58 protein-coding genes (2 of these 58 running past the window's edge) are annotated in these 55,845 nt (G+C 63.7%); 33 read left to right on the forward strand and 25 right to left on the reverse strand.

Annotated elements, in window-relative coordinates:
• Nucleotides 1-299, reverse strand: partial view of a MerR family transcriptional regulator gene (locus JQK15_RS10230; protein ID WP_214865352.1) — the 5' portion only. The gene continues 109 nt to the left of window position 1, outside the view; only the first 299 of its 408 coding nucleotides appear in the window; it begins with the start codon at nt 297-299; its stop codon lies beyond the left edge, outside the window.
• 78 nt (nt 300-377) lie between these two features.
• Here JQK15_RS10230 and JQK15_RS10235 point away from each other — a divergent pair, with 78 nt between their 5' ends.
• Nucleotides 378-1,127, forward strand: coding sequence for a MauE/DoxX family redox-associated membrane protein (locus tag JQK15_RS10235; protein ID WP_214865355.1), 750 nt, complete (start codon nt 378-380; stop codon nt 1,125-1,127).
• 18 nt (nt 1,128-1,145) lie between these two features.
• Here JQK15_RS10235 and JQK15_RS10240 read toward each other — a convergent pair whose 3' ends face one another.
• From JQK15_RS10240 to serB, 3 genes are all read right to left on the reverse strand, one after another.
• Nucleotides 1,146-2,639, reverse strand: a complete 1,494-nt coding sequence (locus JQK15_RS10240; RefSeq protein ID WP_214865357.1) for a L,D-transpeptidase family protein — start codon at nt 2,637-2,639, stop codon at nt 1,146-1,148.
• Between the two features lie 68 nt (nt 2,640-2,707).
• On the reverse strand, nt 2,708-2,965 hold the full coding sequence (locus JQK15_RS10245; RefSeq protein ID WP_010337163.1) for a hypothetical protein: 258 nt from the start codon (nt 2,963-2,965) through the stop codon (nt 2,708-2,710).
• Nucleotides 2,966-3,125: 160 nt separating this feature from the next.
• Nucleotides 3,126-4,004 carry a phosphoserine phosphatase SerB gene (serB, locus tag JQK15_RS10250; protein ID WP_214865360.1) on the reverse strand — a complete coding sequence of 293 codons (879 nt, stop codon included), beginning with the start codon at nt 4,002-4,004 and terminating at the stop codon, nt 3,126-3,128.
• Between serB and miaA the strand changes: the two genes are divergently transcribed.
• The 8 genes from miaA (at nt 4,003) to leuA (ending at nt 12,021) form a co-directional block, all read left to right on the forward strand.
• The gene (gene miaA / locus JQK15_RS10255) at nt 4,003-4,947 is read left to right on the forward strand and encodes a tRNA (adenosine(37)-N6)-dimethylallyltransferase MiaA (RefSeq protein WP_214865362.1); all 945 of its coding nucleotides are present in this window, start codon (nt 4,003-4,005) and stop codon (nt 4,945-4,947) included. The two genes, serB and miaA, sit on opposite strands and share 2 nt — an antisense overlap.
• Before the next feature lie 104 nt (nt 4,948-5,051).
• Complete coding sequence (locus JQK15_RS10260; RefSeq protein WP_214865364.1) at nt 5,052-6,803, forward strand: acetolactate synthase 3 large subunit; 1,752 nt, start codon at nt 5,052-5,054, stop codon at nt 6,801-6,803.
• Nucleotides 6,800-7,147: a hypothetical protein gene (locus JQK15_RS10265; protein WP_010337168.1), complete on the forward strand. Its 348-nt coding sequence runs from the start codon at nt 6,800-6,802 to the stop codon at nt 7,145-7,147. The genes JQK15_RS10260 and JQK15_RS10265 overlap by 4 nt, the downstream gene beginning before the upstream one ends.
• A complete protein-coding gene (gene ilvN, locus JQK15_RS10270) occupies nt 7,147-7,662 on the forward strand; it encodes an acetolactate synthase small subunit (protein WP_004211828.1) in 516 nt (171 codons plus the stop codon). The genes JQK15_RS10265 and ilvN overlap by 1 nt, the downstream gene beginning before the upstream one ends.
• A gap of 89 nt (nt 7,663-7,751) precedes the next feature.
• Nucleotides 7,752-8,771 (forward strand): ketol-acid reductoisomerase, encoded by a 1,020-nt coding sequence (gene ilvC, locus JQK15_RS10275; RefSeq protein WP_004211826.1) that lies wholly within the window; start codon nt 7,752-7,754, stop codon nt 8,769-8,771.
• Nucleotides 8,772-8,886: 115 nt separating this feature from the next.
• Nucleotides 8,887-9,507 (forward strand): YceI family protein, encoded by a 621-nt coding sequence (locus JQK15_RS10280; RefSeq protein WP_214865366.1) that lies wholly within the window; start codon nt 8,887-8,889, stop codon nt 9,505-9,507.
• Nucleotides 9,508-9,511: 4 nt separating this feature from the next.
• Nucleotides 9,512-10,117 (forward strand): YceI family protein, encoded by a 606-nt coding sequence (locus JQK15_RS10285; protein ID WP_214865368.1) that lies wholly within the window; start codon nt 9,512-9,514, stop codon nt 10,115-10,117.
• 230 nt (nt 10,118-10,347) lie between these two features.
• Complete coding sequence (gene leuA / locus JQK15_RS10290; RefSeq protein WP_214865370.1) at nt 10,348-12,021, forward strand: 2-isopropylmalate synthase; 1,674 nt, start codon at nt 10,348-10,350, stop codon at nt 12,019-12,021.
• Between the two features lie 118 nt (nt 12,022-12,139).
• Here the strand turns inward: leuA and JQK15_RS10295 are convergent, their stop codons facing one another.
• Nucleotides 12,140-13,507, reverse strand: coding sequence for a M20/M25/M40 family metallo-hydrolase (locus JQK15_RS10295; RefSeq protein WP_251007689.1), 1,368 nt, complete (start codon nt 13,505-13,507; stop codon nt 12,140-12,142).
• 194 nt (nt 13,508-13,701) lie between these two features.
• On the opposite strand from JQK15_RS10295, the gene JQK15_RS10300 reads away from it, so the two are divergent.
• Nucleotides 13,702-15,003: a dicarboxylate/amino acid:cation symporter gene (locus JQK15_RS10300; RefSeq protein ID WP_214865372.1), complete on the forward strand. Its 1,302-nt coding sequence runs from the start codon at nt 13,702-13,704 to the stop codon at nt 15,001-15,003.
• A gap of 36 nt (nt 15,004-15,039) precedes the next feature.
• Here the strand turns inward: JQK15_RS10300 and JQK15_RS10305 are convergent, their stop codons facing one another.
• The 3 genes from JQK15_RS10305 to JQK15_RS10315 form a co-directional block, all read right to left on the reverse strand.
• Complete coding sequence (locus JQK15_RS10305; RefSeq protein ID WP_214865373.1) at nt 15,040-15,807, reverse strand: ThuA domain-containing protein; 768 nt, start codon at nt 15,805-15,807, stop codon at nt 15,040-15,042.
• Nucleotides 15,808-15,878: 71 nt separating this feature from the next.
• Nucleotides 15,879-16,265 carry a RidA family protein gene (locus tag JQK15_RS10310; RefSeq protein WP_214865374.1) on the reverse strand — a complete coding sequence of 129 codons (387 nt, stop codon included), beginning with the start codon at nt 16,263-16,265 and terminating at the stop codon, nt 15,879-15,881.
• Nucleotides 16,265-17,422 carry a DSD1 family PLP-dependent enzyme gene (locus JQK15_RS10315; protein ID WP_214865375.1) on the reverse strand — a complete coding sequence of 386 codons (1,158 nt, stop codon included), beginning with the start codon at nt 17,420-17,422 and terminating at the stop codon, nt 16,265-16,267. Before JQK15_RS10315 ends, JQK15_RS10310 begins: the two co-directional genes overlap by 1 nt.
• 150 nt (nt 17,423-17,572) lie before the next feature.
• Here JQK15_RS10315 and JQK15_RS10320 point away from each other — a divergent pair, with 150 nt between their 5' ends.
• The 5 genes from JQK15_RS10320 (at nt 17,573) to trmFO (ending at nt 21,524) form a co-directional block, all read left to right on the forward strand.
• The gene (locus JQK15_RS10320; RefSeq protein ID WP_214865376.1) at nt 17,573-18,118 is read left to right on the forward strand and encodes a GbsR/MarR family transcriptional regulator; all 546 of its coding nucleotides are present in this window, start codon (nt 17,573-17,575) and stop codon (nt 18,116-18,118) included.
• Nucleotides 18,119-18,179: 61 nt separating this feature from the next.
• Complete coding sequence (locus JQK15_RS10325) at nt 18,180-19,202, forward strand: SRPBCC family protein (protein ID WP_214865377.1); 1,023 nt, start codon at nt 18,180-18,182, stop codon at nt 19,200-19,202.
• Between the two features lie 20 nt (nt 19,203-19,222).
• Nucleotides 19,223-19,594 (forward strand): hypothetical protein, encoded by a 372-nt coding sequence (locus JQK15_RS10330; protein WP_004211807.1) that lies wholly within the window; start codon nt 19,223-19,225, stop codon nt 19,592-19,594.
• A gap of 52 nt (nt 19,595-19,646) precedes the next feature.
• A complete protein-coding gene (locus tag JQK15_RS10335; protein WP_004211806.1) occupies nt 19,647-20,054 on the forward strand; it encodes a hypothetical protein in 408 nt (135 codons plus the stop codon).
• 123 nt (nt 20,055-20,177) lie between these two features.
• On the forward strand, nt 20,178-21,524 hold the full coding sequence (gene trmFO / locus JQK15_RS10340) for a methylenetetrahydrofolate--tRNA-(uracil(54)-C(5))-methyltransferase (FADH(2)-oxidizing) TrmFO (protein WP_214865378.1): 1,347 nt from the start codon (nt 20,178-20,180) through the stop codon (nt 21,522-21,524).
• 16 nt (nt 21,525-21,540) lie between these two features.
• On the opposite strand, the gene JQK15_RS10345 is transcribed toward trmFO, so the two are convergent.
• Together JQK15_RS10345 and JQK15_RS10350 are read right to left on the reverse strand one after the other, a co-directional pair.
• Nucleotides 21,541-22,005 carry an EF-hand domain-containing protein gene (locus JQK15_RS10345; protein WP_214865379.1) on the reverse strand — a complete coding sequence of 155 codons (465 nt, stop codon included), beginning with the start codon at nt 22,003-22,005 and terminating at the stop codon, nt 21,541-21,543.
• 45 nt (nt 22,006-22,050) lie between these two features.
• Nucleotides 22,051-22,710, reverse strand: coding sequence for a hypothetical protein (locus JQK15_RS10350; protein WP_097382640.1), 660 nt, complete (start codon nt 22,708-22,710; stop codon nt 22,051-22,053).
• Nucleotides 22,711-22,849: 139 nt separating this feature from the next.
• On the opposite strand from JQK15_RS10350, the gene JQK15_RS10355 reads away from it, so the two are divergent.
• From JQK15_RS10355 to JQK15_RS10365, 3 genes are read left to right on the forward strand one after another with little or no spacing between them, the layout of a single operon-like run.
• Entirely contained in the window at nt 22,850-24,769 is a 1,920-nt protein-coding gene (locus JQK15_RS10355; protein WP_037521012.1) for a TadE/TadG family type IV pilus assembly protein, read from the forward strand.
• 59 nt (nt 24,770-24,828) lie between these two features.
• Nucleotides 24,829-25,362 (forward strand): TadE/TadG family type IV pilus assembly protein, encoded by a 534-nt coding sequence (locus tag JQK15_RS10360; RefSeq protein ID WP_247594301.1) that lies wholly within the window; start codon nt 24,829-24,831, stop codon nt 25,360-25,362.
• Nucleotides 25,359-26,030, forward strand: coding sequence for a TadE/TadG family type IV pilus assembly protein (locus JQK15_RS10365; RefSeq protein ID WP_037521017.1), 672 nt, complete (start codon nt 25,359-25,361; stop codon nt 26,028-26,030). The genes JQK15_RS10360 and JQK15_RS10365 overlap by 4 nt, the downstream gene beginning before the upstream one ends.
• A 64-nt stretch (nt 26,031-26,094) precedes the next feature.
• Here the strand turns inward: JQK15_RS10365 and JQK15_RS10370 are convergent, their stop codons facing one another.
• The 4 genes from JQK15_RS10370 to eno all read right to left on the reverse strand — a co-directional run bounded on the left by JQK15_RS10370 (nt 26,095) and on the right by eno (nt 30,443).
• Nucleotides 26,095-27,462 carry a pyruvate dehydrogenase complex E1 component subunit beta gene (locus JQK15_RS10370; protein ID WP_004211797.1) on the reverse strand — a complete coding sequence of 456 codons (1,368 nt, stop codon included), beginning with the start codon at nt 27,460-27,462 and terminating at the stop codon, nt 26,095-26,097.
• Nucleotides 27,462-28,535, reverse strand: a complete 1,074-nt coding sequence (gene pdhA, locus JQK15_RS10375) for a pyruvate dehydrogenase (acetyl-transferring) E1 component subunit alpha (protein WP_004211796.1) — start codon at nt 28,533-28,535, stop codon at nt 27,462-27,464. The genes JQK15_RS10370 and pdhA overlap by 1 nt, the downstream gene beginning before the upstream one ends.
• A 231-nt stretch (nt 28,536-28,766) precedes the next feature.
• Nucleotides 28,767-29,078, reverse strand: a complete 312-nt coding sequence (locus JQK15_RS10380) for an FtsB family cell division protein (protein WP_004211795.1) — start codon at nt 29,076-29,078, stop codon at nt 28,767-28,769.
• A gap of 90 nt (nt 29,079-29,168) precedes the next feature.
• Nucleotides 29,169-30,443 (reverse strand): phosphopyruvate hydratase, encoded by a 1,275-nt coding sequence (gene eno / locus JQK15_RS10385; RefSeq protein WP_037521021.1) that lies wholly within the window; start codon nt 30,441-30,443, stop codon nt 29,169-29,171.
• A 226-nt stretch (nt 30,444-30,669) separates the two neighbouring features.
• Between eno and JQK15_RS10390 the strand changes: the two genes are divergently transcribed.
• The 5 genes from JQK15_RS10390 to JQK15_RS10410 all read left to right on the forward strand — a co-directional run bounded on the left by JQK15_RS10390 (nt 30,670) and on the right by JQK15_RS10410 (nt 33,007).
• Nucleotides 30,670-31,275 carry a hypothetical protein gene (locus JQK15_RS10390; protein WP_004211793.1) on the forward strand — a complete coding sequence of 202 codons (606 nt, stop codon included), beginning with the start codon at nt 30,670-30,672 and terminating at the stop codon, nt 31,273-31,275.
• Nucleotides 31,276-31,340: 65 nt separating this feature from the next.
• Nucleotides 31,341-31,715: a phage holin family protein gene (locus JQK15_RS10395; RefSeq protein WP_097382636.1), complete on the forward strand. Its 375-nt coding sequence runs from the start codon at nt 31,341-31,343 to the stop codon at nt 31,713-31,715.
• The gene (locus JQK15_RS10400; protein WP_017501338.1) at nt 31,712-32,035 is read left to right on the forward strand and encodes a hypothetical protein; all 324 of its coding nucleotides are present in this window, start codon (nt 31,712-31,714) and stop codon (nt 32,033-32,035) included. The genes JQK15_RS10395 and JQK15_RS10400 overlap by 4 nt, the downstream gene beginning before the upstream one ends.
• Nucleotides 32,028-32,681, forward strand: coding sequence for a hypothetical protein (locus JQK15_RS10405; RefSeq protein WP_004211790.1), 654 nt, complete (start codon nt 32,028-32,030; stop codon nt 32,679-32,681). The genes JQK15_RS10400 and JQK15_RS10405 overlap by 8 nt, the downstream gene beginning before the upstream one ends.
• Nucleotides 32,682-32,785: 104 nt before the next feature.
• Nucleotides 32,786-33,007: a DUF4170 domain-containing protein gene (locus JQK15_RS10410; protein ID WP_004211788.1), complete on the forward strand. Its 222-nt coding sequence runs from the start codon at nt 32,786-32,788 to the stop codon at nt 33,005-33,007.
• A gap of 63 nt (nt 33,008-33,070) precedes the next feature.
• Here JQK15_RS10410 and JQK15_RS10415 read toward each other — a convergent pair whose 3' ends face one another.
• The 6 genes from JQK15_RS10415 to carA form a co-directional block, all read right to left on the reverse strand.
• Nucleotides 33,071-33,730, reverse strand: coding sequence for a rhomboid family intramembrane serine protease (locus JQK15_RS10415; protein ID WP_069335868.1), 660 nt, complete (start codon nt 33,728-33,730; stop codon nt 33,071-33,073).
• Between the two features lie 4 nt (nt 33,731-33,734).
• Complete coding sequence (gene greA, locus JQK15_RS10420) at nt 33,735-34,211, reverse strand: transcription elongation factor GreA (RefSeq protein ID WP_004211784.1); 477 nt, start codon at nt 34,209-34,211, stop codon at nt 33,735-33,737.
• Between the two features lie 81 nt (nt 34,212-34,292).
• Nucleotides 34,293-37,628 (reverse strand): carbamoyl-phosphate synthase large subunit, encoded by a 3,336-nt coding sequence (gene carB, locus JQK15_RS10425; protein ID WP_214865380.1) that lies wholly within the window; start codon nt 37,626-37,628, stop codon nt 34,293-34,295.
• Nucleotides 37,628-37,852, reverse strand: coding sequence for a methionyl-tRNA formyltransferase (locus tag JQK15_RS10430; RefSeq protein WP_161730337.1), 225 nt, complete (start codon nt 37,850-37,852; stop codon nt 37,628-37,630). The genes carB and JQK15_RS10430 overlap by 1 nt, the downstream gene beginning before the upstream one ends.
• A 26-nt stretch (nt 37,853-37,878) precedes the next feature.
• Complete coding sequence (locus JQK15_RS10435; protein ID WP_017501335.1) at nt 37,879-38,247, reverse strand: ribonuclease E inhibitor RraB; 369 nt, start codon at nt 38,245-38,247, stop codon at nt 37,879-37,881.
• Nucleotides 38,244-39,422, reverse strand: coding sequence for a glutamine-hydrolyzing carbamoyl-phosphate synthase small subunit (carA, locus tag JQK15_RS10440; protein ID WP_214865381.1), 1,179 nt, complete (start codon nt 39,420-39,422; stop codon nt 38,244-38,246). Before carA ends, JQK15_RS10435 begins: the two co-directional genes overlap by 4 nt.
• Before the next feature lie 153 nt (nt 39,423-39,575).
• Here carA and JQK15_RS10445 point away from each other — a divergent pair, with 153 nt between their 5' ends.
• From JQK15_RS10445 to JQK15_RS10475, 7 genes are all read left to right on the forward strand, one after another.
• On the forward strand, nt 39,576-40,028 hold the full coding sequence (locus tag JQK15_RS10445) for a GatB/YqeY domain-containing protein (RefSeq protein WP_214865382.1): 453 nt from the start codon (nt 39,576-39,578) through the stop codon (nt 40,026-40,028).
• 77 nt (nt 40,029-40,105) lie between these two features.
• A complete protein-coding gene (locus tag JQK15_RS10450) occupies nt 40,106-40,507 on the forward strand; it encodes an endonuclease domain-containing protein (RefSeq protein WP_214865383.1) in 402 nt (133 codons plus the stop codon).
• A 1-nt stretch (nt 40,508) separates the two neighbouring features.
• Complete coding sequence (gene dnaG, locus JQK15_RS10455; RefSeq protein WP_214865384.1) at nt 40,509-42,398, forward strand: DNA primase; 1,890 nt, start codon at nt 40,509-40,511, stop codon at nt 42,396-42,398.
• A 43-nt stretch (nt 42,399-42,441) separates the two neighbouring features.
• On the forward strand, nt 42,442-44,481 hold the full coding sequence (rpoD, locus tag JQK15_RS10460; protein ID WP_004211766.1) for an RNA polymerase sigma factor RpoD: 2,040 nt from the start codon (nt 42,442-42,444) through the stop codon (nt 44,479-44,481).
• Between the two features lie 220 nt (nt 44,482-44,701).
• Complete coding sequence (locus JQK15_RS10465; RefSeq protein ID WP_214865385.1) at nt 44,702-45,385, forward strand: DUF6975 family protein; 684 nt, start codon at nt 44,702-44,704, stop codon at nt 45,383-45,385.
• 99 nt (nt 45,386-45,484) lie between these two features.
• A complete protein-coding gene (locus JQK15_RS10470; protein ID WP_214865386.1) occupies nt 45,485-46,330 on the forward strand; it encodes an AAA family ATPase in 846 nt (281 codons plus the stop codon).
• A gap of 250 nt (nt 46,331-46,580) precedes the next feature.
• Nucleotides 46,581-47,627: a hypothetical protein gene (locus tag JQK15_RS10475; protein WP_214865389.1), complete on the forward strand. Its 1,047-nt coding sequence runs from the start codon at nt 46,581-46,583 to the stop codon at nt 47,625-47,627.
• A gap of 60 nt (nt 47,628-47,687) precedes the next feature.
• Here JQK15_RS10475 and JQK15_RS10480 read toward each other — a convergent pair whose 3' ends face one another.
• Nucleotides 47,688-48,557, reverse strand: a complete 870-nt coding sequence (locus tag JQK15_RS10480) for a DUF3617 domain-containing protein (protein WP_214865391.1) — start codon at nt 48,555-48,557, stop codon at nt 47,688-47,690.
• A 121-nt stretch (nt 48,558-48,678) separates the two neighbouring features.
• Here JQK15_RS10480 and JQK15_RS10485 point away from each other — a divergent pair, with 121 nt between their 5' ends.
• Nucleotides 48,679-49,533 carry a DUF817 domain-containing protein gene (locus JQK15_RS10485; RefSeq protein ID WP_214865393.1) on the forward strand — a complete coding sequence of 285 codons (855 nt, stop codon included), beginning with the start codon at nt 48,679-48,681 and terminating at the stop codon, nt 49,531-49,533.
• Here JQK15_RS10485 and JQK15_RS10490 read toward each other — a convergent pair.
• On the reverse strand, nt 49,521-50,885 hold the full coding sequence (locus tag JQK15_RS10490) for a methyl-accepting chemotaxis protein (protein ID WP_029547663.1): 1,365 nt from the start codon (nt 50,883-50,885) through the stop codon (nt 49,521-49,523). The two genes, JQK15_RS10485 and JQK15_RS10490, sit on opposite strands and share 13 nt — an antisense overlap.
• 146 nt (nt 50,886-51,031) lie before the next feature.
• Between JQK15_RS10490 and JQK15_RS10495 the strand changes: the two genes are divergently transcribed.
• A complete protein-coding gene (locus JQK15_RS10495) occupies nt 51,032-52,207 on the forward strand; it encodes a vWA domain-containing protein (protein ID WP_161730329.1) in 1,176 nt (391 codons plus the stop codon).
• A gap of 696 nt (nt 52,208-52,903) precedes the next feature.
• On the forward strand, nt 52,904-53,458 hold the full coding sequence (locus JQK15_RS10500; protein ID WP_214865395.1) for a hypothetical protein: 555 nt from the start codon (nt 52,904-52,906) through the stop codon (nt 53,456-53,458).
• 254 nt (nt 53,459-53,712) lie between these two features.
• Here the strand turns inward: JQK15_RS10500 and JQK15_RS10505 are convergent, their stop codons facing one another.
• From JQK15_RS10505 to JQK15_RS10515, 3 genes are all read right to left on the reverse strand, one after another.
• Nucleotides 53,713-53,982, reverse strand: a complete 270-nt coding sequence (locus JQK15_RS10505; protein WP_007714730.1) for a DUF1467 family protein — start codon at nt 53,980-53,982, stop codon at nt 53,713-53,715.
• A 171-nt stretch (nt 53,983-54,153) separates the two neighbouring features.
• A complete protein-coding gene (locus JQK15_RS10510) occupies nt 54,154-55,791 on the reverse strand; it encodes a ribonuclease J (RefSeq protein WP_214865397.1) in 1,638 nt (545 codons plus the stop codon).
• Nucleotides 55,788-55,845, reverse strand: the end of a protein-coding gene (locus JQK15_RS10515; RefSeq protein WP_017501777.1) for a type III pantothenate kinase. It continues 725 nt past the right edge of the window; the window shows 58 of its 783 coding nt (coding positions 726-783); its start codon lies off the right edge, out of view — the gene reads right to left on this strand; it ends in the stop codon at nt 55,788-55,790. The genes JQK15_RS10510 and JQK15_RS10515 overlap by 4 nt, the downstream gene beginning before the upstream one ends.

The raw sequence follows: 55,845 nt of genomic DNA on the forward strand, positions 1-55,845 counted from the left end.
GCCTCCAGTTCAGCGATCTTCACATCCAGCGCCGCGATCCGATCGGCCGCCAGTTCGCGCGCCCGCTTGCGATCCTGCCCGGCATCAAGCTGCAGCAGTTCGCCAATCTGTTCCAGCGTGAAGCCCGCCGCCTGCGCCGACCGGATGAAGCGCAGCCGCCGCACGTCGCCCTCGCCATAGCGCCGCACGCTGCCGTCCGGCCGATCTGGCGCATCCAGCAGGCCGCGCCGCTGGTAGAAGCGCACCGTCTCCACCCCGACATCGCCCGCGCGGGCCAGTGCGGAAATTGTCATGCTCATGCCTTGACTCCGTACCATGGTACAGACCCTATATGAGGGGCATCGCACTCGATACAAGCCTGACACAAGGACGATGCAATGCCCCAAGGACCGGAAAAGGTCGCTCAAATCTACCGTATGGTGATGCCCGGCCATGTCTGTCCCTATGGCCTCAAGGCGCGCTGGCTGCTGCGCCGCCATGGCTATCGGGTCGAGGATCATGCCCTCGCCAGCCGGGCCGAGACCGACGCCTTCAAGGCCCAACATGACGTGAAGACGACGCCCCAGATCTTCATCGACGGCCGGCGGATCGGCGGCCATGACGATCTGCGCCGCTTCCTGGGCCTCAAGGTGCCGGTGCCCGGCGCGACCAGCTATGTGCCGGTGCTGGCCGTCTTTGTCGTCGCCGCGCTGCTGGCGCTGGCGATCAACTGGCTGACCTTGGCGCCGCTGGTCGGCCTGCTGACGCTCGAGCGGTTCATCGCCATCGCCATGATGCTGCTTGCCATGCTGAAGCTGCAGGATGTGGAGCGGTTTGCGACCATGTTCCTCAACTATGACCTGCTCGCCCGCCGCGTCATTCCCTATGGCCGCATCTATCCCTTCCTGGAACTGGGCGCGGGCGCGCTGATGCTGACCGGCCTCGCCCCCTGGCTGTCGATCCCGGTCGCCCTGTTCATCGGCGGCATCGGCGCGACATCGGTGTTCAAGGCAGTCTATATCGAGAAGCGCGAACTCAAATGCGCCTGCGTCGGCGGCAGCAGCAACGTGCCGCTCGGCTTCGTCTCGCTGACTGAGAATGTCATGATGGTCGCCATGGCGCTTTGGATGGTTGCCGGCATCCATTGAGCCGGCAGGACGGGGAGATTACTCCCCGTCCCGTCCATAATCGTCGGGCAGGAACTGCACCCCGTCCGCCGTCGGCACCACCGTCAGATAGGTAAGATAGACCGGCACCGGCCGGGGCAGCGGCACATATTGTTCGGGTGCGTCGCTCTCTGCGGTCGGCGTCTTGCCGAAGAACCAGCGCCCCAGACGCTGTGCATCCTCCAGCCGGACGCAGCCATTGCTGAAATGGCGCACCGGCTTGGCGAACAAAGCCCGGTCAGGTGTGTCGTGCAGATAGATGCCCAGGTCATTGGGGAACATGAACTTGATCTTCCCCATGGCATTATTGCCGCCCGGCAACTGGCGCACGCGCAATTCGCGCTGCCCCGCTGCCACCGCCTGCCAGTCGATCTCGCTCTGGTTCAGCGTCTGCGCGTCGGCGGTCCAGTCGCTCAGCGCCTCATAGCGCATCTTCCTGAGCGTCGCCCCGTCCAGTATCTTGGGGGCGATCTTGCGCTCGACCAGGTCGGGCGGGACATTCCAATAGGGATTGAGCGTCGCATAGCGGATCATGCCCGCCATCATCGGCGTCTGGCTTTCCTTGGCGCCGGCCACGACCTTCATCGATCCGTCCAATTCGCCGCCGCTATAATAATAGAGCCGCGCCGATGCCGCATCGACCTCGACATGCCGCACCCATGGGCCGGGCAGCAGCCGCGCCCGCTCCAGATTGAGCGTCAATATCCGGGCATAATGGCCCGGTCCACGATTGAGCGCCTCGATCGTCTGCGCGCCGGCAATGCCGTCGGCATCCAGCCCGTGATCGGCCTGGAACAGCTTGACCTTGGCCGCCAGCGCCTTGTCGTAATCGACCCCGTCGGGCAGCCCCAGCCGATGGCGCAGGATCGCGATCTCGCCACTCGATCCGCCCGGCCGCAGCTTGACGTCGGTCGGCACGTTCACCGCCGGCAGGCCGCCCCAGCGCGTTGCATAAGCACCGCTCGCCGCGCGCAGCTTCATGTAGAGCGGGCTCATCCAGCCCGCCTTCTCGACATAGGTGGCCAGCGACGGCGCGACCGCCGCCGCGCGCAGCACCTCCGCCGCATCGGGAGCCTGCGGCTCCACCTCGGGGTCGAGATAGCGCATCTTCACCGCCTTGGACGGGCGGCGGACATCGGCAACATAGGCAGCCAGCGCCTTCGACAGGGCGACATCGACCCGCGCCAGCGCCTTGGGGTCGCCCGAGGCATCGGCCTCCTTGATCGCCCGCAACAATCCCCTGGCATCATAGTCGCGCGATCGCAGCCCGTCCTGATCGGCACTGTCGAGCAGCGTCAGCAGCGCTTGCGCCGGTTCGGCGCGGACCTTGCCCTTGTCGATCCACAGCGGCCAATAGCCGCGCGTGCCATAGAAATCGCGCAGCTTGCCGCTCGCCGCCGACCGGATTTCCGCGGCCACGCTCGACCGCGCCGCCGTGTCGCTGGCGGCCGGCTGCGCAGCCGCCATCCCCGGCACGGAACCGGCGATCAGCATGGCGAGGATCAGGGAAACAGGATGTCGGGGGGCGCGGCGGAAATGCCGCGCCCGGAAAGGAAGATTGCTCAGCCGCGTTCTCCGGAACGGGGCGGCGCCGGCGGCGGCGGGGGCGGCGGACAGGGCGGTCCCTGGACCGGATGATAGATGCCATCCGACGTGTAATAGCCGTCGACATAGCCATCGCCATTGCGGTCTGCGGCCACCGTGCCGGCGATCGCGCCCGGCCCGAGCGGCGGCGCGCTGGTCACCGGCGCATCATTTTTCGAGCAGGCGCTCAGCGCCAGCAGGCTACCGGCGACCAGCGCCATTGTCTGGATTTTCATACCATCTCCCTGTGCGCCACGATCCTGTCGCAACGCCAATTGGACCCACTGCCGGGATGCAGTGCGACGACAACGGTTCAGGGGCGAAATGGAATCCATTACCCTTGTGCAATGACGGCAGGACGTGCCTCAAGCACGCCCAGCCGTTGAGCATATCGGATCAGTCGCGGACCCAGTCGGCCGAAGCGATGCCCTGCGCATAGAGCAGCACCGACAGGTCGCCATGGACGATTTCGGCCGCCGCCGCTGCGCGGGTCTTGGGCTTGGCATGATAGGCGACGCCCAGCCCAGCCCCCTCGATCATCGGAATGTCATTGGCGCCATCGCCCACCGCCAGCGTCAGCGCACGGTCAATCCCGCCGTCGATTGCGGCCTCCAGTTCGGTGCGCTTGCGCGCGGCATCGACGATCGGCACGGTAACGGTGCCAAGCAGCGCGCCATCGGCGATTTCCAGTACATTAGCGACATGGACGTCGAAGCCGATTTCCGCCGCCACCGGCCCGGTGAAGCGGGTGAAGCCACCCGACACCAGCAGGGTGCGCGCGCCGCGCGCCTTCATCGTGCGCACCAGTTCGCGGGCACCGCCCATGATCACCACCCGCTCCTCGCGGCACTGGTCGATCGCGCTGTCGGGCAGCCCTTTCAACAGGGCGACGCGGCCATGCAGCGCGCCTTCGAAATCCAGTTCGCCGCGCATCGCCCGTTCGGTGATCTCGGCAATCTGCGGCTTGATCCCGGCATAGTCGGCCAGTTCGTCGATGCACTCGACCGTGATCATGGTCGAATCCATGTCGGCGATCAGCAGCTTCTTCTCGCGGCCCGCCACCATCTGCACGATCACGTCGACCCGGTCGCCAATATCGGTCAGCGCCGCACGGGCAGTGACAGGATCGCTGCCGAAGAAAATATCGGCCGCCTTGCCCTCGTCCAGCCAGACGCTATCGACCGGGGCGCAGCCGGCAGAGGCCAGCCGTCCGGCCGCTTCGGCAATATCCGCCTGTTTCAGGGTCTCAACTGCCACTAAGGTCGCGACGAACATGAACACTCCCGCACATATGCCGGGCGAATCCCGCCCACCGGTCGCGCTTATTGCCGGGCCGACCGCCAGCGGCAAGAGCGCGCTCGCCGTCCGCCTGGCCCAGATCGCCGACGGCGTCGTCATCAATGCCGATGCCAGCCAAGTCTATGCCGACCTGGCGATCCTGTCCGCCCGCCCGTCGCAAGAGGAAATGGGCGGCGTGCCCCATCGCCTGTTCGGCCATATCGACGGGGCCGAAGCCTGCTCCGCCGCGCGCTGGGCCGCCGAGGCCAGGGCGGAGATCGACGCCGCCCATGAAGCCGGCAAGCTGCCGGTGCTGGTCGGCGGCACCGGCCTTTATATACGGACCTTGCTCGACGGCATCGCGCCGGTGCCGGAGATAGACACCGATATCCGCGCGGCCGTGCGCGCCATGCCGGTGGCGCAGGCGCATGAAGCGCTGCGTATCGAAGACCCGGAGGCCGCTGCCCGCCTCGCCCCGGCCGACACCACCCGCGTTGCCCGCGCGCTGGAGGTGGTGCGATCGACCGGCAAACCGCTGAAGATATGGCAGCAGCACAAGCAGGGCGGCATCGCCGACCGCATCAGTATTTCACCCATGATCCTGCTGCCGCCGCGCGACTGGCTGATCGAACGGTGCGACCGGCGGTTCGAACTGATGGTCGATCAGGGCGCCGTTGCCGAGGTGGAGGCGCTGCTGACCCGCAACCTCAATCCCGACCTACCGGTGATGCGCGCGATCGGCGTGCCGGAAATCGCCGCCTGGCTCAAAGCTGACATCGATCGTGACACGATGATGGCCCGTGGCCAGCTCGCCACGCGCCAATATGCCAAACGCCAATATACCTGGTTCTCCAACCAGCCACCGCAGGACTGGCATCGCGAAAAGAGATCGATTGATGCTGAAATTGCCAATGAATTAGCAATTAAATTACAACAATAGGGGTTGACCACGCATTTTATGTCCTCTAGACGCTGGCGCCTTGCCAATGCGGGCGCGACGGCGCAGACCCGCGAGCCAGCATCTTAAAAAAGAGGAGTTTCATCGTGGCCGAAAAGAGCGGCGCGGACATTTTGGTCGAGTGCCTGGTTGATCTGGGCGTCGAAGTTGTGTTCGGCTATCCGGGCGGCGCCGTGCTGCCTATCTATGACGCGCTCTATAATCACCCCACGATCAAGCATGTCCTAGTGCGCCACGAGCAAGGCGCGACCCACATGGCGGAGGGCTACGCCCGCTCGACCGGCAAGCCCGGCGTCGTCCTGGTCACCTCTGGCCCCGGCGCGACCAATGCCGTCACCGGCATCACCGACGCGCTGCTGGATTCGATCCCGATGATCGTCATCACGGGTCAGGTGCCCACGCAACTGATCGGCACCGACGCCTTCCAGGAGGCGGACACGGTCGGCATCACGCGCCACTGCACCAAGCATAATTATCTGGTGAAGGATCCGGCCAAGCTGGCCGGCGTCGTCCATGAGGCGTTCCATATCGCCACCACCGGCCGCCCCGGCCCGGTCGTCGTCGACATTCCCAAGAATGTCCAGATCGCGACCGCGCCCTATGCCCGGCCGGAGCTGAAGGTCCATGCCAGCTATCATCCGCAGACCAAGGCGGATGCCGCCGCGATCGATACGGCGGTCGAGATGCTGGCCGCGGCCGAGCGGCCGATCTTCTACACTGGCGGCGGCGTCATCAATTCGGGTCCGCAGGCCAGCGCCCTGCTGCGCGAACTGGCGGCGATGACCGGCGCACCCGTCACCTCTACCCTGATGGGTCTGGGCGCCTTCCCCGCCTCGTCCGACCAGTGGGTCGGCATGCTGGGCATGCACGGCACCTATGAAGCCAATTGGGCGATGAACCAGGCGGACCTCATCCTCTGCATCGGCGCGCGTTTCGACGACCGCGTCACCGGCCGGCTGGACGCCTTCGCCCCCAACAGCCGCAAGGTGCATATCGATATCGACCGCAGCTCGATCAACAAGATCGTCGACGTCGATGTCGCGGTCGTCGCCGATGTCGGCAGCGCGCTGGAGGACATGATCGCCCTGTGGAAGCAGCGCGGCCATGAAAAGGCGGACCTGTCGGGCTGGTGGGCGCGGATTGCCGAATGGCGTGCCAAGAAGAGCCTGTCCTACCCCGAAAGCGGCAGCGAGATCATGCCGCAAAAGGCGATCGCGGACCTCTACAAGGCGACCCGCGCGACCGGCAAGGATATCATCATCACCACTGAAGTCGGCCAGCATCAGATGTGGGCGGCCCAGCATTTCGGTTTTGAAGACCCCAATAAATGGCTGACCTCGGGCGGTCTGGGCACGATGGGCTATGGCTTCCCGGCCGCCATCGGCGCGCAGATGGGCAATCCCGACAGCATCAGCATCTGCATCGCCGGCGACGCCTCGATCCAGATGAACATCCAGGAAATGGGGACGGCCAGCCAGTATCGCCTGCCGGTCAAGATCTTCATCCTGAACAATGAATATATGGGCATGGTCCGCCAGTGGCAGGAACTGACCTATGAAAGCCGCTATTCCAACAGCTATTCGGACAGCCTGCCCGACTTCGTGAAACTGGGCGAAGCCTATGGCTGGACCGGCATCCGCATCGAAGGGCCGCAGGAACTGGAGGCCGGCATCCGCCAGATGCTGGAAACCGACGGCCCCGTGATCGTCGACTGCCGCGTGGCAAAGCTGTCCAACTGCTTCCCGATGATCCCGTCGGGTGCGGCCCATACCGAAATGCTGCTCGATCCCAACCAGATCGAAGGCGTCATGTCGGATGAGGCAAAGGCACTGGTGTGACCACCCCCGCCAAGGTCCGCATTTTCGTGACCGAACCCTGGGATTTCGAACGGATCACAGGCACGACCGAACTCACCGGCTGGACCAGCGACCATGCTGACCCCGACAATGAGGAATGGGAAGTGCATCTGGATAGCGGGTTCGAATATCATGGCCTGCAGGTCGATCGGCTGCTGGCCGGCCCACGCTATGTGGGCGAACATCTTCTGCGGATGTTCGACGCGGTGACGGCCTTTCCCGTCCGCCTCGCCCACCCGCAGGACGATGATTGGCACTATGCCTTTATCGGCATGATCTCGCCGCGCCCCGAGCGCGAAGAAATGGAAGACGGGAACAGCATCTGATGCATATCCACGAAGAACAGAGCGAGCGGCACGTCCTGTCGCTGACGGTGTCGAACGAGGCGGGCATATTGGCCCGCATCGCCGGCCTGTTCACCGCGCGCGGCTATAATATCGACAGCCTGACCGTGGCCGACATTACCGACGACCATGCGATCAGCCGCATCACCATCGTCACCAACGGCCCGCCCAAGGTGATCGACCAGATCATCGCCCAGCTCGACCGGCTGGTGCCGGTCCACAAGGTCACCGACCTGACCGACGCCGGTCCGTTCGTCGAGCGCGAACTGGCGCTGGTCAAGGTCGCCGGCACCGGCGAGGACCGGATCGAGGCGCTGCGCCTGGCCGACGTGTTCCGTGCCAAGGTGGTCGACACCACGATCGAGAGCTTCATCTTCGAGATCACCGGCACGACCGAGAAGATCGACAATTTCGTCGGCCTGATGCGCCAGATCGGCCTGGTCGAGGTCGGTCGCACCGGCGTCGCCGGCCTGATCCGCGGCAAGGAGCCGGCCTGATATTCCATTCCGCGCCGTCACAGGCGGCGTTTCTTTCCACCACTATTGTCTAACGCCCCCTGCATGGGGGGACGAGAAGGGGTTTTCCAATGAAGGTTTATTACGATCGCGACGCAGACATCGGCCTGATCAAGGGCAAGAAGGTCGCCATATTGGGCTACGGCTCGCAGGGCCACGCCCATGCACAGAATCTGCGCGACTCCGGCGTTGCCGAAGTCGCCATTGCGCTGCGCCCCGGTTCGCCCAGCGCCAAGAAGGCCGAAGGCGCCGGTTTCAAGGTGCTGCCGAACAAGGAAGCCGCCCAGTGGGCCGACGTGCTGATGATCCTGGCGCCCGACGAGCATCAGGCCGCCATCTATGAAGCCGACATCAAGGGCAATCTGCGCCCCGGCGCCGCGCTCGCCTTCGCCCATGGCCTGAACATCCATTTCGGCCTGATCGAAGTCCCCGCCGACATCGACGTCATCATGATCGCGCCCAAGGGCCCCGGCCACACCGTGCGCGGCGAATATCAGCGCGGCGGCGGCGTCCCCTGCCTGATCGCCGTCCATCAGGACGCGACCGGCAACGCCCATGACATCGCCCTGTCCTACGCTAGCGGAGTCGGCGGCGGCCGCAGCGGCATCATCGAGACCAACTTCCGCGAGGAATGCGAAACCGACCTGTTCGGCGAGCAGGCCGTTCTGTGCGGCGGCGCCACCGCGCTGGTCCAGGCCGGTTTCGAAACCCTGGTCGAAGCCGGCTATGCCCCGGAAATGGCCTATTTCGAGTGCCTGCACGAGCTGAAGCTGATCGTCGACCTGATGTATGAAGGCGGCATCGCCGACATGCGCTACTCGATCTCGAACACCGCCGAATATGGCGACATCAAGACCGGCCCGCGCATCATCACCGAGGAAACCAAGAAGGAAATGAAGCGCGTTCTGGCCGACATCCAGTCGGGCCGCTTCGTCAAGGACTTCATCCTCGACAACCGCGCCGGTCAGCCCGAACTCAAGGCCAGCCGCAAGCAGGCTGCCGCCCACCAGATCGAAAAGACCGGCTCGCAGCTGCGCGCCATGATGCCCTGGATCGGCGCCAACAAGCTGGTCAACAAGGACAAGAACTAAGTCCTTTCGCGCACCGGAAACGGAACGATCCGTTTCCGGTTACGCCTCTGGAACAATCGAGGGACGTGGCATATTCTGTGCCGCGTCCCTTGAATGCTTTTGGAGAGCGTTTCCCATGCGCAAATATCTGATCTCTGCCGCTGCCCTGATCGCGGTCGCCGGTGGTACTGTCGTCATCGCCCAGGCCCCGATGGCCGTCCCCGGCAGCAAGGATGTCGCCAAGGTCAGCGGCGGCACCTACAGCGTCGAACCCAGCCACACCCAGATCGTCTTCGCCTATGACCATATGGGCTTCACCAACAATATGGGCGTCATCACCCAGCCGACCGGCACGCTGACGCTGGACAAGGCCAATCTCTCGGCCTCGAAGGTGTCGATCACCCTGCCGATCGCCAACCTCACCACCGGCATTCCGGCGCTGAACGAGCATCTCGCCAAGCCCGAATTTTTCGACGCCGCCAAGTTCCCGACCGCGACCTTCGTGTCGACCGGCGTGAAGACCGATGGCGCGACCGGCGCGGACATCACCGGCAACCTGACCATCAAGGGCATCACCAAGCCGGTGACGCTGGACGCCGAATTCTATGGCGCCGGTGCAAACCCGATGAACAAGAAGGAAAATGTCGGCTTCGTCGCGACCAGCACGATCAAGCGCAGCGATTTCGGCATGGGCGGCTTCGTCCCCGTCGTCGGCGACAATGTCGAACTGAAGATTATTGTCGCCTTCCAGAAGTGATGCGATGATCCCCCGCCCGGCCCGCGCGATCCTGCTTTTGAGCGTGTTCGCGTGCGGGCCGGCGACGGCCAGTCCGGACGGCGGCCCCGCGCTCTATGCGCCGGGCCGCTATCTGGTGGATGGCGCAGCGACCAGGGTCCACTTCCATGTAAAGGCCCTGATCGGCGGCTATGAGGGGGATTTCACCCAGCCCGAAGGCATGGTGCTGATCGACCCCACCCGCCCCGAACGGGCCGACGTCGACATCCGCTTCCCGGTCGAGAAGATGACCACGGGCGATGCTTCGACCGACGCCATGCTGAAAGGCGACAGCTTTTTCGACATGGCCCATTTCCCGACCGCGCGCTTTACCGCCAGGGACGCGCCGCTGGCCGGCAGCGATGGCGCGACGATCATTCCCGGCGAACTCACCATGCATGGCCAGACCCGCGCGGTCGCCCTGTCCGTGCAGCTGACCGGCGTCACGCCCGACGAAGCGCCCGGCATCGCCACCCTTCACTTCACCGGCAGCATGACCGTCGAGCGCAGCGATTATGGCATGGGCTTTGGCCGCCCCTTCGTGTCGGACAAGGTCGACCTGACCATCGACGCAATTTTCCGTCGCACCTGACGCCCCTTTCGCAAGAAACGGCTTTACGCTCCTCCCGTCCGCGTTTATGGGGACAGCATCATGCAGAGCGTCGCGCTTCTTACCCTGCTACGACTTACACGCCCTTAGGCGTGGCTTTTGTGCTGCCTTCCGGCTAAGGGCAGCGTCGATCCGCCTAAGGGCATTCATCACAGTCAAGTCGTACCCCGGAGCGCGCCATAGCGTCCCGAGCCAGGAAGTAGTTTGATCCCATGATGCTGACAGATCCTTCGCAGAAATACCGCCCCTTCCCCCAGGTGGACCTGCCCAATCGCCAATGGCCGTCCAAGGTCATCACCAAGGCGCCCCGCTGGCTGTCGACCGACATGCGCGACGGCAACCAGTCGCTGATCGACCCGATGAATGCGGAAAAGAAGCGCCGCTTCTTCGACCTGCTGGTCAAGGTCGGCGTCAAGGAGATCGAGGTCGGCTTCCCCGCCGCCGGCGCGACCGAGTTCGACTTCATCTCGGGCCTGGTCAAGGAAGGCGCCATCCCCGACGATGTCATGCCCCAGGTGCTGACCCAGGCGCGCGAGGATCTGATCGCCACCACCTTCGAAAGCCTGCGTGGCGCGAAGCAGGCGATCGTCCATGTCTATAACGCGATCTCGCCGGCCTGGCGCAACATCGTGTTCCAGAAGGAACGCCCGGAAATCAAGCAGATCGCGATCAACGCCGCCAAGCTGCTGCGCGACAATGCGGCGCGGATGCCCGACACCGACTGGCATTTCGAATATAGCCCCGAAACCTTCTCGACCGCCGAGCTGGATTTCAGCCTGGAATGCTGCGAGGCGGTGATGGACATCCTGCAGCCGACGCCGGAACGGCCGCTGATCCTGAACCTGCCCGCCACCGTCGAGTGCGCGACCCCCAACATCTATGCCGACCAGATCGAATGGATCTGCCGCAACATCTCGCGCCGTGACAGCGTGGTGATCTCGCTGCACACCCATAATGACCGGGGCACCGGCGTCGCCGCCGCGGAACTGGGCATCATGGCCGGCGCCGACCGCATCGAAGGCTGCCTGTTCGGCAATGGCGAACGCACCGGCAATTGCGACCTGGTGACCGTCGCGCTCAACATGTACACGCAAGGCATCGACCCGGAACTGGACTTCAGCGACATCGATGAAGTCATCCAGACCGTCGAATATTGCAACCAGCTGCCCGTCCACCCGCGCCACCCCTATGCCGGCGAGCTGGTGTTCACCGCCTTCTCGGGCAGCCATCAGGATGCGATCAAGAAGGGCTTTGCCGCGCAGGAAGCGCGCAACGACCTGTTCTGGAACGTCCCCTATCTGCCGATCGATCCCAAGGATCTGGGCCGCGACTATGAGGCGGTGATCCGCGTCAATTCGCAGTCGGGCAAGGGCGGCGTCGCCTGGGTGCTGCAGCAGGACAAGGGCTACAAGCTGCCCAAGCGGATGCAGGCCGACTTCTCGAAGGTGGTGCAGGCGCTGGCCGACCAGTCGAGCCGCGAACTCAATGCCGCCGACATTTCGGCCGCATTCGACGACTATTATCACCAGACCGGCGACCAGGCCTATAGCCTGATCGACTATCATGAGAGCGGCAGCGCAGGCGACCGCATCTTCACCGGCAAGATCGTCCATGAAGGCGGCGAGCGCTCGATCTCGGGCCGTGGCAACGGCCTCATCTCGTCGGTGCTGGCTGCGCTGCGCGACGAACTGGGCGTGGTGCTGGAGGTCGCCGACTATAATGAGCACGCCATCGGCGCCGGCACCGACGTGAACGCCGCCGCCTATGTCGAATGCCGCACCGCCGACGGCCGCACCGTCTTCGGCATCGGCACCGACAGCGACGTCGCGACCGCATCGGTCAAGGCCGTCCTCTCGGCCGCCAATGCGGTGGCCGTGCGAGGCTGATATCCATCCGTTCGCCCTGAGCGAAGTCGAAGGGCACGGCCGACCATCGGGAGGCCACTTCGCTTCGCTCAGTGTCGGGCTTCGACTTCGCTCAGCCCGAACGGATTAAGGATAGCCGTTACTTGGCCAGCGCCCGCACCACGCTGTCCCACTGGGCCAGTGATGCGGCGATACCCGCCACCGGCACCCGTTCATTCAGGCCATGGGCAAAGCCGTCCTCGGCCTTCATGAACAGGCTGGAGACGCCATAGCTGGGCACGCCCAGCGCGCGGAAATAGAGGCTGTCGGTCGCGCCGGCCGACATGCCCGGCATCACCGTGATCGCGGGCGAGCGCGCCTTGATCGCGGCGGCCACGGCCTTCACCACATCGTCGCGCAACGGCGAGGCATCGCTGCCGGTCGGATCGTTGAGCGTGGTGAAGGTCGCGCTTTGATCATCCACCACCTTGACCAGTTGCGCCTTCACGTCGTCGATCTTCACGCCGGGAAAAATCCGGCAATTGACGCTGACCTTGGCACTTTGCGGCAGGGCGTTGAGCGCATGGCCGCCCGACAGCATGGTCGCGACGCAGGTGGTGCGCACCTGCCCGACAAATTCGGGCCGGCTCGACAATAGTTCCGCAGATGCCGGATCCTGGGTCGCGGCATAGAGGCGCATCGCATCCCCCACGTCGCCGCCGATCCGCTGCGCAGACAGGCTGAGCGACGCCTTGGTCAGTTCGTTGATCATCGGCGGAAACTGATAGGCCGCGATCCGGTCGATCGCCTTCGCCAGCCGATAGATCGGGTTGCCGGGCGTCGGCGCGCTCGAATGGCCGCCCGGATCGGTGAAGCCGATCTCGAAATCGGCATAGGTCTTCTCGCCCGCCTGCAATTGGTAGAGGACGGGCTTGCCGGTCTCGTCGAGCAGGCCGCCGCCGCCATCACCGTTCAGCAGCAGCTCGGCATCCTTATATTTCGCCGCCAGCGCCTTGGTGGTGACCATGTTGGTCTCCTCGTCGCCCGACAAGAGCAGGATGACGGTGCGGCGCGGGGTCCAGCCCTCCTTCTTGAGCTGCGCCAGCGTCGCGACCATCATCGCGACATCATATTTATTATCTTCCGAGCCGCGCCCGAAAATATAGCCATCCTCTTCGACCGGGACGAAGGGATCGCGTGTCCAGTCGGCGCGGTTGGCGGCCACCACGTCCATATGACCGATCATCAGCATCGGCTTCAGGCTAGGGTCGCGCCCCTTGATCGTCGCCGCCAGGGTCGCGGTCTCGCCCATCGGGGTGATGACGATATCGCCATCGGCAAAGCCCGCCTGCTTCAGCACCGACGCATAATAGGCCGCGAGCGCCGGCACCTGCCCCGCGCCCTCGACCGTCTTGAACGCGACCGATCGCTGCAATATCTCCTTGGCCGCGCCGGCATCCGCCGCCGCCTGCGCCCCGACTGGCATTGCCAGCATCACCCCCGCCAGCAATATCCCCCGCAATTGCATATATTTATACTCCCTGATGGACCCGAGCGGCGATTGTGGCATAGCGGATCGCGCCGTTCCATGCGTTTGATCGAACGGCGCGCGGAAAGAGGGCCACCTTATCCGCACTGAACCCCTTGAAAGAATTGCTTGCGCGCAATCGGATAGATGCCATCCGATATAGCGCGCCGGTCGTCCAAAGGAAAAATGCCATCATGGCCCTCAATTATCGCAGCTTCGGCTTCCAGGTTCTGCTCGGCATGGTCGTGGGCCTTGCCCTCGGTCTCGTCGCGCGCCAGATCGGCGCAGGCCCCGATGGCGACCTCAACTGGCTCGCGACCACGCTCAAGACGGTCGGGTCGATCTTCGTCTCGCTCTTGAAGGCGATCGTTCCACCTCTGGTCTTCGCCGCGATCGTCGCGTCGATCGCCAATCTGCGCGCGCTCGACAATGCCGCCCGTCTCGCCGGCCAGACTCTGCTCTGGTTCGCGATCACCGCGCTGATCGCGGTCAGCATCGGCCTTGCCATCGGCCTGATCGTCCAGCCGGGCGCGGGCCTGCACGGCACCGCGCTCGCCATGGGCAAAGCGGATAGCGTGGGCGGCTGGCTCGATTTCCTGAAAGGTCTGGTCCCCGGCAACAGCCTGGCCCTTTCGGCCGGCACCAAGATCACCGACGGCAGCGCCAGCACCAGCATCTCGTTCAACATCCTGCAGTTGCTGGTCATCTCGATCGCGGTCGGCCTCGCCACGCTGAAGGTCGGCGACAAGGCGGAGCCCTTTCTCTCCTTCGTCCGCTCGCTGCTCGCCGTCGTCCGTGCGATCCTGGGCTGGGTCATCCGCCTGACGCCGATCGGCTCGGCCGCGCTGATCGGCACCGCGATCGCCACCTATGGCTGGAGCGCGCTGGCGCAGCTCGGCACCTTCACCGCCGCCATCTATCTGGGCCTCGGCCTCGTGCTGCTGGTCGTCTATCCGCTGCTGCTGATCGCCAATGGTCTGAAACCCGGCCCCTTCTTCGCCAAGGCCTGGCCGGCGATCCAGCTCGCCTTCGTCTCGCGCTCGTCGGTCGGCACCCTGCCGGTGACCGAGACCGTGACCGAGCGGCTGGGTGTCGACAAGGGCTATGCCGCCTTCGCGATCCCGCTCGCCTCGACCACCAAGATGGACGGCTGCGCCTCCATCTATCCGGCGCTGGCAGCGATCTTCGTCGCGGGCTTCTATGGCATCCCGCTGCACTTCATCGACTATGTGCTGATCGTCTTCGTCTCGGTCATCGGCTCGGCCGCGACCGCCGGCCTGACCGGCGCGATCGTGATGCTGACCCTCACCCTCTCGACGCTCGGCCTGCCGCTCGAAGGCGCCGGCCTGCTGCTGGCGATCGACCCGATCCTCGACATGGGCCGCACCGCCGTCAATGTCGCGGGCCAGGTGCTGGTCGGCGTGATCGTCGCCAAGCGCGAGGGCATTCTCTACGAGAGCGCCTATTATGGCGAAGGCGAACTGGTCGCCGCCTGATCGAAAACCGGGCGGCGCGGGCGTTCCGCGCCGCCGTCAGGGCAGTTGGCCGCGCCCGGTCGCCGTCCAGTAGATGCCGCCCATCAGATGGTCGAGATAGCGCGGATCGCGATACATCTCGCCATTATGGCCCAGCGTGGTGACGAACACCCGCCCCTTCTCATAAGCATGATACCAGGCGACGGGATGCTCCCGCCCCATCGGTTTCGTCACCTGCCCCGGCCAGATTTTGGTCGGGTCGTAACTGCTTTCCTCGACATTCAGCACCGGATGGATCGTCACCTTATAGGGGTTGGCGGTGACATAATATTCGTCGGTCCAGATCCAGCGATCGGGCAGACCATAGGTGGCGGGAAAACCCTTGTCGGTCGGCGTCACCACCGCCGTCTGCACCATCGGATGGATGACGAAGCTGCGCCCGACCATCTTCTCATACCAGGCCCATTCGCCCGGCGGCGTGATGACCGCGCGATGCACGACGATGGCATTGCCGCCCGCCCGCATATAGGCCTCGAACCTGGCGCGCTGGGCCGGGTTCAGTTCCTCGCCCGGCGTGTTGAGGAACATCACCGCCGCATATTGGCTGAGATCGCCGTCGAAGGCCGAGGTGTTGTTGGCCCAGGTGAAGCTGAAATCATGCAGCTTGCCCAGATGCTCCAGGCTGTCGCGCGCGATCGGTATATATTCATAATGATATTTGTTCGGGATGGCGAGGACGAGCAGCTTATACTGGTCCTCCGCCTGCACCGCTGCGGGCACCGACAGCGCCAGCAGGGCGATCAGCGCCCCGGCCTTGTTTCTCATCCGCCTGCCTCCTTCGCTCGCCTATCGCTAGGACAGGCGGCGGTGGAAAGATAGCGCTCCCATGGTCGTAGTCAGCCCGGCAGCAGGCCGATCGCGTCCACCTCGACCAGGCAGCCATGATGAAGTTCGGGCGCGGGCACCACCGTGCGCGCCGGACGGGCATCCCCCATCATCTCGGCATAGATGCCGTTGAAACGCGGCCAATTCTCGACGCCGACGATATAGGTGGTGACGCGCGCGATCCGCTCCGGCCCGCATCCCGCCTCTGCCAGGATTGCCAGCATGTTGCCGATCGCCAGCCGCGCCTGATCCTCGAACGACAGGTCGCTGCGCGGCCCCTGCCCCGCCACCACCGGCAATTGCCCCGACACGAAGACGAAGCCATTCGCAATCGTCGCCTGCGCATAATGGCCGGCGGGTGCCGGCGCCTTGTCGGTCTCGACCCGCGTCACGTCCATCACCATCCTCCAAATCGCGGCCAGACCGCTTCCACCGCATCGCTGCCGTCCCGCACCACATGATAGCGATCATGCTGCGCCCCGGTGGCACAGGCATGATTGGGCGATATCCGCACCCGATCGCCCACCGCCAGGTCCGGCAATGTCCCGGACGCCCCCGGCCGCAGCGCGATGATGCCATGTTCCTGATTGGCATCGATCAGGATCAGGTCGCCATAGGGCCGCCCGTCCCGGTCGCAGACCAGGCCATAGCCCTGATCGACATCCTGTTTCGCCGTGCCGCGATCGCGCGACATCGCCATCCAGCCGGCATCGACCAAGATCCAGCCCTTGTCCCGCTGATGCCCGATCACCGTCGCCAGCACCGACAGGGCAATGTCGTCCACCGAACAGATGCCGATCCCGGCCATCACCAGATCGAAGAAGACGAAGACGCCGGCGCGCACCTCGGTCACGCCGCTCAGGTCCGTGGCATGATGCGCGGTCGGGGTCGATCCGACGCTGATCACCGGGCAGTCATGTCCCGCCTCTTTCAAGGTCCGCGCCGCCGCCAGCACGGCATCCCGCTCGGCATCGGCGCAGGCGCGCAGTTCCGCCGCGCCGCGCGCGCCATAGCTGCCGCCGGCATGGGTCATCACGCCGCGCAATGCGCCGCCCTGCGCCAGCGCCGAGCCGATCGCGCGCAACCGCGCCGCATCGCCGGGCTGCACGCCCGACCGATGGCCGTCGCAATCAATCTCGATCAGCGCCGGAATGGCGGTACCGGCCGCGCGCGATGCGGCCGCGACCGCCTCAGCCTGCTCGACCGAATCCAGCACGATCGCCAGGTCCACGCCCTGCGCCCGCAGCGCCAGTATCTCGGGCAATTTGGCCGGGCTGATGCCGACCGCATAGAGAATGTCGCGCACCCCGGCCGCCGCAAAGCGGCGCGCCTCCTGCAGGGTCGATACCGTCGCCGGCCCCTGCGGCGTCGGCATCAGCCGCTGCGCGACCTCGACCGACTTGGCGGTCTTGAGATGCGGCCGCATCCCCACGCCCAGCCCGTCCAGATGCGCGCGCAGCCGCGTAATGTTGCGATCCATCCGGTCGGCATCCAGCACCAGGCACGGCGTCGGCAAGCCATCGAGGGAAGAGGGGTCGTCGGAAAGGGCTGGCATAAGAAGGCTCCGTTGCTGATCCGCAGATTGCCGAGATACCGCGGCTTTTCAACGGGCTCGACGGATTTCAGCGATTTTTCCTCCGCCGTCACCGCCCCCTTGCCCGACTCTCTTCATTCCGTTATTTCTGTTTTTACAGAAAGGAATGTCATGCCACTTCTCGACCATCCCGATGCCAAGGCGTTCCTGCTCCACTGGGGTGAGATGGGCACGCAATGGTGCGTCAACCGGTCGGTCAGCCAGGTCCATGCGCTGCTCTATCTGTCGGACCATCCCCTGCCCGCTGACGAGATTGTCGACCAACTCGGCCTTGCCCGCTCCAATGTCTCGACCGCGCTCAAGGAACTGCAATCCTATGCGATCGTCCGCCGCGTCCATGTCGAGGGCGACCGGCGCGACCATTTCGTTGCGGAAACCGATCTGTGGGAAATGCTCACCCGCATCGCCGCTGAGCGCAAGCGGCGCGAGATCGACCCGACCATTGCCCTGCTGAACGACCTAGCCCAGCGCCTCGCCAGGGATGAAAGCTGTCCGCCCCATGTGCGCGAGCGCATCACCCGCATGCATGAATTCATGTCGACGCTCGGCAACTGGTATGAGCAGGTGAACAAGCTGCCCAAGTCGACCCTGATCGCCCTCATGAAGCTCGGCAACAAGGTCGCCCGCTTCATCCCCACCGGCAAGAGCAAGGACTAGTCGCTGCTGATCGAGGCGCCCCGACGCCCGATTGCGCCCGCCAGTTTCGGAGTTTACAGAAATGTCTGACGCAAACGACGAAAGCCCTGACCCCATCGCCCCGCCCGTCCGCACCGGATCGGCCCCGCTGCGCATCGCCTCGGCCGTCGCGCTGGCCATGGCCTTTGCGATCACCGTCTATCTGCTGCTCGACGCTACCCGCGTGAGCGGCCTTGTCAGCTTCACCTTCCTGCTGCTCCTGCCGGCCGCGCTCACCGCTTTCGTTGCCTATGTCGGCGATCCATGGGCAGAGCGGTCGCGCCGCTATTATATGACGATGCCGCTCTGGCTGCTGGGCGCGACCATCCTCCTGTCCGTCCCGGTGCTGAAGGAAGGGGTGATCTGCATCGTCATGCTCGCCCCGCTGTGGATCGTCAGCGGTCTGGCAGGCGCCTATGCCACCTACCGGCTGCGCGGTCGCGCCGGCGATCGCGGCACCAGCTATTGCATGGCGGTGCTCGCCATGCCGCTGATCGCGATGCAGGTCGAACCGATGATCCCCCTGCCCGACGCCACCGCCACGGTCAGCCGCTCGATCATCGTCGAGGCCAGCCCGAACCGGATCTGGCCGCTGCTGCGCGGCATTCCCGATGTCCGGCCGGGCGATGGCACATGGACCTTCACCCAGGATGTGCTGGGCGTACCCCGGCCGCTCGGCGCCCATATGCTGGGCGAAGGGATCGGCGCAGTCCGCATGGCCGACTGGGGCCGGCAGGTGCGGTTTCGCGAACATATCATCGATTGGCAACCGGGCCGCAGCATCGGCTGGCGCTTCGATTTTCGCGGGCTCGACGCCTGGCAGTTCACCGACCGGCACCTGATGCCCGACAGCGCCTATTTCAAGGTGACGACCGGCGGCTATCGCATGGAACCGGCCGGCCCCGGCCGCACCCGCGTCATCATCGACACCCATTATTGGATGCAGACCCCGGTCAATGGCTATTCCCGGCTGTGGGGCGAAATCTTCCTGGGCGACATCGAAAAGAACCTGCTCGCCCTCGTCAAGCAGCGCGCCGAACGGCCGGTCGCGCCCGCCATCCTCTGACTGCCAAAAGGAGATGAACCATGGTTGAAACCGCCTATGCCCTCTATCTGGTCATTACGCTCGCCATCACCATCTGGGTCGCGCGCACCCTGTCTAAAAATGGCGAGGTCTTCCTGACCCAATGTTTCGGCCATGATGCGCAACTGGCCCGGTCGACCAACCATCTGCTCGTCGTCGGCTTCTACCTCGTCAACATCGGCTTCATCACCCTGACGCTCAGCCTGGGGAAGGAACCGACCAGCTATGCCGAAACGATCCGCTTCCTCAGCGCCAAGATCGGCCTCGCCGTGCTCGTGCTGGGCGGAATGCATTTCTTCAACATGGGCGCGATCGCCCATTTCGGTCGCAAGGTGAATGGCTGGCTGCACGACGGCCATACCCAGGCTGCCTGATCGCCAGCCGGGGGGGGTGTGCCCCGTCCTTCCCCCTTTCCGGGAGGTTCCGATGTCCCATGCCGATCCTGCCCATCTTCGCGGCGCCGGCCGCGCGATCCTGACCGCCGGCCCGCTGTTCATGACGCTCTATCTGGCCGCCGATCTCTATCGCCGCATACCCGATGCCATTACGGTGGATCTGGGCATCCTCATCATCCTGCCCCTCATATTGCTCTTCGCGTTGATCTTCGGCCCCTTGGTTGCCGCCATCCCGATCATCATCGGGACGACGTCGATGCGCGTCCTGGCATATCATTGCCCCCTTTTTGCCCCCCGCGCCTTCTGGTTGCTCGCCGGTGCCGCCATCGGCTTCGGCGTGGCTTATGGCTGCGACCTACTGGGGGAAGTCCCCGATTTGAGCTTTGCCCTGATCGCCACCAGCGGCCTCAGCGGCTGGCTGGCCTACACGCCGGAATAGTATTTCCGCGCCCCTGTCCTATTGGATCATGGCCCGCTATACTGATTGCATCTCATAACAATATGTCCCACTGGCGTTCGGAAATTGCCGAATGTGCGGGAAAAGTGCGAAGTTAAGCGAAATATGTCCAATCATCAGATCCATGTCATCGGCGGCGGCCTCGCCGGTTCGGAAGCCGCCTGGCAGCTTGCCCAGGCCGGTATCAAGGTCCGCCTGTCGGAAATGCGCGGGACCGGGGAGATGACCCCGGCGCACCAGACCGACGGCCTTGCCGAACTGGTCTGCTCCAACAGTTTCCGTTCCGATGACGCGGACAAGAATGCCGTGGGCCTGCTGCATCAGGAAATGCGCCGCCTCGGCTCGCTGATCATGGACCGCGCCGAACCGGCCAAGGTGCCGGCCGGCTCCGCCCTGGCGGTCGACCGCCATGTCTTTTCCGACGGCGTCACCCGTGCGCTGGCCGAACATCCCAATGTCGAGATCGTGCGCGAACGGATCGACACGCTGCCCACCGAAGGCATGACCATCGTCGCCACCGGGCCGCTGACCGCCGCGGCGCTCGCCAGCAGCATCGGCGAAGCGGCCGGCATGGAGCATCTCGCCTTCTTCGACGCGATCGCGCCGGTCATCCATTTCGACAGCATCGACATGGAAGAATGCTGGATGGCCAATCGCTGGGACAAGATCGGCCCCGGCGGTGGCGAGGGCAAGGACTATATCAACTGCCCGATGAACAAGGAGCAGTATCAGGCCTTCGTCCAGGGGCTGCTCGACGGCGAGAAGACCGAGTTCAAGCAATGGGAGTCCAGCACTCCCTATTTCGAGGGCTGCATGCCGATCGAGGTGATGGCCTCGCGCGGGCCGGAAACGCTGCGCCATGGCCCGATGAAGCCGATGGGGCTGGACAATCCCAAGACCGGCCGCTGGCCCTATGCCGTGGTCCAACTGCGCCAGGACAATGCCTCGGGCACACTATGGAACATGGTCGGTTTCCAGACCAAGCTGAAGCATGGCGCCCAGGTCGAGCTGTTCCGGACCATTCCGGGGCTGGAAAAGGCGGAGTTCGCGCGGCTGGGCGGGCTGCACCGCAACACCTTCATCCAGAGTCCCAAGCTGCTCGATCCGACGCTGCGCCTGAAAAGCGCGCCGCATATCCGCTTCGCCGGGCAGATGACCGGGTGCGAGGGCTATGTCGAAAGCGCTGCCATCGGCCTCATCGCCGGGCGTTTCGCTGCGGCCGAGATATTGGGCCAGGAACTGACGCCGCCGCCCGCCGACACGGCACTGGGCGCGCTGCTGGGCCATGTCACCGGCAATGTCGAGACCGCCGACTATCAGCCGATGAACGTCAATTTCGGCCTGTTCCCGACGCTCGACGACGTCAAGAAGAAGCAGCGCAAGGAAGCCTATACCGCCCGCGCTCGCGCCTCTTTCGGTCGCTGGCTGGGCGAGGTGGTGGAACCGGCCTGACCCTGCCGGGACAGGCTCAGCATTTGCAGCGCGGTTTCGCCGCCCGCTTCGGCGCGGTGGTGGCGAATTCGGCCGGGGTCAGCTTGCCGTCCTTGTCGGCATCGGCCCCGCCAAAGCGATCGGATGTGGCGACCGCCCATTCCTCGAACGACAGCAGATTGTCGCCATTCCGGTCGAGCGCCTTGAAGGCCTTGGTCCGGCTGCCCAGCATCTCGACCCGGCTGATGCTGCCGTCGCGATTGCGATCATAACGGGCGAAGCGTTTCTCCTCCCGACTTTGCGGGCTGGCCTCGCCGGGCATGGGCGGCGCCTCCCCGATCGCATCGGGATCGCCCTCGGGCAGCGTTTCGTTCGCCGGTGGCGGCGGTGGCGCGATCAGCGCCCTTGGCGGCGGCTCGTTGGTCGCCCGCCCCTGCCACCAGAACAGGCCGGCCGCGACCAGCAGCAACGCCCCCATGCCACCTGCCAGCAACCGTCCCATCGCCCGCTCCCCCATCCGTGACGAAGCGAAGCCTATCGCGATCGACTAGCGCCCGACAAGCGCGATCCGCATCAGCCGCCAGGCCATGCTCCGCGTCAGCCCGACCGGCGCCCGCTGCCCCCGCTCGACATCGTGCAGCGTCAGCAGATAGGCGATGCGCAATGGCTTCCACGCCCTGGGCCACACCGGATCGCCAACCTGCGGCAACAGGTCGCGGGCCAGGCCGATGGCCGCATCCGCCAGTGCTTCGTCGCCGCTATGGGCGGACAGATCCCACAAGGCCCAGACCTTGCCCGCCGCGATCAGCCAGTCGGGCGCATCGGCTACATCGGCCAATGCCTGGAACAGCCCGCCGCCGCGGCCGGCGGCATAGTCGCGCAGGCCGGTGAGATCGATCTCCGGCTCCACCACCAGCACTTCCCAACCATCGAGCATCGCCGGGATACCGGGCGCGGCCAGCGCACCGATCGCGCGCAGCCAGTCGACCACCGGCTCGCCCTGTCCCTTGACGCCCGCCTCGTCCATGACGACGCCCAGCCACCAGGCGAGGCGCATCTGCCCGATCGCCGCATCGCTGGTTGTTCGCGCAATTTGCGCAAAGCGCTGGTCCAACGCCCAGAGCGCCCGATGCCGCTCGGCAAGGCGCCCGGCATGCCCGGAAAGCAGGCGCGCCAGCGGCGCCAGATCGTCCGTGCGATCCATCATTTCGATCCCGATCTAAAAATGGCTTATCAATCCTTTAACCAGACTTCGCATAGAGACCCTAACCAGTCCCGTTGCATGGCCGACGATGGCCCTGTCCAGAGTTCTGGGGGGAAACGGGCGACATGGGTGAATGCGGAACATGGGCAAGCAGATCAAGCGCGCGATGACATTCCTCGGCCGGCTTCGGCGCAACCAGGCGGGCAACACGCTCGCCATGGTCGCCGCAGCGGTCATTCCGCTCGCCGGCCTGATCGGGGGCGGCGTGGACATGAGCCGCGCCTATATGGTCCGCGCCCGGATGCAGCAAGCCTGCGACGCCGCAGCGCTGGCGGGACGGCGTGCGATGACCGCTTCATCCATGACCGATGCCAACAAGGCCGAGGCGAAGAAATTCTTCGACTTCAATTTCCCGCAGCAGACCTTCGGCGCCGCGAGCTTCACACCCGTTATCCAGAGCAAACCCGGCGAGACGACGACTGTCCAGGTGTCGGCTGAAACCACCATCCCGACCACCATCATGCGCATCTTCGGCGTTCAGACATTGTCGCTGGCCGTGAACTGCGATTCCCGTTTCGACATCGGGAATACGGATGTGATGCTGGTGCTGGATACCACCGGGTCGATGGCAGATTCCATTTCCAATGGCTCAGGAGGCACGGTTGTAAAGCTCACCGCCCTGCAGCAGGCGGTAAGAGATTTCTACGATACGCTAGGTCCTGGCTCCGACAGCAGTGGTCGCATCCGCTACGGCTTCATGCCCTATAGCTCCACTGTGAATGTTGGTTACCAATTGCCCACCAGCGCGGTACTCGGAGGCACGGCCGGCGAGACATGGACTTATAACAGCCGCTATGCGTGGTATTACTGGGAAAACACGTCGACGGACACGACCTGCTACAAGCGCAATGGCTCAAACACCTGCTACACATCAGCCCAGAATGCGATCAATGGATCAGGTGGAACCAATCTGAACGGGACCGACTGCTCCAACTGGCAGAATGCCTCCGCGAGCACAAGCGGCAGCGCGCCCAGCAACACCACACGGACCGTCTACAGCTATGGCGGCTGGAACAACAGCACGTCGAACGCCCCATCGGGCAGCACCGCGCGCGTGTGCGTGCGCAAAGAGCTGACGACAACCAAGACCTACTTCACCTCAACCACTCCCGGTCCGGGGCGCACCCGTTACACCAATTGGACCTACACCAACGTAGCGTTCAACATGAGCGACTTCATCAAGGGCGAACCCATCCAGAATCCCGCCTTTGAGTGGGGCACCAACGCGACATGGTCTGGCTGTATCGAGGAACGCGATACGGACAGCACCATTAACGCAAATTCGTCGACTTCTTCCATTCCAGCGACAGCCTTTGATCTTCAGATCGATACGGCACCGACGACGACTGCTACAAAATGGCGCCCATTTTGGCCTGATGTCGAATACACACGCGGCGGCTCTTGGCTCAACAGTTCGAACAACATCAGCAACGGCTATGTCGCCTGCCCCAGCCAGGCACGTAGGCTGACCTCTTACGCCAGTCGCACCGCCATTCCGGACGGTCAAACCAGCAGCTATGACAGCTATGTCGACAGTCTGGTTGCAGTTGGCGGGACCTATCACACCATTGGTATGATGTGGGGCGCGCGCTTCCTGTCGCCGACCGGAATCTTCGCATCGGATAACGCCAACGCGCCCAACGGCTTCAACATTTCGCGCCACATCGTGTTCATGACCGACGGCGTCATGCAAGCCTACAACAATGTCTACGGTGCCTGGGGATATCAGACACTCGATCAGCGCGACGGTCCCGCCGGCGCTTCCAATGACGACCTGACGGCCATTCACAACCGTCGCCTGGAAATGATGTGCAATGCAATCAAGTCCAAGGGGATCACCATCTGGGTGATCGGATTCAGCAATTCGAACGTGATGAGCACTCCTTTGCAGAATTGCGCCAGCAGCGCCAATCATTGGAGCATGAACTATTCCGCAGCGCAGTTGAAAACGACCTTCCAGAACATCGCCAAGAATATTGGCGGCTTGCGGTTGTCCAACTGATGCGCTGGCCGTTTCACCTCCCCCGTGATCTACAGCGTGATCAACGTGGCGCGACGCTGATGGAGTTCGGCCTGATCGTCACGCCGCTCTGCCTGTTCATCATGGGCGTCGGCGACTTGGGCTATCAGTCCTATCTGCGCTCGGTGACCCAGGGTGTGCTCGACAGAGCCGCTCGCGCGGCATCGGTCGGGACACTCAACAGCACCCAGATCGACGCCTATATCGATGCGCAGATGCAGGCGATCAACAGCAAGAACGGCTCCACTTCGGTGACCAAGAAGAGCTATTACAACTTCTCGCGCGTCGGGAAGCCTGAAAAGATCACCACGGATACGGCACCGCTTGGCAGCTTCAACACGGGCGATTGCTTCGAGGATTCCAATGGCAATGGCAGTTACGACAGCAGCGCCGGCTCTACGGGCCTTGGTGGAGCTGATGATATCGTCTTCTATCAGGTAACCGTGTCCATGCCCCGCCTGTTCCCGATGGCCAAACTGCTGGGCTGGAGTGCAACCCAGACCGCCACGGCCAACGCCACCATCCGCAACCAGCCCTGGTCCAACCAGGCAACATTGCCGATCATCTGCACATGACCCCGATCCGCCTTTCCCTCGCGCGCTGGGCGCGCCATCTGCGCGACGACCAGTCGGGCCTGGCCCTTATTGAGTTTGCCTATTCCTTGCCAGTGCTGATGGTGTTGTCGATGGGTGGGCTGGAAATCGCCAATCTGGCGACCGCCCATATGCGCGTCAGCCAGATCGCGATGCTGGTCGCCGACAATGCCTCCCGCGAGCGAACCTCGATCGATGAGGCCGACATCAACGAGATTTTCACTGGCGCGGAATTGGCCGGTGCCAACCTCAAGAACTTCAAGGCAAACACCCGCATCTTCCTGTCCGATCTGGAACCAAACAACCAGACGGGCAGCAATGCCGGCCAGTATATAAGATGGCAGCGCTGCTGGGGCAGCGGCAGTTTCACATCAAGCTACGGCAAAGCGGGTGATGGCACGAACGATGCGACGTTGAGGGATGGCCTGGGCCCTGGCACCTCGGCCGCGACCAAGATCACTTCGGGCGGCGGCACGGCCGTCATGTTCGTGGAAGTCGCCTATACCTATCAGCCGCTGATCTCGAACGACATTTTCGGTTCGAAAACCATTCGCTATACCAGCGCCTTCAATGTGCGCGAGCGGACCGATCAGGCGATGAAGAATGCGGGCAGCCTGCCCAACAGCCAGATTGCCTCCTGCCCTGCCTGACCGCAAGAGGACAACGAACCGATAGAAAAAGGGGCGATCCGATCGGACCGCCCCTTTTTCATTCTTACTTGTAGCAGACCTTCTTGGCTGCTTCGACCACGCGGGCCGCGTCGATCAGTGCCAGCTTTTCGAGGTTGGCGGCATAAGGCAGCGGCACATCCTCGTTGGTGACGCGCAGCACCGGGGCGTCGAGATCGTCGAAGCCCTTTTCCATCACGACGGCGGCGATTTCCGACGCGATCGAGCAGGTCGGCCAGCCTTCTTCCACCACCACCAGGCGGTTGGTCTTCTTGAGGCTCTCCAGAACCGTCGCGGTGTCGAGCGGGCGCAGCGTGCGCAGGTCGATCACTTCCGCATCGATGCCCTCGGCAGCAAGCTGCTCGGCCGCGTCGAGCGCCAGGCCTACGCCGATCGAGTAGCTGACCAGGGTCACGTCCTTGCCCGGACGCATGATGCGCGCCTTGCCGATCGGCAGGACATAATCGTCGACCTTGGGCACGTCGAAGCTGCGACCGTAGAGAAGTTCATTCTCCAGGAACACGACCGGGTCGGTCGAGCGGATCGCGGCCTTCAGCAGGCCCTTGGCATCGGCCGCGTCATAGGGCGCGATGACGATCAGGCCGGGAACCGCGGCGTACCAGGGGCCGTAGTTCTGCGAGTGCTGTGCGCCGACGCGGCTGGCCGCGCCGTTGGGACCACGGAACACGATCGGGCAGCGCATCTGGCCACCGGACATATAGTTGGTCTTGGCCGCCGAGTTGATGATGTGGTCGATCGCCTGCATGGCGAAGTTGAACGTCATGAACTCGATGACCGGACGCAGACCACCCATCGCCGCGCCCGAACCGATGCCGGCAAAGCCATATTCGGTGATCGGCGTGTCGATGACGCGCTTGGGACCGAATTCGTCGAGCAGGCCCTGAGTCACCTTGTAGGCGCCCTGATATTCGGCGACTTCCTCGCCCATCACGAAGACGCGCGGGTCCGACCGCATTTCCTCGGCCATGGCGTCGCGCAGCGCTTCGCGCACGGTGGTCTTGACGAACTCGGTGCCGGCCGGGAGGTCCGGATCCTGCACGGTCGCCTTGGCTTCCGACGCCAGCTTCGACGTGCCGCTTTCTGCCTTCTTGGGGGCTTCTTCTGCCTTGGGCGCTTCGGCCTTCGGTGCAGGCGCCGGAGCAGCTTCGCCGCCCTCGCCCGCCATCGTCGCAATGACGGTGCCGACCTTCACGCCTTCGGTGCCTTCGGCAATCACGATCTGGCCGATCTTGCCTTCATCGACGGCTTCGAATTCCATCGTCGCCTTGTCGGTCTCGATCTCGGCGAGAATGTCACCGGACTTCACTTCATCGCCTTCCTTCACCAGCCACTTGGCCAGCGTGCCCTCTTCCATCGTCGGCGAGAGCGCCGGCATCTTGATTTCGATACCCATTAATATTGCTCCACCAGCACGTCGGTATAGAGTTCATGCATCTCAGGTTCGGGCGAGGTTTCGGCGAAATCAGCCGCTTCGGCGACGATCTTGCGGATATCCTGGTCGATGACCTTGATCTCGTCCTCGCTGACGCCGGCATCGATCAGATATTTCTTCACGCCCTCGATCGGGTCGCTGTTGTCGCGCACGGCCTGAACCTCGTCGCGCGAACGATATTTGGCCGGATCGGACATGGAGTGACCGCGATAGCGGTAGGTCTTCATTTCAAGCAGGATCGGGCCATTGCCGCCCTGTACCCACTTGAGCGCTTCCTCGGTCGCACCGCGCACCGCCAGAACGTCCATGCCGTCGACCTGGATGCCGGGGATGCGGAAGCTCTCGCCACGGCGATAAAGCTGGTCTTCCGACGAGGCGCGATTGACGCTGGTGCCCATGGCATATTGGTTGTTCTCGATCACGAAGATGATCGGGAGCTTCCACAGCTCGGCCATGTTGAACGATTCGTAGACCTGGCCCTGGTTGGCCGCGCCGTCGCCGAAATAGGCAACGCACACGCCGCCATCGTCATTATATTTGTGGGCGAAGGCGAGGCCCGCGCCGAGCGACACCTGGGCGCCGACGATGCCGTGGCCGCCATAGAATTTATGCTCGACGCTGAACATGTGCATCGAACCGCCCTTGCCGCGCGAAATGCCGGCTTCGCGGCCGGTCAGTTCGGCCATGATGACCTTGGGGTCGATGCCATAGGCGAGCATGTGGCCATGGTCGCGATAGCCGGTGATCACGCTGTCCTTGCCGGGCTTCAATGCCGACTGGATGCCGACCGCAACCGCTTCCTGGCCGATATAGAGGTGACAGAAGCCGCCGATGAAACCCAGACCATAAAGCTGGCCGGCCTTTTCCTCGAAGCGGCGGATCAGAACCATCTGCCGATAGAATTCCAGCAGCTCTTCCTTGCTGGCCTTGTAGTCGGTGGGCGTTTCGGGGCGCGGACGATTATGGTCCGCACCGGCCGGCACTGCGGCCTTTGCCTTTGCGCTGTCGGCGCGCGGCGTGGTTGGTTTCGCCAAGGCTATTATCCTTTTGCGTGGGTAGGATGGAAGGAAGCCCGATATGCGTCAGAGTTGCATAGATTGCAACGGCGGACCCCACGGAATCCCGGCATAATGAATGTCCCGAGTGCAAAAACGACAATCCATGACAACGCTGTCGAAAACGGGTCGCGAACGGCTGGCAACAAAATGTTGCCGCGACAGGATTTTACCAAATAAATGGAAAGCGCGCGCCGTCGGGGGTGCGGATCAGTTCAGCGGAACGATCACTTCGTCATGGTGAATCACGCCGAGCTGGCGACGGATCAGTTCGTCAGACAGATCGGGATCGACGCGGCGCGGATTGAGCAGATCGACCCGGTTGCGCAGTTCCTGGCGATGCAACTGGACAATCTTGAGCTCAGCCTTCGCGTCGCGCAATTGGCGCGAATAATCGCCCCAGGCGAGCACGCCATTGGAGCCGAGCACCACATAGCCGGCGAAGAACAGCAGCAACAGCACCGCGATTGCCGGCCCGAGGGCCGACATCAATAGCATGCGGAGCTTCGCGATATGCGCCATGAACTGCTTGAATCACAGGATTCGGCCGGTCGCAAGCAAAAATATGCCCGATGCGACCAGCCGAATCCCTAACCTGAAATTAGCCGTGGATCAGCGGAAGATCGAACGACCGGCATAGACCGCCATGTCGCCCAGTTCCTCTTCGATGCGGATCAGCTGATTATACTTGGCAAGCCGGTCCGAACGGGCGAGCGAGCCGGTCTTGATCTGACCGCAATTGGTGGCGACAGCAAGGTCGGCGATGGTCGAATCCTCGGTCTCACCCGAACGGTGCGACATGACCGCCGTGTAGCGGGCACGGTGCGCCATATCGACGGCGGCGAGCGTTTCCGACAGCGTGCCGATCTGGTTGACCTTCACCAGCAGCGAGTTGGCCAGCCCCTTGCCAATGCCCATCGACAGGCGCGCCGGGTTGGTGACGAACAGATCGTCGCCGACCAGCTGAACCTTGTCACCGATCTTGTCGGTCAGCGCCTTCCAGCCCTCGAAATCATCCTCGCTCATGCCGTCTTCTATCGACTTGATCGGATAGTCGGCAGCCAGCGCGGCGAGATAGTCGGCCATTTCGACCGGCGAGAGCGACAGGCCTTCGCCCGAAATCTCATATTTGCCGTTCTTGAAGAATTCGGTCGCGGCGCAGTCCAGCGCCAGCACGACATCGTCACCGGGCTTGTAGCCGGCCTTTTCGACCGACAGCATGATGAAGTCGAGCGCATCGCGGGTCGAGGCGATGTTGGGGGCAAAGCCGCCCTCGTCACCGACCGAGGTCGCCAGGCCCTTGTCGTGCAGGCCCTTCTTGAGGGTGTGGAAGATTTCCGAACCGATGCGCACGGCGTCGGCGATGCTCTCCGCACCGACCGGCATGATCATGAATTCCTGGAAGTCGATCGGGTTGTCGGCATGCTCGCCGCCGTTGATGATGTTCATCATCGGCACCGGCAGGACATGCGACGACACGCCGCCGACATAGCGATAGAGCGGCAGGCCGCGCGCGTCGGCAGCAGCCTTGGCGGTGGCGAGCGACACGCCCAGGATCGCGTTGGCGCCCAGGCGCGACTTGTTCTCGGTGCCGTCGAGCGCGATCATTGCGGCATCGACTTCGCCCTGGTCCTCGGCATCGAGACCGATGAGCTGCTCGGCAATCTCGTCATTGACGGCGGCGACGGCCTGAAGCACGCCCTTGCCCAGATATTTGCTCTTGTCGCCGTCGCGCTTTTCGACCGCCTCATAGGCACCGGTCGATGCGCCCGAGGGCACGGCGGCGCGGCCGAAGCTGCCATCTTCCAGCATCACATCGACTTCGACGGTCGGATTGCCGCGGCTGTCGAGAATCTGGCGGGCGTGGATATCGAGAATGGCGGTCATGATCGCTCCCTGATCTGAGCCCGGACACGCGCCGGGCGGCCTTTTCGCGGCCCCGCTTAGCCAGCAGCCCCAAACTTGGCAATCCGGGGGACTTGCCATCGGACAAAAAATGCCGATGCTCAAAATAGTAACGGCGCCGGAACTGTAGGCCGCCGCCAAGCATTAGGATCATGACAGCCCGCCCCGCGCGGGACCATGAGGTTGAGCTTTAGGGAGACTTTGGACAATGGCCGACACCCCGGAAACCCCGCCCGTCAAGCGCGTGAAGAAGGCGGTTGCCGCCAAGGCGAAGCCGGCGTCGACCAAGGCCTCCACCCCGGCCGTCAAGGCCGCGCCGGTGAAGAAGGCCGCCACCCGCAAGGCGCCCGCAAAGCCCGGAAACGGGGCCGCCCATGGCTGGTCCGCGCAGATCGCCCCGATCAAGGCACAGGCCGAAAAAGCCGCCAAGGCCGCGACCGACAAGATCAATTCGGTCGACTGGAAGGCGCATATCGACCCGATTAAGGAGCAGGCGGGCAAGACCGCCAAGTCTGCGGCGAGCAGTGCCAAGGACAAGACCGGTTCGGCGATGCAGAGCCTGTCGAAGCTGATTGCGGACACCGCCGGCACGGTCGATGCGAAGCTCGGCCCGCAATATGGCGACTATGCCCGCCAGGCAGCGGAATCGGTGGCCAGTGCCGCGGATACGCTGGACAGCAAGGATGTCGACCAGTTGATGACCGAGGCGCGTGATTTCGTGCGCAAGAGCCCGGCCGTTGCCATCGGCGCCGCGGCCGTGGTCGGTTTCGTGCTGATGCGCCTTGCCAAAGGATCGTCCGACAGCGACGCCTGACGAACGCAAGACAGGATTATCGTGACGGCTAACCGCAGGCCCCGGCTGACGGGGCGGAGGGGCAATTGACGCAGGAACCAGCGGATACGGTGGCAACGCCGCAGACCGAGGGGAATGAGGGGTCTGTCCGCGCGACATTCGCCCGCCTCTACACCGATGGCCGCGCCTATGCGCAGGCGGAGGTCGAGCGCCAGAAGCTGCGCGCCGGCATTGCTGGCGCCGGCATCCGCAATGCCGCGATCTTGGGGATCGTGGCCCTGATGCTGCTGTTCGCCGCGATCGTGACCCTGTTGATCGGGTTGGTGATTGCGCTGTCCGCGATGATCGGGCCGCTCTGGGCAACGCTGGCGGTGTTCGGCGGCGCCGTACTGATCGCCGTCCTGCTGCTGCTGCTGGCCAAGGGACAGATCAGCCATATGTTGAAGACGATCAAGTCATGAACCGGGAACAGGCCTATCGCGAAGCGACCGAACGCGCGGTGCATCTGCGCAGCAAGGCGGTCCTGAGCCTTGCCGATGCCCAGGCGCGGATCGCACCCGATCGGCTGAAGGCCGATGTCGAGGCGAAGATCACGGCGACTGCGCTCGACGGCGTCGCCTATGTCGGTGCCAAGGTGCGCCAGCGGCCGGTTGCAACCGGCGCGGCGGCAACCGGCATCGTCCTGTTTCTCTTCCGCCGCCCCCTCACGGCACTTTTCGGACGCCTGTTCGTTCGACTGAGGAACCGTAACACGGAAATTTCGGAGATTGATGATGGCTGACATCCGCGCCCAACTGACCCGCGTCCGCGAAGCGGCCAATGACGCCGCCGGCAGCGCGACCGACATGATCAAGGACAGCACCGGCAAGGCGCGCGAAAGCGCCGGCGAACTGATCCAGACCGGCAAGGACAAGGCGAGCGAAGCCTATGGCGACGCGCGCGACCGGGGCCAGCGGGTCGCTGCCCGCGCAAACGAGATCATTCAGGAGCATCCGGTGGCGGCAGTGGCCGGCGCGGTGGCAGCTGGTGCGGTCATCGCCTGGATGTTCCCCAAGAGCCGGAAGGTGATGAAGGCGCTTCCGGGCCTGGCCGCTACCGCCGGGGCGCGCGTGCTGGAGGCGGCCGCCACCGCCCGCACGGCCGCGAGCGAGAATAGCGAGTCGCTGCGCCACAATGCGGGCGAAGCGCTGGCCAGTGCGCGGGACAATGCCGGCGAAGTGCTGAGCAAGGCCCGCGAAACGGCAAGCCATGCGCTGTCGAGCGCCAAGGAAAGCGCCAGCGACACCGCTGCAGCGGCCCGTGACGCTGCGGCATCGGCCGATCTTGGCGGCAAGGCATCGAAGCTGGCGGACGAACTGGTCGCGCTCGTCTCCACCCGCGTCGAGGCGCTGGGCGACGCGATCAAGGCGCGATTGCCGAAAAGCTAATCGCGATTGCCGCAAACGCAATCGACACATAGGCCGCTTTCCTTGGCGGATCGCAGGGACGATGCTAAGGCACCGCGATCAGTCAAAGGAGAACATATAACGCCATGAGCAAGATGCATCTGGTGATGGGCGGCCGCGTAACCAACCCGCAGACGCTGGAATTCCAGGACCTGAGCAAGGTCGACCTGGTTGGCGTCTTCCCCGACTATGCCTCGGCCGAAAAGGCCTGGCGCGGCGCAGCGCAGCGCACCGTCGATGACGCCGAAATGCGTTATGTGATCGTCCATCTGCACCGCTTGCTGGAGCCTGAGCTGCCGGCAGCCTGATGGCCTGTTTCGGGCGAGACCGGATCATGCCCCGGTTTCGCCCGAACACATATTATCGAACGATCAATTGATAGCCTGGGGCCGTTTACGGAAGCGCCAGCGCAGCAAGGGCCGGGTCAAGGCCAGCCCTGCCAGGAAGCCGCCGATATGCGCGGCAATCGCGATCTGACCCAGATCGCCCAATCCCCCCGCCGTCGCCACGCCGATCATCAACTGGATCGCGATCCAGGCGGCCGCCAGCCACAGCACCCGCACGAAATTGGCCGACAACGGCCCGATCCGCCGCACCTGTTGCTGGCTGTAAAGCAGCGCATAGGTGGCGATGATCGCGGAAATCGCGCCGCTCGCCCCGACCATCGGATTGATCGATTCCGGCGTGATCGCCCATTGCGCGAAACAGGCCGCATATGCGCCGACGACATAGAGGATCAGCGTGCCGGTGCGGCCCAGCACATGCTCGACCTGCCGCCCGCAGAAAAGCAGCATCAGCAGGTTGAAGGCGATATGCAGCCAGCCGGCATGGACGAAGGTGCAACTGAGCGGCGTCAGCCACCAGGGCACCGCCGCCATGCCGTCCAGCAGGCCGGGATTGCCAATGCGGGCGGGCATGAACCCGCCCAGCAAGGCCGCATTGTCGATCTGCCCGGTTGCCAGCAGCAACAGGAACAGGACGAACGTGACCAGCGCGATCGCGTTGGTCGTGCGTCCGGCAGGCAGTTTCACGGGATCAGATGAACGCGATCTTGTCGACCAGGTAGAATTTGTCGCCCGACGGGACCGACACTTCCACCTCGTCACCGACCTCGCGGCCGATCAGCGCACGGCCCAGCGGGCTGTTATAGCTGATCATGCCCGCCTTGGCATCCGCCTCGGCCTGGCCCACGATCTGATATTTGACCGGCTTGTCGTCCTCGTCCAGCAGGGTCACGGTCGCGCCGAACACGATCTTGTTACCCGACAGGGTGGTCGGATCGATGATCTGGGCGCGCGACAGCTTGTCTTCCAGGTCGGAAATCGTTGCCTCGACCTGCCCCTGCCGTTCCTTGGCGGCGTGATATTCGGCATTTTCCGACAGGTCGCCGTGGGCACGAGCTTCCTCGATGGCGTCCACGATCAGAGGGCGCTCGGCCTTCAGTTCGCGGAGCTGCGCATTGAGCTTGTCATAGCCCACCTGCAGCATCGGCATCTTCTCGACGGTCGCCATTATTGCAAATCCTTCGTCAAAACTTCCCTTTGGCGGCGCCGAACGTGGCGCCACCCGCAGCATGCTTCCTGGTGAAGGGGATCAGGCGTGCGACCCAGGATAATAGGACTGGAGCGAGCGCACTTCAAGGGCGCGGTCCCGCAAAGCCTCGATTGCGTCCGCCGCAGCGACGCTGGCGGTCGCGGTGGTGAAACTTGCAATCTTTGCGCGTAGAGCACTGGTGCGGATCGCCTTGCTGTCCTTCAGGGACTGCCAGCCTTCGGTGGTGTTGAAGATCAGTTGCACGTCGCCATCGGTGATCCGGTCGACGATGTGCGGGCGCCCTTCGGCCACCTTGTTCACATGCTCGACGGCGATCCCCTGACCTTCCAGATAAGTGGCAGTGCCGCCGGTCGCGATGATGGTGAAGCCCATGCCCGCCAGCTTCTGCACAGCCGGCAGGATCACCGGCTTGTCGCTGTCCTTGACCGAGACGAAGACGGTGCCGCTGGTCGGCAGCACGGTACCCGCACCCAGCTGCGCCTTGGCAAAGGCGGTCGCGAAATTGCTGTCGATGCCCATGACTTCGCCGGTGCTCTTCATTTCCGGCGAGAGCACGGGGTCGACGCCGGGGAAGCGGTTGAACGGGAAGACGGCTTCCTTGACCGCGACATGGTCGATCGCGTTGCGATCGATCTTGGGCAGATCCTTGATCTTTTCACCGGCCATGACGCGCGAGGCGATCTTGGCGATCGGAGTGCCGATCGCCTTGGCGACGAAGGGCACGGTCCGGCTGGCGCGCGGATTGACCTCGATCAGATAGACGATGCCGTCCTTGACCGCGAACTGGATGTTCATCAGGCCACGGACCGACAGGGCACGGGCCAGCACTTCGGTCTGACGCTCGATCTCGGCAATCACCTCGTCCGACAGGCTGTAGGGCGGCAGCGAGCAGGCCGAGTCACCGGAGTGAACGCCCGCTTCCTCGATATGCTGCAGCACGCCGGCGACAACCACATCGTCGCCGTCGCACAGGGCGTCCACGTCCACCTCGACCGCATCACGCAGATACTGGTCGATCAGCACCGGGGAGTCGCCCGACACCTGCACGGCGGTAGTGATATATTCTTCGAGCTGGGCCTGGCCGTCGACGATTTCCATGGCGCGACCGCCAAGGACGTAGGACGGACGCATCAGCACCGGATAGCCGATACGATTGGCGACCGCGATCGCCTCCTCGCGGCTGCGGGCAATGCCGTTGGCCGGCTGGCGCAGCTTCAGCTTTTCGATCAGCGCGGCGAAACGCTCGCGATCCTCGGCCAGGTCGATCGCGTCCGGACTGGTGCCCAGGATCGGGATGCCGGCATCCTCCAGCGCCTGTGCGAGCTTGAGCGGCGTCTGGCCGCCAAACTGCACCAACACGCCCGCCAGCGTCCCCTTCGACATTTCGACATGCAGGATTTCCAGCACATCTTCGGCCGTCAGCGGCTCGAAATAGAGGCGGTCGGACGTGTCATAGTCGGTCGACACGGTTTCCGGGTTGCAGTTGACCATGATCGTCTCATAGCCGGCTTCGCTCAGCGCAAAGCAGGCATGGACGCAGCAATAGTCGAACTCGATACCCTGGCCGATGCGGTTGGGACCACCACCCAGGATGACGACCTTCTTGCGGTCGCTGGGCTGCGCCTCATTCTCCGGCTCACCGAAGATCGGGGCTTCGTAGGTCGAATACATGTAGGGCGTCTTCGCCTCGAACTCGGCGGCGCAAGTGTCGATGCGCTTGAACACCGGACGCACGCCCAGCTTGTGGCGCAGGCTGCGCACTTCATCCTCGGTGACGCCACCGGTCATGGCGACGACGGCATCGTGGATCAGGCCGCTGCCGCGCGCGACGCCGCGCTCATTGCCGCGCAAATTGGCGGACTTGAGCGCCAGCCAGGCGAGACGCTTGTCGGAAAAGCCCATGGCCTTGAGGCGGCGCATGCCGTCCGCATCGCGCGGCAGGCCATGTTCCAGCACCTCATTCTCGGCCTCGACGATTTCCTTCAGGCGCTCCAGGAACCAGGGATCGAACTTGGCGATATTGTGAATTTCCGCGACGGTCAGACCTTCACGAAGGGCTTGCGCGGCGACCAGCAGACGATCGGGCGTCGGCTGTGCCAGGGCGGCAATGATGTCGTCCTTGGGCGCGCCGACCAGATGATCGACCTGGTTGAAGCCGGACAGGCCGGTTTCCAGACCGCGCAGCGCCTTCTGCATCGATTCATGGATGTTGCGGCCGATCGCCATGACTTCGCCGACCGACTTCATGGCGGTGCCCAGCAGCGGCTCGGCGCCCTTGAACTTTTCAAAGGCGAAGCGCGGGATCTTGGTCACGACATAGTCGATGGTCGGCTCGAACGAGGCCGGGGTCGCGCCGGTAATGTCATTCTCGATCTCGTCGAGCGTATAGCCCACGGCCAGCTTGGCCGCGACCTTGGCGATCGGGAAGCCGGTCGCCTTCGACGCCAGCGCCGAGGAACGCGACACGCGCGGGTTCATCTCGATGACGACCAGACGGCCATCCTTGGGATTGACCGCGAACTGGACGTTGGAACCACCGGTTTCGACGCCGATCTCGCGCAGCACCGCCAGGCTGGCGTTGCGCATGATCTGATATTCCTTGTCGGTCAGCGTCAGCGCCGGCGCGACGGTGATGGAGTCGCCGGTATGGACGCCCATCGGATCGACATTCTCGATCGAGCAGATGATGATGGAATTGTCGTTGCGATCGCGCACGACTTCCATCTCATATTCCTTCCAGCCGAGGAGCGATTCCTCGATCAGGACTTCGGTGGTCGGCGAGGCATCCAGGCCGCCGCGGACGATGTTCATGAACTCGTCGCGATTATAGGCGATGCCGCCGCCGGTGCCGCCCATGGTGAAGCTGGGACGGATGATCGAGGGAAGGCCGGTAAACTCCAGCGCTTCCATCGCCTCTTCCATGGTATGGGCGATGCGCGAGCGGGCCGATTCCAGGCCGATCTTGTCCATGGCGTCGCGGAACTTGATCCGGTCCTCCGCCTTGTCGATCGCCTCGGCGTCGGCGCCGATCATCTGGACGCCGAACTTCTCCAGCGTGCCGTCGTTGAACAGCGCCAGGGCTGTGTTCAGCGCGGTCTGGCCACCCATCGTCGGCAGCACCGCATCGGGCCGCTCCTTTTCGATGATCTTCGCCACGATTTCGGGCGTGATCGGCTCGACATAGGTCGCGTCGGCAAATTCCGGGTCGGTCATGATGGTGGCCGGGTTGGAATTCACCAGGATGATGCGATAGCCCTCTTCCTTCAGCGCCTTGACCGCCTGCGTGCCCGAATAATCGAACTCGCACGCCTGGCCGATGATGATCGGACCAGCGCCGATGATGAGGATGGAGGAGATGTCGGTTCTTTTAGGCATCAGAAGTGGCTTTTCCCGATCTGCACCAGCTTTTCAAAAGCGGTTTTATCTAAGCGAATTGTTTGCGAAACTTTGCCAGGCATCTCCCGGCCGGGCCGGCCGTAGGTATCAATCTGGATCAGTTTCTCACGGCCGCAATCTACGAGCCGAACGATGGTCTCGACCTCTTCGTGAGGTCGGGCATTGTCTAGATGTTCAACTGTAAAGTCGCGCACCGTCGCCATTGCTCAGTACCTCCAAAATTGCGCCATCAATGCACGCCCCCCGCCTGCGCCTCGCAGCCCCAGCCGTCATATTCGACGCCGCAGAGGATTTCGATCTGGAGGCATTTCCGGGTCAGCGCGCGGATCGAGGCTTCGTCGACCGGCTGCACGCATTCCAGGAACAGGAACAGGTCGCCTTCCTCATCTTCCTCGCGGTCCAGTTCGACGAAGCCGAACTGGCTGGCGATGGTCAGGACGCGCTCGAAATCCTTCTCGCTGCCCCGGAAGCTGACATCCACAGGCCGCGCGAGACGCGCGACGTCGCCATTGCGCTTGAGATTGGCGAGGACTTGCCTGTCCGCCTCCCACTCTGCGGCAAGGCGCGCTTCGTCAACCGGGGGCAGGTTCTGGCTCACGCGGCGACCGCACCCTTGAGGCCGTCTACGAACTTCTTGAACAGGTAGAAGCTGTCCTGCGGACCGGGCGAGGCTTCGGGGTGATACTGGACCGAAAAGGCATTCTTGTCGGTCAGTTCGATGCCGCAATTGCTGCCGTCGAACAGCGAGACATGGGTCGAGCGCGCATTGGCCGGCAGCGTGTCGACATCGACGGCGAAGCCATGGTTCATGCTGGTGATCTCGACCAGGCCGTCCGACAGGCGCTTGACCGGATGGTTGGCGCCGCGATGACCCTGATGCATCTTGATCGTCTTCGCGCCGACGGCGAGGCCCAGAAGCTGGTGGCCCAGGCAGATGCCGAAGACGGGGATGTCGGCGGCCAGTACCTGCTGGATCACCGGCACGGCATATTCGCCGGTCGCGGCCGGATCGCCCGGACCGTTCGACAGGAACACGCCGTCGGGATTGAGCGCCTTGACCTGATCGAAGGTCGCGGTGGCGGGCAGCACGGTGACGCGCGCGCCGGCCTTCACCAGATTGCGGAAAATGTTGTTCTTCGCGCCATAATCGATGGCGACGACATGGGGGCGTTCCTCGCCCGCTTCATTCAGGCCATAACCATGGCCGATGGTCCAGATGCCGTCCTTCCACAGGCGGCTTTCCTTGCCCGTGACTTCGATGGCGAGGTCCATGCCTTCAAGGCCCGGCCAGGCGGCAGCCTTGGCAGCGAGCGCGGCGATGTCGAAATTGCCGTCGGGATCATGGGCGATGACGACGTTGGGCGCGCCCTTCTCGCGGATCAGCCTAGTCAGCGCGCGGGTGTCGACACCGGCGAGGCCGATGCGGCCCTTGTCCTTCATCCACTGGTCGAACGGTTCGACATTGCGGAAATTGCTGGGCGCGGTGACGTCCTGGCGCACGATGCAGCCCAGCGCATAGGGGCTGTCGGCTTCGACGTCGTCGAGATTGGTGCCGACATTGCCGATATGCGGGAAGGTGAAGGTGATGATCTGCCCGGCATAGGAGGGATCGGTCATGATCTCCTGATAGCCGGTGATCGAGGTATTGAAGCAGAGTTCGCCGACCGCGTCGCCGACCGCGCCGAAGCCGCGACCGAAGACGGCGGCGCCATCGGCAAAAACCACGACCCCTGTCGCTCCTTTGGGCACAATGAGGGTCTTGGCGTCAGCCATGGTCTGCGGTCCTTTATGCTTTTGCGGGAACCCGTCTGGTGCGGGTTAAACGGCCGGTCACCTATTCCCGCAACGCGTGAAGGTCAACGTCTGTTAAAAATCTCTTTTCGCATTATATCTACTCCTTTCCCGAGAAACAGGATTAATTCGCCCATGATTCGCGACACCATCAAGAGCGCCCAAGTGGAGTCCATGAAGGCCGGCGACAAGGATCGCCTGGCTGCCGTGCGCCTGATCCTGGCCAAGCTCAAGGATCGCGACATCGAACTGCGCACCGCCAGCAGCGTGCCCGACGACGACACCGTCGTCGTGGAAGTGTTGCAGAAGATGGTGAAGCAGCGTCGCGAATCGATCGACATGTTCAAGAGCGGCGGCCGCGACGAACTGGCCGCCAAGGAACAGGCCGAGCTGGACGTCATCGAAACCTTCCTGCCCGCGCAGCTGAACGAGGACGAGACCCGCGCCGCGATCGAGGGCATCAAGGCCGAGATCGGCGCGGAAAGCGTCAAGGACATGGGCAAGGTGATGGCCGTGCTCAAGGAACGCCATGGCGCCGTGATCGACATGAGCAAGGCGAGTGGGCTGGTGAAGGCGGCGCTGAGCTGAGTTAGCACCGGGCTGACACGCGCATGCGATACTGACATAATAGCCCCTCCCTTCCAAGGGAGGGGTTGGGGTGGGTGATGGCGCTGCGCATCAATGCGAGACTCGGTCAATTTGCGCGCGAGATGCGGCGGGAGCCTACGGAATATGAACGCCGCCTTTGGGGCGCCCTACGCGGCTCCCAGCTGGAAGGCTTCAAATTCCGCCGACAAGCCGTGATCGAACCCTATATCTGTGACTTTCTCTGCCCCCTCCTCGGCCTCATCATAGAAGTCGATGATGATAGCCATGATGCTATCAAGGATCGAGATAGAGACTTTGACCTTGCACATCAGGGCTATCTGGTTTTGCGCTTCTCCAACTTCGACATTCGGGACAATCTGGAAGGCGTGCTGAGCGTCATTCTGGATCGTGCCCGCGCCATGCCGGAAAGGCAGAAGATCACCCACCCCAACCCCTCCCTTCGAAGGGAGGGGCTTTAAGTTGACCCTCACGCCCCAATGGCTGGACGAGCTGCGCGCGCGGACGTCGCTTTCGACTTTGATCGGCAAGACCGTAAAGGTGCAGAAGGCGGGCCGCGAGTATAAGGCTTGCTGCCCCTTCCATAACGAGAAGACGCCCAGCTTCACGATCAACGACGAGAAGGGTTTCTATCACTGTTTCGGCTGCGGCGCGCATGGCGATGCGATCCGCTGGATGACCGACCAGCGCGGCCTGCCCTTCATGGAGGCCGTGAAGGAACTGGCGGCAACCGCCGGCATGGAAGTGCCCGCCGCCGATCCGCGCGCGGCCAAGCGCGCCGAGCAGGCCAAGGGGCTGCATGACGCGATGGGCGCCGCGCAGAGCTTCTTCGAGGACCAGCTTGGCGGCATCGACGGCGGCGACGCCCGCGCCTATCTCGCCAAGCGCGGCATCAGCGATGCGACCCGGCGCACGTTCGGCTTTGGCTATTCGCCGGATTCGCGCGGGAAGCTGAAAGGCGCGCTCAAGGAATTTGGCGAGCCGATGCTGGTCGAGGCCGGCTTGCTCATCGACCCTGACGGCGAACGTGACACGTACGATAGGTTCCGCGGTCGCCTCATGCTGCCGATCCGCGATATTCGCGGACGGGTGATCGCCTTTGGCGGCCGCATCATCGGCCAGGGCGAACCCAAATATCTGAATTCGCCCGACACGCCGCTCTTCGACAAGGGGCGGACCCTCTACAATATCGACCGCGCCTCTCCCGCCAGCCGGCAGAGCGGCCGGGTGATCGTGGTCGAGGGCTATATGGATGTGATCGCGCTCGCCCAGGCCGGTTTCGGCGACGCCGTCGCGCCGCTCGGCACGGCGCTGACCGAGCATCAGATCGAACGATTGTGGAAGATGGTCGAGGTGCCGATATTGTGCTTCGACGGCGATGCCGCCGGGCAGAAGGCGGCGATCCGCGCGGCGACCCGCGCCCTCCCCCTGCTGCGCCCTGGTCACAGCCTGGCCTTCGCCACCCTGCCCGCCGGGCAAGACCCCGACGATCTGCTCCGTGCCGAGGGGCCGCGCGCGATGGATGCGGTACTGGCTGGCGCCCAGCCATTGGTCGATCGCCTGTGGGAGCATGAGCAGAAGGTCGGCCCGCTCGACACGCCCGAGCAGAAGGCGGCGCTCAAGCAGCGGCTCGCCGCCCATAGCGACTCGATCCAGCATCCCGATGTCCGCGCGCTCTATGCCCAGGCATTCCGGGAGCGCTATGACGCGCTCTTCTTTGCCCGGCCCGATCGCTTCGGCGGCGGCCAGCGCGCGCCGCGCGGCGCAGGTGGCGGTGGCGCCCGCGCCGGCTGGCAGCGCGACAAGAAGGGCAATTGGAAGCCGCCCGTCCCGCCCGCCGGCAACGAGGCGCGGGAGATCGGCGCAAACGGCATGGAACATCGGCTGCTGCGGGCGATATTGGCCAGCCTGCTGCGCGATCCGGAGCAGATTGTCCTGCACCGCGAGACGCTGTCAGGCCTGCGAATCGGCGATCCCGCGCTGGCGCGATTGCTGGATGCGATGATCGCCGCATCCTTCCGCAAAGAAACAGTTGAAACGCAGGCCCTCCTTACCATATTGGGGCAAGGTGACTTGTATAATATGGCTAAGGGGATGCTCCGGGCCGATACGTTCACATTCACCCCACATAGGATGACAACCGACCCCAGTCGCGTGCAACGCGACCTGGACGAGGCCATCCGGGTGATGGCGCAAGGACCGGAGCTGGAAACGGCGCTGGCGGAGGCTACTAGACGGTTCGAGAGCGACTTCAGCGAAGAGAATTTCGCTGAACAGCAGCGCGTCCGCGCGCTGAAAGCCGATCACGACAGCCGCCTGGCGGAACTGGCGCAGTCCGAAGACATTGTTTGATTGAGGCTCGTTCCTGTCGGGACGACGGAGTTAAGGCGAATAGATGGCGACCAAGGCGAACAGCAAGAATGGCGGGATGGGCGATGGCGAGGATGGCGATGCCCCCCTGCTCGACCTCAACGAAGCGTCCGTCAAGAAGCTGATCGCCCGCGCGAAGAAGCGCGGCTACATCACCTATGACGAACTGAACGACGCCCTGCCGCAAGACCAGATGTCCTCCGAGCAGATCGAGGACATCATGTCGGCGCTCAACGAAATGGGCGTCAACATCGTCGAGAATGAAGAGGCAAGCGAAGACGGCGACGAGCAGCGAGAGCGCGAGGAAGCCGACGACGCCGACGATGATTCGAGCGACGATGATGGCCCCAAGCTCGTCACCGAGAAGAAGAAGGAAACGGTCGATCGCACCGATGATCCCGTGCGCATGTATCTGCGCGAGATGGGCGCCGTCGAACTGCTCAGCCGCGAGGGCGAAATCGCCATTGCCAAGCGCATCGAGGCCGGCCGCGACACGATGATCCTGGGTCTGTGCGAAAGCCCGACCACCTTCAACGCGATCATCGAATGGTCGACCGCGCTCAACAATGGCGAGATGCAGCTGCGCGAAATCCTCGATCTCGACGCCATGCTGTCCAAGGATCCTGCTCCTGAAAATATGGAGGAAGGCGCCGAGGATGATGATGGCGAGATCAGCGAGAAGACCGCCGGTCCCAGCTTCAAGGAAGAGGAAGAGCCGGAGGAGGAATCCGCCGACGGCGACGAGGACGAGGATGGTGCGCCGCGCGCCCGTCGCGAGGAGGACGAGGAAGAGGACAACACCCTGTCCCTCGCTCAGATGGAAGAGACTTTGAAGCCGATGGCGCTGGAGAAGTTCGCGACCATCACCGAAATCTTCCGCGCCTTCTCCAAGGCCCAGGAATCGCGCATGGTCGCCATGGCCAATGGCGAGAGCCTGAGCCAGAAGGCCGAGGACAGCTATCATGAGCTGCGCGAGCAGCTGACCGCCGAGGTCGAGAGCGTCCAGTTCCACCAGCAGAAGATCGAATATCTGGTCGATCAGCTCTATGCCTATAACCGGCGCCTGACCGCGCTGGGTGGCCAGATGCTGCGCTTGGCCGAGCGCCACAAGGTGAGCCGCAAGGACTTCCTTGAGCGCTATATGGGCCATGAGCTGGACGATGCCTGGCTGGAAAAGGTGCAGGGCCTCGACAAGAAATGGGCCGCCTTTGCCGCTGCCGAAGGCCGCGCCGTCGAACGCATCCGCAACGAAGTGAGCGAGATCGCCCAGGCGACCGGCATGTCGCTCAGCGAATTCCGCCGCATCGTGAACATGGTGCAGAAGGGCGAGCGTGAGGCCCGCATCGCGAAGAAGGAAATGGTCGAGGCGAACCTGCGCCTCGTCATCTCCATCGCGAAGAAATACACGAACCGCGGCCTGCAGTTCCTGGACCTTATCCAGGAAGGCAATATCGGCCTGATGAAGGCGGTGGACAAGTTCGAGTATCGCCGCGGCTACAAGTTCAGCACCTACGCCACCTGGTGGATCCGTCAGGCGATCACCCGTTCGATCGCGGACCAGGCGCGAACCATCCGCATCCCGGTCCACATGATCGAGACGATCAACAAGCTGGTCCGCACCAGCCGACAGTTCCTGCACGAGCAGGGCCGCGAGCCTACGCCGGAGGAAATGGCCGAGCGTCTGTCGATGCCGCTCGAAAAGGTGCGCAAGGTGATGAAGATCGCCAAGGAGCCGATCTCCCTCGAAACGCCGATCGGCGACGAGGAGGACAGCCACCTGGGCGATTTCATCGAGGACAAGAATGCGATCATCCCGGTGGATGCCGCGATCCAGGCGAACCTCAAGGAAACGGTTACCCGCGTCCTTGCCAGCCTGACTCCGCGCGAGGAGCGCGTGCTGCGCATGCGCTTCGGCATCGGCATGAACACCGACCATACGCTGGAGGAAGTGGGCCAGCAGTTCAGCGTGACCCGCGAGCGTATCCGCCAGATCGAGGCGAAGGCGCTGCGCAAGCTGAAGCACCCCAGCCGCAGCCGCAAGATGCGCAGCTTCCTGGACCAGTAAATCCGGTCAGATTATCGCTTCAAACAAGAGCCCGGCCGGACATTCCAGCCGGGCCTTTTGTTTTTCAAGACGATAGCATCATTTGTTAACCATAACAGCCTAGACCATTGGTGCCACATTTGCGACCAGCCGAAGCGACAAGTTTAACCCGGCGTTTACGCACCTTGCCCTAGATTGTGCCCAGCGGCGCCCCTTACGCCGTTGCCACAGGGAAATTTCTATGAGCGAAGTGACGGCGCTGCGCCGGGGCGACGATATTGCGCAAATCCTGGACATGCTGGTTCGGGCCGATGGCAGCTATAGCCACAGCTATCTGGCCCAGGCGAGCCAGGACGCCCGCTCGCGCGATGGCCTTGGCCTGCCCGACCTTGCCGATGCCGCCTATTATCTCTGCCTGCTCCATGGTCGCCATCCTGGCGTGATCGATCACGCGGCCACCCGCTCGGTCGACAATGCCGCACGCCGCTGGCTGATCGAGGCCGCCGACGCCTTTGCGCGGGAGCGCGCCTATCTGACCCAGGTCACCGTGGCCGCCGGCCCCGCCCCCAGCACGGCGGGCCAGAGCAGTTGCGAAACCATCGTCAGTCAGCAGCGCCATGCGCTCGACATGCTGGCCCAGTCCGACCGGCGCGGTTGCGCCATGGGCGCAGCGATCGCGCTGGTGCTGGACTGGCGCGCCGTGCGCAAGCTGCTGGACATTGCCGCGCTTCGTGCGGGCATCGAACCGGTTCCCTGCTCCCTGCCCGATCATCGGGCAACGCTGGACGTGGCGCGCGCCATTGGTGGCGATCCGGCCGTTGATCGCGCGATCCAGTTCGGCATGCGCCAACTCCTGGCCCAGCATCGTGGCCTGTGGGATGTGCTGGAGGCGCGCGCCGCCATCCGCCGGCAACAGCAGAACTGATCCATCGCCCCACCGCTTGCCGCAACGCACAAACGCGTTGCGCCCCAATCCCGCTTTGCCTAGTCCGGTCCTCCAGCAAGGATGGAGCGGAAGAGAGCCATGCGCTTTGAAGGCACTCAGGATTATGTCGCCACCGACGATCTGAAGGTCGCGGTCAATGCCGCGGTACTGCTGCGCCGGCCGCTGCTGGTGAAGGGCGAACCGGGCACCGGCAAGACCGTGCTGGCCCAGGAAATCGCCAAGGCCATCGACGCCCCCCTCATCGAATGGAACGTCAAGTCGACGACCAAGGCGCATCAGGGCCTCTATGAATATGATGCGGTCGCCCGCCTGCGCGACGGCCAGCTGGGCGACGAGCGGGTCCATGACATCGCCAACTATATCCGCAAGGGCAAGCTGTGGGAGGCCTTCACCTCCCCCACCCTGCCCGTGCTGCTGATCGACGAGATCGACAAGGCCGATATCGAATTTCCCAACGACCTGTTGCAGGAACTCGATCGCATGGCCTTCCATGTCTATGAGACCGGCGAGACGGTCGCGGCCAAGGAACGGCCGGTCGTCATCATCACCTCGAACAACGAGAAGGAATTGCCCGACGCCTTCCTGCGTCGCTGTTTCTTCCACTATATCAAGTTTCCGGATCGCGACACGATGCAGGCGATCGTCGATGTCCATTTCCCCGGCATCCAGAAGATGCTGGTCAGCCGGGCGATGGATATTTTCTACGACATTCGCGAGGTGCCGGGCCTCAAGAAGAAGCCCAGCACCAGTGAATTGCTCGATTGGCTGAAGCTGCTGCTGAACGAGGACATGCCGCTCGACGTGCTGCAGAATGCCGACCCGACCAAGGCGATCCCGCCGCTGCACGGCGCGCTGCTCAAGAATGAGCAGGACATCATGATGTTCGAGCGCCTGGCCTTCATGGCGCGGCGCCAGGGGCGCTGAGGCCGCCGGCCAGCCTGGCCGAATCGCGCTCCTGACATTGGGCGAACCCGGCCTGGTCGTGGCCGAAGGCGTCATCCCCACCGATGCTGCGCCGCAATGGACCTGTCACGGCCCGCAATTGTCGCGATTTCCGGGGCAAATGGCCCCGCCGGCGTAAAGGCGGCTTGCGCCCCTGCGGAATCCGTGATTTTCTGATCCTCTGTCATTCAAGGCCGCGCCAAGACGGTCTGGATCGAGAGAGAGGATGCCAATGCCCCGACGTGCGTTGTTCCTATGTTCGATGGCTCTCTGCCTGGCCCTGCCCTCGCTGGCGCAGGCGGCGGACGATATCGAGGCATGGACGCCCAGTGATACTGCCATACGTGCCACCGCCGCCGGCATCAGCCTGCCGCAGACGGTCGCCAGCCTGTCGCTGACCAAGAGCGGCGAAGTATCGAACGGCGGCAAGGGCATCGACAATTATGCCCAATATATTTCGCAGGATGGCGCCATCCAGGCGACCCTCTATGTCTATCTGCCCGCCTATGCCGACGCTTCGCTTGCCGCCTACATGACCGACAAGGCGGTGATGGAGCGGTTTGGCGGCAAGACCCATCGCACCGCCTATGACAGCGTCGCCGCCGGCGGCCGCGCGGGCACGGCCATCCGCGCCGTCTATGACGATGCCGCCGATGGCGCGCTGACCACGGCGGCCGCCTTCGCCCATGCCGGGCGCTGGATGGTGAAGCTGCGCGTCACTGGCCCGACCGAGCGCCGCGCCGAGGTGCTGGCTGGGTTGGACGGCATGCTGGCCGGCCTGAAATTCGACGATGCGACAAGCCTTCACGCGACCAGCCCGGCCAGCTTCGGTGCCTGCCCGACCGGTGATGGCGGCGACGCGCGCCTGACCAAAGCCGTGCCAAGCGGCACCGCCGGCCAGCCTGTGCCACAGGAAGTCCGCATCCCGCGCGAGGGCAAGGATAATCTGTGCATTCGCGGCACCGTCCAGACCGCACAGGGCAGCTATGACATGCTGCAGCAGACGGGGCGCAGCGATGGCGCGATCATCGTGCCGGTCGACGATAGCGGCACTGTCCTCGCCTTCGATCCCGCCACCCGCGACCTTGGCTATCAACTGTCGATCCATATGGTCGGCCAGACCGACCTTTACGGCGTCTATGACAAGGTGCCGAGCGGCCGCCAGATCGCCGCGATCCTGGACGGCAAGGATCCCCAGACCGCCCAGGCCGAAGCCACGGCACTCTATGCCGCCAATGGCGAGGTTACGATCAGCCAGGGCGCGCGCAAGCCCAACTGAGGCGGTTTTAGAAAATCCTGGGCGCTCCGGACATTATCCGGAGCGCCCTTTCGCTTCCGATCAGCGACCGGGGCACACGCCGACGCGCTCCCCCGACAATTCCGTCTTCAGGCTCCCGAAGAAGCGCGGCTTCTCGGGCCCCTTCCCGCGCGGCCCCCGTCCGCCAACAGTCTTGTGTTCGGCAGATGCCTCCAACCCGTCGCCCGTGACCGTTCCGTTCATCCTGCCATAGGAAAAGCCCCCATGCGCACGGCCGCAATATAGTCGCCCCTCGAATTTGCGCCCTGACACAGTGACCCGCCATTGGCGGCATCCATGCGGGCCACCGGTTCCAGCCGGCAGGGGCGGGCCCTCCACGGCATAGCGGATCGCCAGGTCATCGCGGCGATCGGGGATGCAGGCCTCCCACTGGCGGGTGCCGGGAGGATGATGTCCGGACATGCTGCTTACATAGGTGCCGATCTCGGTAAAGCGCCACAGGCCAGGATTGATGACATGGCGCGCGCCGGTGACGATGATCGCGTCGGATTTTTCAGCTTCGTCCGCTTGTGCATCCTGCCCGGCAGCGGAGGTTTCAAGCGCGGCTTCGCTCACCAGCGCAGGCAGGGTGCCCCGATGATTGGCGAGATCATCGATCCGGGCATTGACGCATTGCTTGGCCTCTTCGCGCCTTGTCTTCCCGTCGAGCAGGCATTGTTGCAGCAACATGCAGATCGCCCGGTCGGCCGCCGGCGTGCCGGTCGTCCCGTCGAGATTGCAGGCCTTGAGCCAGGGGCCACGAAGCGCATATTCGATGTTGATGATCTTCATCCGGGCGGCGATCACGACGATCTCGTCCTGGGCCTGCTGGGGCGTATCGGTGCCCAGCGCCGCGCCCGACGCGCCGAGCAGCGCCAAAGCCACACCCCGCGTCCATCGCCGTCCCGCCATCGGCAGCCTCTCCTCATTTTTTGTCGTTCCGCCAGCTTAACGATCATGCGCGCGCTGCAAAGCCCTTTTGTCGGGGCCGGAATGATTGGCGTCCGGGCCATGGCGCGCTAGACATCGGGACATGAACGACCCCACGGGCGCGACCCGCTTTGCGCGGATACGCGCCCATCTGGAATCGGTCCGCGTCGCGGCGGGGCCGCGCGCCTGGGCCTATGAGTTCCTGCTGTTCGGCTTCAAACAGGGCTGGGCCTGCCTGTTCGGCGGACTGATGCTGGCCCTGCTGCTCGCGACCCATCTTTTCTATCCCGCCGGCGCGCCGCTGCATCGCTATGATTTCCTGACCCTGGCCGCAGTCGCGATCCAGATCGCGATGCTGGCCCTGCGGCTGGAAAGTCCGCGCGAGGCACTGGTGATCTGCGCCTTCCACCTGATCGGCACGATCATGGAATTGTTCAAGACCCATGCGGGAAGCTGGGTCTATCCGGAGGCCAGCCTGCTCCATATCGGCCCCGTGCCGCTCTTTCCCGGCTTCATGTATGCCGCCGTCGGCAGCTATATCGCGCGGGTCTGGCGCATCTTCGACTTCGGTTTCAGCCGTTATCCGCCGGTCTGGGCAACGGCGCTGCTGGCGAGCGCCATCTATGTGAATTTCTTCGCCCATCACTGGCTGCCCGATGTGCGGATCACCCTGTTCGCCGCCGCCATCCTGCTGTTCGGGCGAACGTGGATCTGGTTCACGCCCTGGCGGGAAGCACGGCGGATGCCGCTGCTGCTCGGCTTCTTCCTGGTCGCACTGTTCATCTGGCTGGCGGAGAATATCGGTACATTCGCCAATGCCTGGACCTACCCCAGCCAGCGCCATGGCTGGGAGATGGTCAGCCTGATGAAGCTGGGCGCCTGGTATCTGCTGATGATTATCTCCTTCGTGCTGGTCTCGCTGATCCATGGCATAAGGCGCGTCGATCAGATCAGATAGCCGACCTCATACAGGCCCCAGCGCCGCCCGGCGAAGCGCAGCGGCACGAACACGCTGCGCAACGCCCGATAACGCCCCTCCCCCAGATTCTGGCGATAGGTGAAGAGGTAGAAATCATCGTCGCCATCGAGCGCGCGGCGGGTCTGGGCGTCCATGAATATCTGCCGGTTGCGGGCATGTTCCATGTTCCAGCGCGGGTCGCCGATGCGCTGGGGCTGGCTGCGCGCGCTGATATGGGTGGGCAGATAGCCGTCCATGTCGATCAGGCAGCAACCGATGATGGTCGCGTCCTTCGCGGTATGGCGGTCGAGCAACGGCCGCACCCGCAGATCGGCATAGGCGGTGAAACCAGTCTGATATTGGGTCGGCTCAGACCCCGCGATCGGTCGATGGCTGCGATCGAACAAAGCCTGTTGCGACAGTTCGCCACGGGCCAGCGCATCCTCGATCAGCGCCGCAACCTCGGCCGCGCCATCCTCGGCCAGTGCGATATAATGGCTGTTGCGGGTGCGCAGACGGCTCTGCGCCGCGGTGTTGAGCATGTCATTGGCCAGGCTCTCCAGCGTCTCGATCTTGTCGCGGGCCATGTCGACACGTCCCGCGCTCTCGGTCGAGGATCGGCCGAACAGCGCCAGCCCCTGATCCAGCGCCGCGACATGCGCGTCCGCCTCGTCGGTGCAGGCGACGATCGCGCTGGAGCGCTCGCCAAACTGGGTCACCAGCGAGGCGATTTCCGCCATGGACAGGCGCAGCTGGTCGATATGGGTGCCGACGTCGCGGCCGCGCTGGATATTCGCCTCCACCCCCCCGATCAGATGCCGGGCATCGCGGTCGAGCTGGCCAAGCTTGCTGCCGACCGAGGCCGAGGATTCGGCCGCCTGCTCGGCAAGCCGGCGGATTTCCTCCGCCACGACGGCAAAGCCCATCGTCGCCTCGCCGCCGCGCGCCGCCTCGATCGCGGCGTTGACGCCCAGCAGGCGGGTCTGGCGGGCGATCGTGCCGAGTTGGTCGGAAATGCCGCCCACCGCCTCGATCACCTGCAGGAACTGGCGCAAATGGCCTTCGAGGCCGGTGACATGCTCGACCAGCCCCGCCACCTCGCCCAGCGACAGAGTGATGACATCATGCCCCTCGGCGATGATGCGCCCGGCGCGCCCGGCGGTGAGGCTCAACTCCTGGGCCGCCGCCACGCTCTCATTCTGGCTGGCGGTCAGCGTCTGCATGTTTGCCTGCAAGTCCGACAGGCGCGCCGAATCGCCCTGGATCCGGCGGTTCACTTCGCCCAGAAATCCAGCGGTTTCGCTGCATTGCAATGCTATGTCGCCCGACCGTTCCCCCAGGTCAGCCAACAATTCTCCGTTTTCCAAGCCGCCCCCGCAACTTAACTGTCACAATGAATACTGAACTGTTTACCGTGCGGCGCAACACTTAATATTTCGCCAATGCGATCCGCCCGGCGCTTGCATCGCCCGGCGCGCTGGCCGACAAGATCGGCACCATGATGCTCAATTTCCTCGACGCGCTGCGCGCCGCCGGCATCCCCGCCAGCATCAAGGAGCATCTGCTGCTCCTGGAAGCGCTGGACCGCGACGTGATCGAGCGGCGGCCCGAGGATTTCTATTATCTCGCCCGCGCCACCTATGTGAAGGATGAGGGGCTGATCGACCGGTTCGACCAGGTCTTTGCCCGCGTGTTCAAGGGGCTGCTGGGCCAGGATGGGGTCGAGGCGGAGATACCCGAGGAATGGCTGCGCCTGGTCGCGGAGAAGTTCCTCAGCCCCGAAGAGATGGAGAAGATCAAGTCGCTGGGCGACTGGGACGAGATCATGAAGACGCTAAAGGAGCGGCTGGAGGAACAGAAGGAGCGCCACCAGGGCGGCAGCAAGTGGATCGGCACCGGCGGCACCTCCCCCTTCGGCCATGGCGGCTATAATCCCGAGGGCGTGCGGATCGGCGGGGAAAGCCGGCATAAGCGCGCGATTAAGGTGTGGGAAAAGCGCGAATTCGCCAATCTGGACAGCAATCGCGAGATCGGCACTCGCAACATCAAGGTGGCGCTGCGCCGGCTGCGCCGTTTTGCGCGGGAGGGCGCGGCCGACGAACTGGACCTGGACGCCACGATCCGCGGCACCGCGCGGCAGGGCTGGCTCGACATCCGGATGCGGCCCGAGCGGCACAATGCGGTCAAGCTGCTGCTGTTCCTGGACGTGGGCGGCTCAATGGACCCACATATCAAGCTGTGCGAGGAGCTGTTTTCCGCCGCGACCAGCGAATTCAAGAATATGGAATTCTTCTATTTCCATAACTGCCTCTATGAAGGCGTGTGGAAGGATAATCGCCGCCGCTTTGCCGAGCGCACCCCGACCTGGGACGTGCTGCACAAATATGGCCATGATTATAAGGTGATCTTCGTCGGCGACGCGGCGATGAGCCCCTATGAGATCAGCCATCCCGGCGGGTCGGTGGAGCATATGAATGAGGAAGCCGGTGCCGTCTGGCTGCAGCGCGTTGCCCATACCTATCCCGCGACCGTGTGGCTCAACCCCGCGCCGGCGGAACATTGGGGCTATAGCCAGTCGACCCGCATCATCCGCGACCTGATGAACGAGCGTATGTATCCGCTGACCTTGGAGGGGCTGGACGAGGCGATGCGGGAATTGACGCGCAAGCGGTAGGGGCGATCGACATCCAGCCCTGACGGCCTGCAAATGGCGGTTTCCCGCGCTTCCGGTGCTCACGTACTTTAAGTACGCTGCGCTCCGGGTCACGGAAAACCACCATTTTCGTCACGTCATCATCTGAATGTCGATCGCCCCTAGGGCTGGCCTCTGCGGCGCGCGGGCATATCCGACAGGTCAAAGAGCCGTGTGCATTGTGGCGGAGGCGCGCGGTGTAGGACAGCGCGAATTTGCCGCCTTGAGGGTCGGCGTGTCGGGCGAATGACGCGACAGTATATTTCGGCCCGAAGTTCACAGTGTCGTCGGGCCATTTCGGGCCTTTTGCACCTGTCACGCGCCCGCGACGCGACACCGACGCGCCTGTGGCGCGACTATTGCGTCACGATCAGGGTCACTGTCCCGCACCACCGACGCGACAGTCAGGCGACAGGGACGCGACAGCGGCGCGACAATTCTGGACATGCTTGCGAGAGAGACGGCTGTTCATGGCTGGATTAGATCATGAACGGGCCGAATAGGACAGAGGGAGCGCGGCCTTGGTCGGGGCGCGCTCGCAAAGCGAGAAAAGCGGGATGCCGGGTCAAGTCCGGCAGACGGATGTGGGTAGGGCGGCCTGCGACCATTTGCGGCCGTTGCTTTGACAAATTATCCAACCTATTAGCCGACATCGTTACGAGTTTGAGGGGTAGGGTTATGAGGCCGAATGCATTGCGGGCCTTTGAGCGGTTTTATCTATGCTCAATCGCCGCATCAGCCATCTCCTTCCTAATTTCGCCGCCGATAGCGAATGAGAAGCTGTCAGCGTTTGCGATATATACCATCTTGCTGATCATTCTTTCTTTATTCGTGTTGCTGTGTCTAATGGTGGCTCGCATTGGCAGTCGCATTGCGAAATGGATACTGGTTGGAAATTTCATTCTAACAGTGATGCAATTATTCCGAACGCAACAGCCTGCTTTGCCCGACTACGCGATGGCATTTCCCGTCGCCAGCATTGCGCTTCAAGGAATTGCAATTTGGTTTCTCTTCAAGCCAGAGGCGCGGAATTGGAAATCAGAAAAATCGCACAAAACTTTAAGTATTGTGGGAAATGCGATTATTGACTTGGGGCTATTGGCATTTTTAGGCGGACAAGTTTGGATAGGTCTGACGTCCACCCCAGAAGCTTTCTATTTTTGGGTGCCCTTCTTATTGATCGTCCTCTTTTTTCGATTCCGCCAAACCAAGGCACGATGGGCTAAAACATAGCTGAAAAAGGGGCGTGCCAGTCAGCTTTGGCCACCGTTAAGGTCGAAACAAGACAGTCCGCTTCCCACCCTTATTCGTCATTCCCGCGTAGGCGGGAATCTATCTCCTAACCTTCTCTCTGGTCCCACGCTGGCGAGATGGATCCCCGCCTCCGCGGGGATGACGGGAGGAAAAGCAGGCGGTCGTTAGCCATCCCTGCGTGGCGCTTCCACGGCATCGGTTTTGCCCGCGCCGCCGGTACATAGCATCCCCGCTCAGCGTGGCGGATGGAGGCCGGGGATGTTGTCGATCGTGACCCAGCCCTGCACATAATTGGCATAATAGAGGCCGAACAGAACGGCCGAGAGCAGGGTGGCGCGCAGCATGACGCGGCCGGGGCGGAAGTTGCTGGGGGCGCTGTCCGCCTGGCCTTTCAGCAGTAGCTCGCCCGTCTCGTCGGGCGTGCGCAGGCCGAAGGGCAGGACGAGGAAGGCGCTGATCACCCAGAACAGCACATAGATGGCGAAGATGGCGTACCAGTTCATCCGGCCCGCCCGAAATTGCAGCGCATGCCCCTATCCTCTCCCGTCATGGCGGCGCTTTTTCGCTCGCCATGACGATTCAATCTTGATCGGCCTGAGCCTAGAATCTTCTGAGCATTTGCGAAAGCGCCGTTCGCCTTGCTCCCGCAGGATCGCGAACGGCGCTCTCTCATATCATGCGCGGATCAGCAGCACGTCGACGATCGGCTTCTTGCCGGTCCAGCGGGTCGCGGTGCGGCGCACGGCGAGGCGCAGGCGTTCGCGCAGGGCTTCCTGCTCCATCGATCCCTTGGGCACGACCGCTGCCGCTTCCTCGGCCGCTTCGGCGAGGAAGGCATCCTTGTCTTCCTCCACCGGCACGCCCTGGGTGCGCAGCACGGGTTCGCCGATCAGGCGGTTCTTGGCATCGAGCGCCACGGCGACGCTGATCTGGCCGTGCAGGCCGAGCTTGCGCCGTTCGTTCATGGTCGCGCCGTCGGCGGGCAGGATGACGTCGCCGTCAAGCACCAGACGGCCGGTATCCTCATGGCCGATGATCGTCGGCTTGCCCGGCGCCAGGCGCAGCAGGTCGCCGTTCGACTGGACCACGGCATCGGGGATGCCGGTGGCGAGGCCAAGCCGCGCCTGTTCCGCCATGTGGCGGCGTTCGCCATGGACCGGCAGCAGGATGGCGGGCCGGATCCAGCGATACATGGATTCCAGTTCCGGGCGGCCCGGATGGCCCGAGACATGGACCTCGGCCTGGCGGTCGGTCACCATGATGATGCCCTTGGTCGCCAGCGCATTCTGGATGCGGCCGATCGCGATCTCATTGCCCGGAATCTGCTTGGACGAGAAGACGACGGTGTCGCCCTCGGCCAGCTTGATCGGGTGGCTGTCAAAGGCGATGCGCGAGAGCGCGGCGCGCGCCTCACCCTGGCCGCCGGTGGCGATGAACATCACTTCCGAACGCGGCAGGTCCATCGCATCGTCCCAGTCGACCAGCGGCGGGAAATCCTTGAGATAGCCGGCGGCCTTGGCGGTACTGATGATGCGATCGAGCGAGCGGCCGGCGACGCACAGCTTGCGGCCCGTGGCGGCCGCGACCTCGCCCAGCGTCTGCACGCGCGCAGCGTTGGAGGCGAAGGTGGTGACCAGTACGCGGCCCTTCGCCGCCGCGACGGTCTGCATCAGGCCATCGCGCACCGTGCTTTCAGAACCCGATGGTTCTGGATTGAAGACGTTGGTGCTGTCGCACACCAAGGCCAGCACGCCCTCGTCGCCGATCGCGGTCAGTTCCTCCGGGGTGGAGGGCTGGCCAAGCAGCGGGGCGGCGTCCAGCTTCCAGTCGCCGGTGTGGAAGATGCGGCCATGCGGCGTGTCGATCAGGACGGCATTGCCCTCCGGAATCGAATGGGCCAGCGGCACGTAGCGGAAGCCGAACGGACCGAGATTGAAGCTGCCTTCATTCTCGATGACGTGGAGCTTGACCTCCTTGGTCAGGCCCTCTTCCTCCAGCTTCAGCCGGATCAGGCCGGCGGTGAAGGGCGTGGCATAGAGCGGCACGCCCAGGTCCGCCGCCAGATAGGGGATGGCGCCGATATGGTCTTCATGGCCATGGGTCAGCACGATGCCGAGCAGGTCGTCCTTGCGCTCCTCGATGAAGGCAAGGTCAGGCAGCACCAGCTCGACGCCGGGATAAAGCGGGTCGGCAAAAGTCAGGCCGAGATCGACCATGACCCATTTGCCCTGGCAACCATAAAGATTGACGTTCATGCCGATCTCGCCCGAGCCGCCGAGGGCCAGGAAGAGCAGCTCGTCCTTGGGTGTCATTCTGTCTGTAAACTCCGTTCGTACAGCAATGCGAGGCCCTGGATCGTCAGGTCG

The sequence above is a fragment of the Sphingobium sp. BHU LFT2 genome, from assembly GCF_018604485.1.
In the GTDB taxonomy this organism is placed as follows: domain Bacteria; phylum Pseudomonadota; class Alphaproteobacteria; order Sphingomonadales; family Sphingomonadaceae; genus Sphingobium; species Sphingobium yanoikuyae_A.

Bases quoted from the DNA above. Each gene is read 5' to 3' on its own strand.
- JQK15_RS10235 (WP_214865355.1), top strand. From the start codon at position 378: ATGCCCCAAGGACCGGAAAAGGTCGCTCAAATCTACCGTATGGTGATG.
- JQK15_RS10240 (WP_214865357.1), bottom strand. From the start codon at position 2,639: ATGCTGATCGCCGGTTCCGTGCCGGGGATGGCGGCTGCGCAGCCGGCC.
- JQK15_RS10245 (WP_010337163.1), bottom strand. From the start codon at position 2,965: ATGAAAATCCAGACAATGGCGCTGGTCGCCGGTAGCCTGCTGGCGCTG.
- miaA (WP_214865362.1), top strand. From the start codon at position 4,003: ATGAACACTCCCGCACATATGCCGGGCGAATCCCGCCCACCGGTCGCG.
- serB (WP_214865360.1), bottom strand. From the start codon at position 4,004: ATGTTCGTCGCGACCTTAGTGGCAGTTGAGACCCTGAAACAGGCGGAT.
- ilvN (WP_004211828.1), top strand. From the start codon at position 7,147: ATGCATATCCACGAAGAACAGAGCGAGCGGCACGTCCTGTCGCTGACG.
- ilvC (WP_004211826.1), top strand. From the start codon at position 7,752: ATGAAGGTTTATTACGATCGCGACGCAGACATCGGCCTGATCAAGGGC.
- JQK15_RS10280 (WP_214865366.1), top strand. From the start codon at position 8,887: ATGCGCAAATATCTGATCTCTGCCGCTGCCCTGATCGCGGTCGCCGGT.
- JQK15_RS10285 (WP_214865368.1), top strand. From the start codon at position 9,512: ATGATCCCCCGCCCGGCCCGCGCGATCCTGCTTTTGAGCGTGTTCGCG.
- leuA (WP_214865370.1), top strand. From the start codon at position 10,348: ATGATGCTGACAGATCCTTCGCAGAAATACCGCCCCTTCCCCCAGGTG.
- JQK15_RS10295 (WP_251007689.1), bottom strand. From the start codon at position 13,507: ATGCAATTGCGGGGGATATTGCTGGCGGGGGTGATGCTGGCAATGCCA.
- JQK15_RS10300 (WP_214865372.1), top strand. From the start codon at position 13,702: ATGGCCCTCAATTATCGCAGCTTCGGCTTCCAGGTTCTGCTCGGCATG.
- JQK15_RS10305 (WP_214865373.1), bottom strand. From the start codon at position 15,807: ATGAGAAACAAGGCCGGGGCGCTGATCGCCCTGCTGGCGCTGTCGGTG.
- JQK15_RS10310 (WP_214865374.1), bottom strand. From the start codon at position 16,265: ATGGACGTGACGCGGGTCGAGACCGACAAGGCGCCGGCACCCGCCGGC.
- JQK15_RS10315 (WP_214865375.1), bottom strand. From the start codon at position 17,422: ATGCCAGCCCTTTCCGACGACCCCTCTTCCCTCGATGGCTTGCCGACG.
- JQK15_RS10320 (WP_214865376.1), top strand. From the start codon at position 17,573: ATGCCACTTCTCGACCATCCCGATGCCAAGGCGTTCCTGCTCCACTGG.
- JQK15_RS10325 (WP_214865377.1), top strand. From the start codon at position 18,180: ATGTCTGACGCAAACGACGAAAGCCCTGACCCCATCGCCCCGCCCGTC.
- JQK15_RS10330 (WP_004211807.1), top strand. From the start codon at position 19,223: ATGGTTGAAACCGCCTATGCCCTCTATCTGGTCATTACGCTCGCCATC.
- JQK15_RS10335 (WP_004211806.1), top strand. From the start codon at position 19,647: ATGTCCCATGCCGATCCTGCCCATCTTCGCGGCGCCGGCCGCGCGATC.
- trmFO (WP_214865378.1), top strand. From the start codon at position 20,178: ATGTCCAATCATCAGATCCATGTCATCGGCGGCGGCCTCGCCGGTTCG.
- JQK15_RS10345 (WP_214865379.1), bottom strand. From the start codon at position 22,005: ATGGGACGGTTGCTGGCAGGTGGCATGGGGGCGTTGCTGCTGGTCGCG.
- JQK15_RS10350 (WP_097382640.1), bottom strand. From the start codon at position 22,710: ATGATGGATCGCACGGACGATCTGGCGCCGCTGGCGCGCCTGCTTTCC.
- JQK15_RS10355 (WP_037521012.1), top strand. From the start codon at position 22,850: ATGGGCAAGCAGATCAAGCGCGCGATGACATTCCTCGGCCGGCTTCGG.
- JQK15_RS10360 (WP_247594301.1), top strand. From the start codon at position 24,829: ATGGAGTTCGGCCTGATCGTCACGCCGCTCTGCCTGTTCATCATGGGC.
- JQK15_RS10365 (WP_037521017.1), top strand. From the start codon at position 25,359: ATGACCCCGATCCGCCTTTCCCTCGCGCGCTGGGCGCGCCATCTGCGC.
- JQK15_RS10370 (WP_004211797.1), bottom strand. From the start codon at position 27,462: ATGGGTATCGAAATCAAGATGCCGGCGCTCTCGCCGACGATGGAAGAG.
- JQK15_RS10380 (WP_004211795.1), bottom strand. From the start codon at position 29,078: ATGGCGCATATCGCGAAGCTCCGCATGCTATTGATGTCGGCCCTCGGG.
- eno (WP_037521021.1), bottom strand. From the start codon at position 30,443: ATGACCGCCATTCTCGATATCCACGCCCGCCAGATTCTCGACAGCCGC.
- JQK15_RS10390 (WP_004211793.1), top strand. From the start codon at position 30,670: ATGGCCGACACCCCGGAAACCCCGCCCGTCAAGCGCGTGAAGAAGGCG.
- JQK15_RS10400 (WP_017501338.1), top strand. From the start codon at position 31,712: ATGAACCGGGAACAGGCCTATCGCGAAGCGACCGAACGCGCGGTGCAT.
- JQK15_RS10405 (WP_004211790.1), top strand. From the start codon at position 32,028: ATGGCTGACATCCGCGCCCAACTGACCCGCGTCCGCGAAGCGGCCAAT.
- JQK15_RS10410 (WP_004211788.1), top strand. From the start codon at position 32,786: ATGAGCAAGATGCATCTGGTGATGGGCGGCCGCGTAACCAACCCGCAG.
- greA (WP_004211784.1), bottom strand. From the start codon at position 34,211: ATGGCGACCGTCGAGAAGATGCCGATGCTGCAGGTGGGCTATGACAAG.
- carB (WP_214865380.1), bottom strand. From the start codon at position 37,628: ATGCCTAAAAGAACCGACATCTCCTCCATCCTCATCATCGGCGCTGGT.
- JQK15_RS10430 (WP_161730337.1), bottom strand. From the start codon at position 37,852: ATGGCGACGGTGCGCGACTTTACAGTTGAACATCTAGACAATGCCCGA.
- carA (WP_214865381.1), bottom strand. From the start codon at position 39,422: ATGGCTGACGCCAAGACCCTCATTGTGCCCAAAGGAGCGACAGGGGTC.
- JQK15_RS10445 (WP_214865382.1), top strand. From the start codon at position 39,576: ATGATTCGCGACACCATCAAGAGCGCCCAAGTGGAGTCCATGAAGGCC.
- JQK15_RS10450 (WP_214865383.1), top strand. From the start codon at position 40,106: ATGGCGCTGCGCATCAATGCGAGACTCGGTCAATTTGCGCGCGAGATG.
- rpoD (WP_004211766.1), top strand. From the start codon at position 42,442: ATGGCGACCAAGGCGAACAGCAAGAATGGCGGGATGGGCGATGGCGAG.
- JQK15_RS10465 (WP_214865385.1), top strand. From the start codon at position 44,702: ATGAGCGAAGTGACGGCGCTGCGCCGGGGCGACGATATTGCGCAAATC.
- JQK15_RS10470 (WP_214865386.1), top strand. From the start codon at position 45,485: ATGCGCTTTGAAGGCACTCAGGATTATGTCGCCACCGACGATCTGAAG.
- JQK15_RS10475 (WP_214865389.1), top strand. From the start codon at position 46,581: ATGCCCCGACGTGCGTTGTTCCTATGTTCGATGGCTCTCTGCCTGGCC.
- JQK15_RS10480 (WP_214865391.1), bottom strand. From the start codon at position 48,557: ATGGCGGGACGGCGATGGACGCGGGGTGTGGCTTTGGCGCTGCTCGGC.
- JQK15_RS10485 (WP_214865393.1), top strand. From the start codon at position 48,679: ATGAACGACCCCACGGGCGCGACCCGCTTTGCGCGGATACGCGCCCAT.
- JQK15_RS10495 (WP_161730329.1), top strand. From the start codon at position 51,032: ATGATGCTCAATTTCCTCGACGCGCTGCGCGCCGCCGGCATCCCCGCC.
- JQK15_RS10500 (WP_214865395.1), top strand. From the start codon at position 52,904: ATGAGGCCGAATGCATTGCGGGCCTTTGAGCGGTTTTATCTATGCTCA.
- JQK15_RS10505 (WP_007714730.1), bottom strand. From the start codon at position 53,982: ATGAACTGGTACGCCATCTTCGCCATCTATGTGCTGTTCTGGGTGATC.
- JQK15_RS10510 (WP_214865397.1), bottom strand. From the start codon at position 55,791: ATGACACCCAAGGACGAGCTGCTCTTCCTGGCCCTCGGCGGCTCGGGC.